Origin of the sequence: Prosthecobacter sp. (genome assembly GCF_044227185.1) — a bacterium.
Taxonomy (GTDB): Bacteria; Verrucomicrobiota; Verrucomicrobiia; order Verrucomicrobiales; family Verrucomicrobiaceae; genus Prosthecobacter.
In genome coordinates this window covers 57,672-115,342 of record NZ_JBGAFO010000010.1, presented here as the reverse complement: position 1 = coordinate 115,342, position 57,671 = coordinate 57,672, and the positions used below count along the sequence as shown (strand labels likewise).

Here is a 57,671-nt window from a genome sequence, read left to right as displayed (position 1 = left end):
ATGCCGCTGCGGCTCGGCGGTGATTCACCGCTACCGTCAGCGCATCAGCGGTCCCTTGCTCGATCGCATCGATCTCCACGTGGATGTGCCGCTCGTCGATTACAAGGCGCTGGCCTCCAGCGAGGGGGGCGAGGCCTCTGCAAACATCCGCAGGCGTGTCGAAACCGCGCGCGGCATGCAGCAAGAGCGTTTTGCCAAAAACGCCGGCGTGCACACCAACAGCAGCATGACGCCGCGCCTCATCAAAAAGCACTGCGAGCTCGATGCCGAGGCCTCCGGCTGCCTCGAGCACGCCATGAGCGAGATGAATTTCAGCGCCCGCGCCCACGACCGCATTCTCAAGGTGGCCCGTACTCTGGCAGACCTGGCAGGGGCCGACAAGATCAGTGCGGACAATGTCCTTGAAGCCATCAGCTACCGCACGCTGGACCGCAAGATGTGGGCCTGATCATCGGAGCCAGCCACCAACCGCCCAAGCAATGACTCATCACGTTCTGCACTGTTTCGCCTGCCTCAGCGTCCTGATGCTCGCCGCGCCTTCGTTTTCTCAGGAGGGCCCGCTGAAGCGTCCGCCTCCACCGGCCCTCAAGAAGGGGGAGAAGCAGCTCTTCGTGGACAGCGTCATGATTCGCAGCAAGCACGCCGTGGCCCGCGTCGTGCATCCGGCGAAAAAGCGGGAGCATCCGGTGCTCACCGCGGAGATGCCCTGGGAGGTGAGGACGAAGGACGGCGTGGTGGACAAGCGGCTGAACATTTATGGCACGGTGCTCCGCGACGCGAAAACGGGGGCTTTCAGGATGTGGTATGCCGATCCAGGCAGCGTGCTTTACGCCACCTCCGGCGACGGCATCCACTGGGAACGCCCGGTTTTGAACATCGCCGGAGAGACCAATGAAACCGATCTTCATCTGCACAGTCCCAGCATCATTGAGGACAAGTTCGAGACAGACCCGAAAAAGCGGTTCAAGGCGGTTGGCAACGCCAGCCGGGGTGTGGACGATGCCAAACTGCAACGGCTCAAGGACAAGTTTGAGCTGGTTGATTGGTATCGGGACAAGGACCACCGCCTGTATTACGCGGCCTATTCTCCCGATGGCTTGCACTGGACGATTGAGCCGGAGCCCATCCTGCTTGGCTGCGACACCATCACCCTTTCACAAGATCCGGTGACGGGAGAATACCTGGCCTTTCACAAGCGCCAGGGAGACCCCCGGGTGGTGGGCATCCGCCATGTGTTTCTCTCGGTGAGCAAGGACATGCAGCACTGGTCCGAGCCGCATCCAGTGGTGGTGGCGGATGAGGTGGACAACAAAGCCGCCCGAAAGCTGAAGGGCGGCACCTACTCGGAGTATTACAATCTGTCCGCCTTTCCTTATGCCGGGCAGTGGCTGGGGTTTGTCACCCACTTTCGCCGGGTCGAGCCGCCTTCCGCCTTGTTTGGCAATGACGAGGTGGATGGCCACAAGAGGTCCGCCACCGGCATCATCGATGTAAAACTCGTCACCAGCCGGGACGGCCGCCACTGGCATCGCTGTTCGGATCGCAGTCCGGTCATCCCTCTGGGACCTCACGCCTATGATGAGGGAAGCATCTTTGGCCTTTGCAATGCTCCGGTCTTCGTCGGCGACGAGATGTGGATGTACTACACCGCCGTGACCACTCCGCACGGAGGCCTGCCGCCGGAGAAGCAGCAGTCCATCGCGCTGGCCACCTGGCGCATCGACGGCCTGGCTTCCTTGCAGGCCAAAGAAGAGCCGGGAACCATCGAAACCCATGAATTCGTTCCAGAAGGAACCCGGCTTTCCGTCAATGTGGCTGCCGGAAACGGCCGCCTCATGGTGGAGGTTCTGGATGCGGCGGGCCAAACGATCGCAGGTTATGAAAAGGAGGCCTGCATCATCCATAATCAGGATGCCGTGAAGCTGCCCGTTCACTGGAAAAACACGGCGGCTCTCCCGGCAGGCCTTCCGATCCGCCTCCGCTTCCATCTTCAAAACGCAGACCTCTTCAGCTACTGGATTGAGTGATGGACCCGCGTACCGCAAATATTGAAAGTCGCCCGCACCCTCGCGGATCTGCAAGGCGTCCCATCCATCAGCAGCGACAACCTGCTGGAGGCTGTTAACTACCGCACCTTGGATCGCAATTTCTGGACTTGATGCGGATGCCACCGCCGCCGGTTCCTGAGTCCCTCGGAGGCCGGGGCGGGGTTCGAAAAGCGGATGGGCATCCGGCATCAGCCTCTGGTGAAGGCAATGGAGAGCCACATTCTCGCAAGAGCGAGGTGGCTTGGGCGCTCTTCACAAAAGTAATCTGGCGCAGGTTTCACGCGCGCCATGAACTTCACACCGATCGTCAAAGATGCCTCCGCATGGCGCGTGCAGCCAAACATGCCGGACTACGCCAAGGCGCGGGCTGAATTCTCCTGGGACACCATCCGCGCGGAGCTGGGCCAGTCGGCGGATGGCCGCCTGAATATCGCGAGCCTGGCCGTGGACAGGCATGTCGCGTCCGGGCGCGGGGCGCAGGTGGCGCTGCGCTGGATCAGCAAGGAAGAGGAGGTGCGCGACTTCACGTATGCGGATCTGGCCCGTGGCTCAGCGAAGTTTGCAAATGTGCTGCGCGCGCTGGGAGTGACCAAGGGCGAGCGCGTGTTCGCACTCATGGGCCGCGTGCCGGAGCTGTATCTCGCCGCGCTGGGCACACTGAAGAACGCGGCCGTGTTCTGCCCGCTGTTCTCCCAGTTCGGGCCGGAGCCCGTATGGCAGCGCCTGAGCCGTGGTGATGCAAAAGTTCTGGTCACAACGACGGCTTTGTTTGAAAAAAAGGTGGTCGGTTTGCTGGAGCGACTCCCGGCGCTGCAGCACGTGCTGCTGGCAGACGCGCAGGAAGACCTGAGCACGAAAGTGCGCTCGCTGCCCAAACTCATGGCAGCCGCGGCGGAGACGTTTGAGGTTCCCCACACCTCGCCGGAAGACATGGCGCTGCTGCATTTCACCAGCGGCACCACGGGCATGCCGAAAGGGGCGGTGCACGTGCACGCGGCCGTGCTCACGCATTTCGCCACGGGCCGCCAGGTGCTGGACCTGCATGCCGATGACATCTTCTGGTGCACTGCAGATCCCGGCTGGGTTACGGGCACATCGTATGGCATCTTCGCGCCGCTGCTGCACGGCGTGACGAACATCGTGGATGAAGCGGACTTTGACGCGGAGCGCTGGTACCGCCTGCTGCAGGATCAGAAAGTCACGGTATGGTACAGCGCACCCACCGCCATCCGCCGCCTCATGCGCATGCCCGGCGAGCCGTGCGCGCAGTATGACCTGGGCGCCCTGCGGCTGGTCCACAGCGTGGGGGAGCCTTTGAATCCGGAGGCCGTGGTCTGGGGGCAGGAGGCGCTGGGCCTGCCCATTCACGACAACTGGTGGCAGACGGAAACCGGCGGCATCATGATCGCAAACTACGCGTCGATGGACATCCGCCCCGGCTCGATGGGCAGGCCGCTGCCCGGCATTGAGGCGGCCATCGTGCACCGCACAGACAGCGGCGTGGAGGAAGTGACGCAGCCTGATGTGGAAGGAGAGCTGGCGCTGCGCCCCGGCTGGCCTTCCATGTTTCGCGCCTATCTGCATGATGAGGCGCGCTACGCCAAATGCTTCGCCGGCGGCTGGTATCTCAGCGGGGATCTGGCCCGGCGCGATGCGGACGGTTACTTCTGGTTCGTCGGTCGCGCGGATGACATCATCAAAACCTCCGGCCACATGGTCGGCCCGTTTGAAGTCGAGAGCGCCTTCATGGAGCATCCCGCCGTGGCTGAGGCCGGTGTGATCGGGAAGCCGGACCCGCTGATCGGTGAGCTGGTGAAAGCCTTCGTCGTGCTCAAGGCCGGCCACGCCGCGTGCCCGGAGCTGCAGCAGGAGCTGCTCGGCTTCGGCAGAAAACGGCTCGGCCCCGCCGTCGCGCCGAAGGAGATCGCCTTCATCGAGACGCTGCCAAAAACGCGCAGCGGCAAAGTCATGCGCCGGCTGCTCAAGGCACGCGAGCTGGGCCTGCCGGAAGGAGATTTGTCCACCCTGGAGAACACCTGATGAGCACCATACTGCCAGATCACGACCACGCGCGGAGGCTTCTGCACATGATGGTGCTGATCCGGCGCTTTGAGGAGAAATGCGTGGAGCTTTACAGCGCCTCGAAGATCCGCGGCTTCATGCATTTGTACATCGGCGAGGAGGCGGTGGCCACGGGCGTGATCGAGCACCTGCGGTCGGAGGATGCGATTGTGGCTACTTACCGCGAGCATGGGCAGGCGCTGGCGCGCGGCGTGCCTGCGGGCGCGATCATGGCGGAGATGTATGGCAAGGCCGAAGGCTGCGCGCGCGGGCGCGGCGGGTCCATGCATCTGTTTGATGCGAAGACGCGCTTCTGCGGCGGCAATGGGATCGTCGGCGGCGGGCTGCCGCTCGCAGTGGGGCTGGCGCTGGCGGACAAGATGCAGAACCGCAAAGGCGTGACGGTGTGCTTCTTCGGCGAAGGCGCGGTGGCGGAGGGCGAATTTCACGAGGCTATGAATCTGGCCGCGCTGTGGAGGCTGCCGGTGCTCTTTCTGTGCGAGAACAACCTCTACGCCATGGGCACGGCGCTGCGGCTGAGCGAATCGGTCACGGACATCTCCAGGAAGGGCGCGGCCTACGGCGTAGAAAGCGCCGCGGTGGATGGCATGGACCTGCTGGCCGTGAGCGCCGCGGCGGCAAAGGCGGTGGCGCAGGTGCGGGAGGGGCAGCCCTACCTGCTGGAGTGCCGCACCTACCGCTTCCGCGCGCACTCGATGTTTGATGCAGAACTGTACCGCAGCAAGGACGAGGTGAACGAATGGAAAAAGCGCGATCCCATCCCGCTTTTCTTCGACGCCATGAAGAGCGCCGGCGTGCTGTCTGACGAAGACCTCAGCAGTGCCGAGGCGGAAGCCCTGAAGCAGGTGGAAGACGCCGTGGCCTTTGCCGAGGCGGGGACATGGGAGCCCGTGGGCGATCTCACGCGCTTCGTCTATTCGGAGGAAAAAGCATCATGAGCGCCACGACCCCAGCCAGAAAGATGACCTTCCGCGATGCGGTGCGCGAGGGCATCCGCGCGGCGCTGCGCGGCGACCCGCGCGTCTTCATGATGGGCGAGGACGTGGGAAACTACGGCGGCTGCTTTGCGGTGAGCAAAGGCCTGCTGGCCGAGTTTGGCCCGGAGCGCATCCGCGACACGCCGCTGATGGAATCCGCATTCGTGGGCGCGGGCATCGGCGCGGCGCTCGGCGGCATGCGGCCCATCGTCGAGATCATGACCTGCAACTTCAGCCTGCTGGCGCTGGACCAGATCATGAACACGGCGGCCACGCTGCTGCACATGTCCGGCGGGCAGTTCCATGTGCCGCTGGTCATCCGCATGGCCACCGGCGGGGGCAAGCAGCTCGCCGCGCAGCATTCGCACAGTCTCGAAGGCTGGTATGCCCACATCCCCGGCATCAAGGTGCTCACGCCCGCGACTTTGGAAGACGGCTATGGCATGTTGGCGGCGGCGCTGGAGGACCCTGATCCCGTGCTCATCTTTGAAAATCAGACGCTGTACAACATGGAGGGCGAGCTGCCCGCCGATGCCGGTGCGGTGGACATCGCAAAGGCGCGTGTGCGGCGGGAGGGCAGGGACGTCTCCGTGCTGACCTACGGCGCCAGCCTGCACAAGGCGCTGGAAGCCGCGGCGGCGCTGGAGAAAGAGGGCATCAGCACGGAGGTCATCGACCTGCGGGTGCTGCGTCCGCTGGATGACGCCACCATCATGGCCAGCCTTGCGAAGACGCACCGCGCCCTGATCGTAGATGAAGGCTGGCGCAGCGGCGGCATCTCCGCGGAGATCAGCTCGCGCATGATGGAGCAGGCGTTTTACGAGCTGGACGCGCCAGTCGCGCGGCTGTGCAGCGCCGAAGTGCCGATGCCCTACGCGAAGCATCTGGAGACTGCAGCGCTGCCGCAGGTGGAAACGATCACCGCCGCCATCCAACAACTCACCCACTGCCATGGCTGAATTTGTGATGCCAAACCTCGGCGCTGACATGGCCGCCGGGACGCTCGTGAAGTGGCACGTCAAACCCGGCGACGCGGTGAAGCGCGGCGAGGTCATTGCCGAGGTGGACACGGAGAAGGGCATCATCGACATCGAGTGCTTCGAGACCGGCGTGATCGAGCAGATCAACATCGAACCCGGGGCGAAGATCCCCGTGGGAACTGTGATGGCGGTGATCCGAGGAACTGGCGAACCTGCGGCTCCTCCGAAAGCTGCGGCTGCTCCTCCGCCCGTGGCTGCGCCGCGCGTCCATGCATCACCCCTGGCGCGGAAGATCGCGGCTGAAACCGGCGTGGATCTCAGCAGGCTCACGGGCACCGGGCCGGGCGGATTGATCTCGCGTGAAGACGTGGAGCATGCCGTGGCAGCCCTGAAGGCGCCAGCACGGGCCGAGGGTGCGCGGGTGAAGGCTTCGCCACGCGCACGCAAACTCGCGGCGGAGCGCGGCATGGATCTGGCAGGCATCACCCCGGGCGCGGGCGGAATCATTGAGCAGGCGGATGTGGAGCGCGCCACTCAGCAAGCTCCGGCATCCACCGCCGACCGCATGCGCCGCGCCATCGCTGCAGCGATGGCGAAATCAAACCGTGAGATCCCGCATTACTACCTGCAGACCCGCATCGACATGAGCGCGGCGCTGAAATGGCTCGAAGCCGAAAACGCAAAACGCAGCATCAAAGACCGCCTGCTGCCAGCCGTGCTGCTGCTCAAGGCCGTGGCCAAAGCCCTGCGGGACGTGCCCGCGCTCAATGGCTTCTGGATCGAGGACGAGCACCGCATCTCCAAGGACATTCATCTCGGATTTGCCATCTCCATGAAAGGCGGCGGCCTCGTCGCGCCGGCCATTCACGACGTGGCGGAGATGAATTGCGACGAGATCATGGCCGCGCTACGAGATCTCATCCCGCGGGCGCGGGCCGGGCGCTTGCGCAGCTCCGAGATGACCGATGCCACCCTCACCGTCACCAGCCTTGGCGATCTCGGTGTGGAGAGTGTGTTCGGCGTCATCTATCCGCCGCAGGTGGCGCTGGTGGGTTTTGGCAGGATCATGGAGCAGCCCTGGGCCAGGGACGGCATGCTGGGCGTGCATCCCGTGATGACTGCGAGCCTGGCTGCTGATCACCGCGCCACGGACGGCCACACCGGCGCGCAGTTTCTCGACGCGCTGAACCAGCATTTCCAAACGCCCGAATCCTTATGACCGAAGCCGAGCTGAAAACCATCATCTGCGAAGGCCTCCGCAAGGTCGCACCCGAGTCCGACCCCACGGCCCTGCTCCCTGGGCAAAAGATCCGTGAGACACTCGACATCGACTCCTTCGATTTTCTGAACTTCCTCATCAGCCTGCACGAGAAGCTCGGCACGGAAATCCCCGAGGCCGACTACGGCAAGCTGAACACGATTGAGAGCATGACCCAGTACCTGCTGGCTAAAATGACGAAGTGAGGTCGTCGATAAAAGAAGGAGAGAGATGCGGTGCGGGCGCAAGCCAGCGGCAGTTCCTGACAAAAGGACGCAAGAACTTCGTCTTCATCGCATGTATGTCCTCAGTGAATCCTCCCCAGCCCCGCCATGATCCGCTCCCTCATCCACCTCGCCGCTTTCGCCCTCCTGCCTCTCGCAGCCTCCGCACACTCCCTCTGGATCGAAGAACTTCCGGACCATACAGGCCTCGGCGTTCGCTTCGCCCAGTGGGGGGATGAATTCGAGACATCCCCTGGCCATCTCGATTCCTTCACGCAGGTCTCCGGCTGGACGCTTGACGACAAAGGCCAGCCGCAGCTTTTCGATGTGGTCAAAAAGAAGGATCATTTCTTCCTCGGCAAAACCGATGGCACCAGGCCCGCCTTTGCCCAGGCCCACTTCACCGTGCGCAAGCTGCACGAGGACAAGCCCGCCCGCGCGCCCATCTTCTACTGCCGCTGGCAGCCGGAAGGCGCCGGTGCCGGCACCCCTGCGATGACCATGGACGTCGTCCCCACCGGCAAGCCCGGCGAGGCACGCGTGTACTTCCGTGGCAAGCCTCTCCCCAATGTCGAGCTGCTCTTCTTCTCCCCCAAGGTCACCGATCAAAAGCTCCAGGCCGATGCCGAGGGCTACGTGCGCGCACCGGATATCTCCAAGCCCGGCCAGTACCTCCTCGCCGTCGCCCGTTATTCCGAGGAACTGCCCGGCTTCTTCAATGGCGTTCCCTTCGGCATCACCAGTCACAGTGCCTCGCTCTACTGGACGGTGAAGTAGGGCCCGCTACTTTCCGCCGCCCAAACGCCGCACCCATTGGGAAGGCGGCACGCCTTTCTCCTCCGCAAAGGCGCGGCTGAAGTGCGAGAAGCTCTGGTAGCCCACTTCCAGCGCGGCTTCGGACACATTGCATTTGCCGCTGGCAATGAGGGATGCCGCATGCTCAATGCGCACCCGCCGCAGCCACTGTGAAAGCGTCCTCCCTTCGATCTGCGTGAAGGTGCGGCTGAGATGGCTCGGGTTGCACCCGGCGGCCACCGCCAGTTCATCCAGGGATGGCGGCGCATCGAGCTGCGCGAGCATGAGATTCTTCACCCGCTGCACCCGCTCCTGCGCGATGCGCTGCGTGCGGCTGATCGCCACACCGGCTTCGGGCCCCGCATCATGGCGAAAGATCGAATGGACGAAAAACTCCGTCAGTCGCGCCGAGTCCAGCAGTTGCCTGGCCTGCGAGCACAGATGAGGCGGCATGGCTCCCCGCGCCCACCCGGCATCCTCCTCCGTCAGCGGCTGCCGCAGCAGACTGCGGTTCGTGCCGTGGATCAGCGGTTGAAACGCCTCTCCCGGAGGCGAGGTGACTCCTTGCAGAGTCATGCGCAGCCACGTATCAGGAAATACCAGAGTCAGGCATTCATGCCGGTCACGGCTGGCCAGACGGCGCGCCATTTGCAGCTCCGCCGGACCGGCCCGCAGCCACAGAATCGTCCGCGGCGCGATCGGGGTGGTGCTGCCGTCCTTCCAGCGCAGTTCGGCCTCGCCGCGAAAATTCAGATGCGCCACCAGCGCATGGGCCGCCGTGGCAGCGGGCCAGTCGGCCTCCACACGCTCAGGCATGGCCGTCCATGAGCGAAACGGAGGTTCGGGAGCAGCGGCAGACATGGGCGGTTGGTATTGATACTCAGTCTCAATTTTGCATCCTATTTCACCTTCGCCAGTTTGGTTCCGCTCATTTCGTCTGCGTTGTGCTTCTGCTCCTGCTTCTCCTTGGGGTCAGGAGCGCTTGCTCGCGGCCTTCGCAGCCGCAGGCGCCTCCGGCAGCGGTGCCGAATTCGCCGCTGGCAGGTCAATCACTTCGGGCGGCGCTTTGGCGCCTTCACCACTTTCACCCCCGAGGGCGATGATCTTTCCCGTCCCGCCGATCAGCAATCGATGAAAATACCGGGGATGCGCCAGCTTCGCCACCGCCACCCATTGGCCGCCGCGCAGCTCCAGCAGCGTCCCCTTCACACCGCTGGCAAACAGCCGCCCGTCATGCGCCACTGCGGCAAAGCCAAAACCGCCGATCTTTTCCGCGGGCAGCTCCGGACCCTCTCTCCATGTCCCCGTGGTCGCGTCCAGCACCGAGACAGCACTCGTCGTCTTGTCCTCATCCGTCATGCCGCCGATGGCATACACCTGGGTGCCCAGCGCCTGCACAGCCAGCGCGCGGCGTTTGAATGGCTGCGGGTGGCTTTCCCACTTCGCATCCGCCTTGCTCAGGTCCAGCGTGAGGTATGTGTCATGCCACACGGAGTCCGCATCTCCCTCCATCCGCCAGCCGCCCACCACGTACAGCGTGCTTCCGCACACAATGCTGTCGTGGCTGGACCGCCGCTGCGGCATTTTGGGCAAAGGGATCCAGTTCCCGGTGGCGATGTCATAGCGCGCCGCTGTCTCGCTCGACCACAGGTCCTGCTTCTCCCCTTTGGCATTCCGCGCGGCCATCCCGCCGATGCGGATCACCCCGTCCTTCACTGTCACCAGCGAGGCTCCCTGCGCCGGTTCATCCTTCGTCAGCGCCTCCCACTGCTCCGTCCCCTGCTTCCAACGGAAAAGATCACCATGCACCTCGTCGCGGTTGTACTTGTGACGTTTGCCGCTGTGACCACCGTAAAAGTACAAGGTGCCGTCCGGCATGCCCGTTGCGCCAAAACTCGCCACAGCCAGCGGCATCTCCGGCGGTGCATCGCCCGCCGTCAGCAGGGAAGGGAAGGCCAGCAGAAACAGGGAGATCAGGGGAAGAGCTTTCATGCGGACTTCTCCGATACATCGGCGCTGCACCTACGCTTGCGCTGGTTTGTGAAATACTGGCGGTGAAATGACATGCAGCTTAAACGACACATGTGGGGCAAAGAATGGACAAAAACAGTCCCTTCGCCTCTTTTTCTCCACATCCGTCTTGTGCGCGGCAGACGAGTTGATCCAAACTCGTTGCCAATCGCACCGCACCATGAAAACGATTTCACTCGCCTTCTTTTTCCTGCTCGCCGGCGTTCTCTCCGCCCAGACCAGGCGGGACGTCCAGCAGGCCATCACCCGCGGCCTCGACTATCTCAAGTCCCAGCAAAAGGAGACCGGCCACTGGGTCATGACCGAGGATCCTGCCCTCAGCGCCCTGGTTCTCTCCGCCTTGATCCAAAATCCTGCCGGCACCGATACCTCGGACTCTCTAAAGCGCGGCTACGACTTCCTGCTCAAAAACGTCAAGCCGGACGGCGGCATCTACACCAAGGCCCGCTCAAACTACAACACCGCCATCTGCCTCATGGCCCTGGTGCTGCGCGCCCGGCCTGAGGATGAAGAAATCATCCGCCGCGCTCGCGCCTTTGTCGCCCATCAGCAGAATGACGCCGACACCCCCGGCAAGACCGACAATCCCTTCGACGGCGGCATCGGCTACGGCGGCGGACAGCAGGGCGGCGCTCATGCCGATCTTTCCAACACCTCCTTTGCACTCGAGGCTCTGTACTACTCCAAGAAGCTTTTCCAGGACACCGGCAAGCCCTTGGACAAAAAGGACGACCTCAACTGGGACGCCGCCATTCAGTTCGTGTCACGCTGCCAGAATTTCAAAGCCACCAACGACCAGCCCTGGGCCGGCGTGGACAAGGAAAACACCGGCGCCTTCGGCTACACTCCCGTCCCGCAGGCTCCGCGTGGCGGCAAAAAAGACGGCGGTCCGGTTCCCATGCGCTACTACGGCAGCATCAGCTACGCAGGCATGCTCAGTTTCATCTACGCCGGACTCACACCGGAGGATCCGCGCATGAAGGCCGCGCTCCAGTGGCTGGGCGAAAACTACACCGTCGATGAAAATCCCGGCATGGGCGCCGAGGGCCTGTTCTACTACTACCACACCATGGCCAAGGCTCTCGCCACAGCCGGCATCACGCAGCTCAAAACCAAATCCGGCTCGGCAAACTGGACCGCCGATCTCTCTGCCAAGCTCATCAGCCTTCAAAACTCCGACGGTTCCTGGGCCAACACCCAATCCGGCCGCTGGATGGAAAGCGACCCCGTGCTCGTCACCGCTTACACGGTGCTCGCGTTGGAGCAGGTCTTTCGAGCCATGAAATGAGCGAAGGCGGCGCATTCTGTGCGCGCAGTTTTTCGCAGGCCGGCCAAAGGACGCCTGTGAGGCACATGAATGGAGTGCGGCCGTCGCAGCCGCAAAGCCCGCACCCACGCCGAAAAAATCGCCCTGTCCGCACGGATCAAATATACGGCCGCCTGCATACCATAATCCCGGCTTGAGCCTGCCGCCGCTGGCGCTCCTTTGCGCCACTGTGGCGATGAAATGACCGGCCGCACCTCGCGGTGCAAGGGAGCGCCACTCTTGGTCATTCCAGCGAAAGCACGCCATGCCCCGGCCGGGCTAGAACGGCGGGCCATGAAAGCACATCCCGCGTTATCGTTATCACACACACTCTCGCTGCTCATGCTCGCCTGCGGCCTTCCCCTGGCCGCCCAGGAGCAGCCCCGCCCCAAAAAGGAAGACATCAAAGACCTCGCCAAAAAGGAGACCCATCTCACCAATGCCGGCGGTGCCGTGCTGCCGGAAGTGGTCATCGTCGCCTCCCGCAGCGCGCAGTCAGGCGCGGACGTCCCTGCTTCCGTCACCGTGCTGGATAAAGACGCCAACGTCTTCACTCTCGCCACCAGCATGCGCGACTACGCGCGCTATGAGCCCGGCGTGAGCGTTCCTTACGGCGTCGGTGGCACCGGCCCCGCCGCCAATTCCCGCGCCGGCACCTCCAGCATCAACATCCGCGGCCTGGATGGCAACCGCGTTCTCATGACGGTGGACGGCATCCGTCAGGCGGACCAGTTCACCTTTGGCGGCGCCTACAATGTCGGCCGTGACTTCGTGGACGTGGACTCCCTCAAGCAGGTCGAAGTCCTCAAAAACGCCGCCTCCTCCCTCTATGGCAGCGATGCCCTCGCCGGCGTGGTTTCCTTCACCACCATTGACCCTGAAGACCTCCTGGCCCAGTCGCCCTCGGGCGGCAACAGCGTGGCTCGCGTCACCACGCGTTACGACAGCACCGACGACAGTTGGGGCCACACCCTCAGCACCGCGCAGCGCGCTGGCAATGTGGAGTTCCTCCTCCACTACACCCGCCGCGATGGCAGCGCGATCGACAACCGCGGCTCCATCACCCCGGACAAAAGCAGCTACAACGTCAACAACTGGCTGGCCAAAATGGTCTGGCGGCCTTCCGACCGTCATCGTTTCGAACTCACCGGTGAGTACCTCGAACGCTCCAGCGACAATGATCTCCTCAGCTCCCGCCGCGTCGTCGTCGCCGCGCCCGGCGTCAATTACAACGTCAATTCCCTCCTGCTCAGCGACGACCTCCGCCGCATGCGCTTCAGTCTGGAGCACAAGTTTGACGCCACCGGCCTCGGCCTCATCTTCGACAAGCTCACCTGGAATGCCTACTACCAGTTCTCTGAGACGCCCGAGCACCAGGTGGAGGACCGCGACCGCATCACCCCCACCTTCCAGGATCGTCTGCGCATTCGTGACTACATGTACCGCCAGGACCACATCGGCGCGAACTTCAACTTCACCAAGGCCTTCAAGACAGGCTCCCTGAACCACACGCTGGCCTACGGCTCCGAAATGGTCACCTCCTTTTCCCGCCGTGTGCGCGACGCCACGGAGTACAACTTCACCACCGGCACGCAGACCAACGTCATCTCCCCGGACACCTACCCGCTCAAGGACATGCCGGACACCCGCACCTCCCGTGTCGGTGTTTACATTCAGGATGAAATCGCCTGGGGCAGGGATCTGCGCCACCGCCTCACACCTGGCGTGCGTGCCGAATACTACAACGTGGACACGAATTCGGACCCTCTCTACCTGAACGCCAGCGCCGGAAGGCCCGCGCAAAATTTCAACCAGTTCGCCATCGCGCCAAAGCTTGCCTACCTCTTCAAGATCGACGAGGAGCACAGCGCTTACTTCCAGTATTCCAACGGCTTCCGCAATCCGAGCGGCGAAGAGCTGAACGCCACCATCACCAACACCGCGTTTGGCTATCAGACCGTGCCAAATCCAAACCTGAAGAAGGAGGTCAGCAACAGCTTCGAACTCGGTCTGCGCCGCAAAGGAAAGTCCTCTTCATGGAATTTCGCCGCCTACTACAATCACTACGAGAACTTCATCAACAGCTTCATGCAGGTCGGCGGCACCGGCGCCCCTGGTGACCCCATCATCTATCAGAGCACCAATCTCTCCTCGGCGGAGATTTACGGTCTCGAGTTCAAAGGGGACACCACGTTCGGCTTCATTCATGAGTCCCTGGACAACTTCGGCATCTTCACCAATGCCGCTTACAGCCAGGGCTGGGACAACCAGAACAAGCAGACTCTTGCCAGCGTCGATCCCTTCAAACTCGTCACCGGTCTGCGATATCGCCGTGAGACCTGGCAGGTGGAGCTCATCTCCACTTACTACGCCCACAAAGGCTCCGCCTTCTCCACCCCAGGTGGCATCAATCAGTTCAAAACACCCAGCGCCCTGACGCTCGACCTCGTGGCCCGCTGGCAGCTCACCAAAAACGTCACCCTCACCGCCGGCCTCTACAACCTGACCAACCAGAAGTACTGGCTGTATCAGAACGTGCGCGGTGTGGATGTCTCCAATCCAGGCCTCGATCGCTACACGCAGCCGGGCATCAACGGACGTATCGCATTGACGGTGATCTTCTAGCAGTTTTGACCCGGGCACGGTTGGTGTCGGGTCATCCAGGCGGGCGTGGTGAGTGGTGTCGCCGCGTCCGCCTTTTTGTACAGTCCGCGGTTCGGCCTGCCAACCGAGAACCGAGTTGCGCTCCTCCCAAATCCCGCCACACTCTCCTCCGTCTGATGAACCTCAAACCCGCCAGCCGAATTGCGATTCGCGCCGTACTTAAAACGGTGCGCGCCCTTTGGCACGCCTGAACACCACGGTTTGAGGAACCTGCGCGATAAAGCGATCATCATCACAAGACACACCAATCAGATATGATGCCAGAAGGTAGCCCTCAGACCGGCGCCTCCATGAGCACTCCTGATACCCAGCTCCTTCTCGATCCCCGCCGCGGCACCCGGGCCATGCTGCTTTCGCTCGCCTGCTTTTCCGGCAATGCCCTCCTGCTCAAGGACCTCTCCTCCCATCGCAATGTCGATCCCTGGATGTCCATGACCTTTCGCGCCGCCGTGGGTCTTTTCGTCACCATCGTCCTCTTCGCGCCCGCCGGCTCCTTGAAGCTGCGCCGCTCCTTCCAGAGCTGGCTGCTCGCCTCCCGGGGAGTCCTCGGTGCTCTCGGCACTGCCGCCTACTATACCACCATCGGCCCCCTCGGTGCTGGCAAGGCCACGCTCATTGGGAACACCTGGGCCATCTTTGCCGCCATCATGGCCGCGTTTGTCCTGCACGAGCGCCTCGGCCTGGTGAAGTTCTTCGGCATTGTCCTCGCCCTCAGCGGTCTCAGCCTCCTCACCGGCCTGGCCCCGGGCACCATCGCGCAGTTTGGCTACCACGAAATGATCGCCCTCGTCGGCGCGGTTCTCGCCGCCGCCGTCGTCGTGGTCATTCGTCAGCTCACCCGCACGGAGACCAGCGCCACCATCTTTTCGTCCCAGTGCGTTTACGCCCTGCTGCTTTCACTCCCACTCGCCTGGTCCCATTTCGCTTCTCTGAACGCCATGGACGTCATCCTCCTCACCGCCGCCGCCGTGTGCGCCAGCGTCGGCCAGCTTGCCATGACGGAAGGCTTCCGCTTCCTCTCCGTCGCCGCCGGCGGCGCCTTTCAGATGATGGTCCCCGTCGTCATCACCCTCTCCAGCATCGGCCTCTTCGCGGAGCCCTTCACCCCCGCCCAGGCCATCGGCGGCGCCCTCGTCCTCTGGGGCAGCTACCACACCGTGGTAGGCGGATTCAGCAAGGTGGCCCGCTCCTAGTTCGAGGCTCGCTTCGCGGCTTCGGCAGTCCGTCCGGAATTCCCCCCCTAAAACGCAAACCCCACTGTCACATGCAGAAAGCCCGTCTGCTCCCCCGTCCGCCGGTTCGGGTTGTATCCATAATCCACACGGATCGGCCCGAACGGCAGCTTGTAGCGCAGCCCCGCCCCGATCGCCTCGCGGAAATCCGATGAGTAGGACAACGGCGAAGAGTTGTTCCCCTGGCCCAGACTGCCGATGTCGCCAAACACCGCGAATTCCAGGTTCGGCATCACCTCATAGGAAAACTCAGCGCTCGCAAACAGCGACGACGTCCCTCCCAGCGGCGTTCCTCCCGGCGTCACCGGCCCCAGCTTGCGCATGCCAAACGAGCGCACGCTGAAGGGCCCGCCGTTGAACACACGGCTGTCGATCGGGATCTTGTCCGCCGTCGCCCCCTGGATCGTCGCCAGTTGCGCGCCCATGGCGTAGCGGAACTTCTTCGTGATCGGGATGTACCATGCGCTCTGCAAGTCCGAGCGTATGAAGCTCACGCCAGAGCCCAGCGTGTCGGTGGAGCTTTCCACGCGGGCGGACACATACCAGCCCTTCCGCGGCAGCAGCGGGCTGTCCCGCCGGTCATACATCACGTTCCCCCCCACATTCATCAGCGAGTAGTTGGACGGTCCCAATTGCGCGGGCGTCAGCACCTTGGAGCTCACCGTGTTTGCCGTCGTGCTGACGAACACCGAATAACTCAGCGCCTGATTCACCCGCCGCGCCACGTCCAGGCTCAGCGTCGTGCCGATCCGGTCATACTCAAAGCGGTTGAACTGCTCCAGCGCCAGCCGCGTCGCCGCCGAATACTGCGTGTTGAAAATCGCCGGGTTCGTCAGGCTCACAAAGCCCGTCGGTCCCGCCATGCTGTAGCTCAGTTCCGCCGCCAGCGTGTTCCCCGTGTCGCGCCAGTTCGTGTTTTTATACGTCACACCCGCCTGCGGCCCCAGGAAGGTGTCAAAGCCTGGTTCAAAACCCAGCGTCACCGGTTTGGCCTCCTCCCCGGTGATGCGCAGATTCCCCGCGGCCATGTCGCCGCCATCCGGAAGGACCTTGGTGTCCAGCAGCGCAAACATTCCCGTGTCCAGCGCCCGCTTAAATAAAAAGTCCGCCTCCTCCGCCTCGTAAATGTGGCCGGTCAGCGGCTTGAACTTCGCCAGCAGCACTCGTTTCGCCCCCCGGCTGAAGGCCTCATGCGGCGTGATGTGGGTGATCCTCACCCGCTCTCCCGCATCCACTCGGAACACTACATCCACCGTGCCTCCCGCCTTTCCCAGCGTGTAGTCCGCCGCCGTCGTCGCGTGCAGCCAGCCGTGGGCCGTGCAGATGGAGGTCAGTTGCTTCTGGATTTGCTGTACCTTCGCTTCGTTGAAGGGCGTGCCCCGAGCCTGGGTCATCTCCGCATCCATCCGTTTTTCCAGCATCTCCGGCGCGCCCGTGATCCAGGCCTGGCCAAAGATGAATTTCGGCCCCGGTTTCACCTCCACCGTCACATCACGCCTCATGGCCGCCGTGAGCGGCCCCGGCAGCATCTTGGCCTCTGCGTTCAGGTAGCCCTCGGCGCGCAGGCGGCGCTGCACCATGCTTGCCCCCTGCTGCATGTCCGCCGTCACCCACTGCGGGTCTTTCTTGTCCACGTCCTCGCGCTCCAGCGTGGGCTTCATAAAGTACTTCTTCAGCTCCTCCGCGGGCAGCGGCAGGTCTCCTGTCAGCGTCACGGTCCCCACGCGCACAGCCTTTCCGGGTTTCACCGTCAGGTAAATCCAGCCGTTCTTCATCTTCCAGAAAGTCTCGGCGTCAGGCCATCCTTCCCGGATGTAGTGCTGCCGCACAAAAAACGCCAGGTCGTCCGCCAGCGGTTCGCCCGGAGCTTCGCTGCCGTTCAGCGTGAGCTGGTCCATCAGCATGCTGCGCAGCTCCTCCCACTGCGCCGCCTCCACTCCGTCCACCTCCACCTTCGTCTGCCCAAAATGCACTTCATAGCCCTGCGTTGTCCCCAGCAGACAAAACAGCACCAGCAGAAGCAGCCGGTTGCATCGCACCCGGCTGGCATTCGTCATTCTGTCTTTGGCATTCGTCATTTCACTGTGGGTCGTCGTCCATGGCCCTCGCCGCCTTGCCAAACCTCAGCACATAGCCCAGCAGCGCCTTCATGCGCCCGGACTGCGTGAAGCGCCCCGTAAACCTGATCTTCGGCGTGATCTCATACATCGCCTGCACGCTGTCGTTCGCCCGGTCCGCCCCCGAGGGATTGAAGGTCGTGTGCAGCTTGGGCGGATCCGCGCTCACCGTCTTTTTCTTGTGGAAAATCTTCCGGTATGTCTCCGCGATGACCACAAACGCGGCGCGTGTGATGGCCTCGCTCGCCATCTGCGCGTTGTCACCTCCCAGCGTCATTCCCGTCCCCAGAAGTGTCACAATGTCCGCCTCCGACAACGGCGGCGTGCTGGTGAACCGCGTCTTCGGATTCGCCGTGTTTCCATACACATACAGCGTGATGTCCGTGCTCCCCACGTTCGACTCCCCTCTCACGTCCAGCTTCGGCGTGAACGGATTGTCCGGGTCCATGATCACCACCCCTTTGGTGATCTTCAGGAGGCTGAACGGCAGCCGCAGCACCATCCGGTCCACATTCGCAAAGCCCGTCACCCGCGGCACCGCGCCAGTCCCCCCCAGCGCTACATCCGCGGAGATCGCGCCGTTCATCAAATTCCCTGCAATCACCACCGGGTCGTGCGTCTTCACCTTCACATCAAACGTCCAGTCCTTCAGCATCGGCGGCAGCACCAGCTTTTGCTCCGACTTTGTGGTGGACGGCGGTGGTGGCGGCAGTTTTTCACCCTGCTCGATCATCCCCGTCACCTTCGGCAGCAGGTCCACCTCCTGAAAAATTCGTCCCCGCACCACCTCCACATTCCCGCTCACACGGGCAGCTTTCAAAGTGCCCGCGCAGCGGATGTTCGCATTCGCCCGCACCGTGGAGGTCGGATTCCGCATCACCAGGGCCTCCCGCGCATCCGCTTTGAATTCAAACTGCGGATTCTGCAGGTTGGCCGCGTCCAGCGTGCCTCCCAGCCTCACGTGCCCCCCTGCCAGCACCACCGAGATGTCCTCCACCGTGACTTTCCGGTCATGCGAATGCACCTTCACCCGCAGATTGTGCACGCTCGGCATGTCCGCGCTCACAAACTCAATCTCGGGTGCATTCAGGTCGGTCACCGAGTCAATCAGCGGCGCCTTCACCGTTCCGCCCACGTTCACATGCACCTTCAGCTTCGCCGGGGATGCCCTCACCAGTTGAGGTGCAAACTCCCGCGCAAAGCTCAGGTCGGTCTCCGGCAGGTCCAGCGTCGCCTTCAGCGGCAGGTCCATCGCCGTCGCGGGCTGCTTGGTCAGCTTCACCACCTCCACCGGCACGTCGGCCTTCAGCGTCAGCGGATTCAGGGGCGCCTGCACTACCTTCGCATCGACTGTGAGACGGTTCGCTTTCAGCATGCTCATCACATCGATTGTCGCCGGCGGAAATGACTTTGGCACTCCCGGCGCTTTCAGCTCCTTCACATTCAGCTTCACCACCGCGTCCATCGTCTCCAGCCGCCCGCCGATCTTCACATCCAGATTCAGAATGCCCGGCGGCACATTCTTCACCCCCGCTGCCGCGGCGATTTCATGAATCGGCAGTTCATGTGCATTGAGCGCCACATCCACCGGCTGCCCGTTAACCACCCCCGTCTGCATCACGTCAAACGGTGCATGCGCATGTCCGCTCATCAGTTTCCTATCCTTCTGCCAGAAGTTCAGTTCGGTCAGGTCAGCCTCCTTGTCCGTAACCTTGCCTCTGGCTTGCAGTTTCCAGGGTCCCAGCACCGCCTGGAGGTTTTCAAGCTGAGCCGTTGTTCCCGAAAACGCTGTCTTCAGGTCCACGTCCACCGCCTCCGGCATCCCTGCCACCTTCGCCTTCACCACCTGGAGATCCGCACGGCCCTCGGCACGCCACGGACTGGCTTCACCGCTGATCTTCACCTTCATCATCACGCTTCCCGATTCGATGACAGGCACGTTGGAGGCGGCACGCGCCGCATTCAGGCTCGTGAGGCTGGGAAACGACACATCCCCATTCACCGCAAAATCCCACGGCGCCTGCAGCCTCGCCTTTCCGTTCATCTCAATGTGGTTTTGCTCATCCACCACGATCCTGCAGGACTGCAAAGCAGCCTCTCCCTTTGCCACCGCCACCTTCAGGCTTACGTCCGGCAGCGGGGCATCACCCAAGCGGCTTTCCTTCATGCTCAGGTCCAGGCTCGCATCCATGTTCATCACGTCGTTCACCTTGAAGGCCGCCTTGCCCGATGTCGCGATTTTTCCGGTCGCCGGCTTTTCTGACGGCGGAAGACCCACGGTCTGCATCAACGTCGTCGGGTCATCGATTTGAATCTGCCACGCCGCCTCCACCGGCATGGCGTCCTCCATCATCATTGTCGCGTTCAAATCCACACGGTTGCCAGCGCCCAGGATCAGGCCCGGCACAGTCAGTTTCGCCGCCTTGCCATCCAGGCTGATGCTGGCTCCCAGCTTTGGCAGTTTGTAGGTTTCAAAGCCCAGATCGGTTCCATCCAGCCGGGCTGTGACCTTCGTCGGTGTGGTTCCCACTCCCGCAGCATCAGCGGTCAGTTCCGCGATGCCGCGCGCTGGCGGCGGTGTCACCAGCAGTTGCGTGACATCGGCAATCTTCGCTTTCGCCTTGGCCGTCCAGGGTGATTTCATCACATCTACTGCCAGCTTTGCCTCTAATTCCGCAGTGACTTCGTTCACCCCTCGCAGCACTTTCAAATCCGGCACCCGCGCCACGCCGTCTTTCACCTCCAACGTGGTGGTGATCGAATCCACCATCGCTCCCGCGGCACGCACGTCGGGAATGCTCACCTTGCCGTTCCCCGCCAGCGTCATCGGTTTGGTGGGATCGCCTTCTGCATGCAGATCCATCGTCACCGGTCCAAAGGCGATGCCCTCCGGCAGTTTCAGCGCCTGCAGTTCGCTGGATGCCAGGTCTCTCACTTTCACATCTGCTTTCGCCTGCATCGGCCGGCCGAAGATGCCATGTGCCAGCGCCTCCACTATCACCGCCGCCTTGCCCATGCCTGCATCCAGTTTCACGCTGGCCGCGTCCTTCTCCCATTCGCTTAAATCAACCGCCAGCGAGTTCAATTTTGCACCATAAGGCAAATCAAGCCCCGAGATCGTCAGCGTGCGCGTCCCCCATTGCACCTGCGCCTTCACATTCGCCACACGCAGGTCTCCGGGTTCCATCTGGAACTCCGCCAGTTCAAAAACCCCTGGCATGCCCTCTCCCACCCGAAGAGTCAGGCCTTTCACGGTGATCTTGCTTCCATCCGCCAGCACCACTACCGCATTCACATTCTCTATGTCGATGGTCTGAGGCCACACCAGCGACGGCGGTTTTCCGGAAGGTGGCTTTTTCACCTCCACCTTCACCTTCTCATCCTTTGGGAGCTTTCGCAGGTCCAGCGCCACGTCTGCATCCTTCAAGGCCACGCTCTTCACCACGTCAATGTTCCGGGTTTTGACGTATTTCCAGACATCGTAGTTCACTGCGATCTGCCCAATCGTCGCATGCTCCACCAGCGAGCCGCTGGCCTCGATGTGGCTGAGCTCCAGATCATGCAGCACCGAGCCCTCAACCTTCCACTTCAGCTTGATGCCGGCCATCTCCGCCCCTTTATAGCCGCCATAGCCCACCACCCAGCGCAGCAACGGCCCATGGAAGACGACCGCCAGCACCAGCAGCACAAGGCCTGCCAGCAGCAGTCGTTTGATCCATTTCCACCAGCGGCGGGGCTTTTGGGGGACGTCGGAGGAAGGCACGCTCATTCGATGCCTTAAATCGCAGCAAGTTCAATACTAGCCGTGATTCCTTTTTCCCGCCCCGGCCGACGTCATTTGGCCAGGTCTTCCTCCGTCCATAGAGTCGTGCGCTCCGCCGTGGCGGCACGCACGGTTTTCACCTGTTCGGTCGTCACCGGCGCGGCCTTGTTGCTAAAATTCGCCCGCACATAGCTCAGCACATCTGCCACCTGCTCATCATTCAGTCCCATTGGCGGCATGGGCAGGGGAGCGAGCTGCTTGAAGTCCGCTCCGTTCACGCGGATCGGGCCAGTGAGGCCGTGCGTCAGCATCTTGATCAGCCTTGCCGGATCTCCCGACACCCAGTCGCTGCCCGCGATGGAGGGATAGATGCCCGGCAGCCCCTTGCCCTCAGGCTGGTGGCAGTTCAGGCACAGCGCATCGTACACCGCCTTGCCCGGATGATCCACCACAGCCACGGCACTGGCGATCTTCTTCACATACTCCGCCTGCTTCGCATTGCCGCCAAAGCTGAGCTTCGCCATCACCGGCACATACTGCGGCTTCAGGCTCTTTACCACCTGCTTCAGGGCGTAGTCGAGGAACTTGTCCGTAGGCAGTTCCAGGGCCTGCACCGCCACCTCCACCGCTTCAGGCCTGGCCACACGCGCGCAGGCCACCACCGCCTCCAGACGCACACGTGGGTTTTCATCCCGCACCGCCTGCGTCAGAAGCTCCAGCGAATTCGTCGCCCTTGCCCCATAGGCGCGCACGCGCGCATCCTTGGCTTTGAGCAGGCGCTTCACCAGTTCTTTGTTCGGCGCTTCGTGCGACTCATACACGCCGCAAACTTCCATCAGCACATGCTCATCATCATTCTTCGCGATGAATGCATCCGCCGCCTTCAGCACCTCGGCCGTCGGCGCATCAAACAGCAGGCGCCTGGCCTGGTAGCGCGTCCAGCGTTCCGGTGACTTCAGCTGCTCCAGCAGTTCCGCGGGCTTCATCTCCGCCAGCTTCGGCTGCTTCACCGGCGCACGTCCCTTGGCCGTGATGCGCCAGATGCGCCCGTGCGAGCGGTCACGGCGCGGATCCGCGTAGCTCGCCTGATAGTGGCCGATCACCGGGTTAAACCAGTCGCACAGATACATCGCGCCATCCGGACCCATGCTCACATCCACCGGGCGGAAGGAAGTGTCGCTCGACTTCACCAGCTTCGGCAACTGCATGCTCTTGAAGCCCGATCCGTCATCCGTCAGGCGGTGCAGCTCCACCACATTACCAAAATAACCGCCGATCAGCGCGCAGCCCTGGATGTCATCAGGCATCGCTTTCGTGCCGATGAACTCCAGGCTGTTCGTCTTCGGATTCGTGTCAAACAAAGCCCCCGTCGGATGATACTCGTCCGGGTCCGCCAGCGCCACCAGTCCAGGCACGCTGTAATAGCCCACCGGCCGGTCACCGCTCTTGTGGAAGACCTGGTTGTAGTCATCAAACGCCACGCCCCAGCAGTTGTGCCCCGCCTTGCCGCCGTTGAAGTAGGCATGCATCTTCTGCGTGCGCGGGTTCAGTTTCCACACGCCCGCCTTCTCCAGTCGCGCCAGCCCCCAGGCCGTTTCTACGCGTGAAAACGCATGCAGCCCCTGCGTGAACCACAGTGCCCCATCCGGCCCATGGCAGATCGAGTTTGCCAGTTGATGTGTATCGCCAATGCCAAAGCCGGAAAACAGCACCGTCTTCTGATCCGCCTTGCCGTCGCCGTTCGTGTCCTTGAGATGCACGATCTGGTCGAAGTCACACACATACACACCACCCGCGCCCACTTCCACGCCCTGCACCATCGTCAGCCCTTCCGCAAACCGCGTACTCTTGTCCGCCTTGCCATCGCCATCAGTATCTTCGAGAATGAGGATGAAATCCGACGGCTTGATCCCCGGCATCGTCTGCGGGTAGGTCGGCGAGCAGGCCACATACAGCCGCCCACGCTCATCCCACGAGAACTGGGTCGGCTTCGCCACGCCCTCTGCCTCGGAGGCAAAAAGGTTCATCTCATAGCCATCGGCCACCGTGAAGGACGCCATCTGCTGCTCCGGCGTCAGCACCGTTTCCGTGATCACGCGTGATTCCACCTTGGGCTCGTCCTTCACTTTCTCGCCCTTCGCCAGCGCATGAATCCGCGTGTCCAGCTTTGCCACCAACGGCTTGCGCACTTCAAAGCTCTCCCGCAGGGAAGGGGCGTCCACGGCGGGCTTGCCAAACATCTGCGTCACGCGGTCCCCATACACAAAGGACCAGTTCGCCGGACGCCAGCAGTCAAACCACAGGCGGTTCTTTTCCACAATCGCCGCCTTCAGCGCCGTGAGGTCATCCGCCTCGCTCGCTGAAGCCCCAAGCTGCCGGGCGATCTCCTGCGCCACCACGCGCAGGCCCAGCGCATTCAGATGCAGCCCGTCATCCGTGATGCGTGCCTTCGCGGCAGGCACCGACAAAGGCGTGAACAGATCCACAAACACCGCGCCACGCTGCTTTGCGATCTCACGCACCGCCTCCGCATACGCCTTCACATCCGCATTCCGCTGCGTCAGATCCGGTGCATGCGAGGCCACAGGCTTCTCAAACGGCATGGGTGATACCAACACCAGTCGCGGCGTCTGCGTCGTAAACTGATCCAGCAGCCGGTGATACGCCGACTTGAACTCCGCCAGCCGCTTCACGCCATCAAACGACTCCGTCTGGCCAAATTGCGCGATCACGATGCCCGCGCCCGCTGCATCCAGCTGCGCCTTCCAGTCGCCAAAGTTCAGATCCCGCCACTGCTCATACACCGTATCACCCTCCCAGGCCATTGAGCGAAAACGCGGCTGCTTGGCGGCGAAGGCCGTGCCAAACACCGCCTCAAACTCCCCCACTTTCTGCTCACGCACCAGATTCTCCTGGCCCGCCATCACGATCACCTCGTCCTGCTTCAGCTCGAATTTGCCATCCTTGAATGCCTCATGCTTCTCCGGCCCCGCACCCGGATTGCCAAAACGGTTCAGCACATCCTTCTGCTCCGGCACCATCGCATCCGGCAGCGCCTCAATCGTGATGTTGCGGAAGGAGATCTGCGCCTTGCACTTCCCATGAATCTGCAGCGCAATCAGCCCCTTCAGATCAATCCCCGGCTCACGCTCCGTGTAGTCCACCGTGCGCACCTTGTTCACAAACAATTGAATGCGCTGCTCCTCGGCGCGGATCTCATAGCTGTTCCACTCGCCCGGCTTCTCCGCCTTTTCGATTAGCTCCTTCGCCGGCTGCAGCAGCATCTTTTTGCGACGGGACTCATCATACAGGCATCCTGAATAACCCGCGCCGATGTCCGCCTGATACCCGCTCATCTCATTCGGTGGCTGCGGGATGCGCACGCTGCGAAACTGCACGCCGCCATTCACAAAACCCTCCGTGCCTTCCAGCTTGTACTCCAGCCGCAGAATGAAGTTTCGGTACACCTTCTTCGAGGTCAGAAACTCATTCTGCGGGTTCCCCTCCAGCGACCCGCCCACGATCACCCCATCCTGCACCCGCCAGACCTTCGTCGTTTCACCATCCCAGCCTTTGAGCGTCTTGCCATCAAACAAAGACACCGGTTCGGCGGCGGAGGCGGCCAGCAGGGGAAAAACAGCGAGCAGGAGGAGGAGGCGCATGGTCGAGGGAAAAGTTCGGGGTCCGATCAAACGCGGCTTTGGACCGGATGCATGCGCAAAGTTTCTGCAAACATCCCGGCCGGACGTATGTTCTTTCTTTCCAACCATGCGCCTGCCCGTCTTTTTTTTCCTGACCACCGCCGTTTTTGCCCAAACGGAGGCGGATTTCCTGACAAACACCCGCCAGCTCACCTTTGAGGGCAAACGCTCCGGTGAGGGCTACTTCTCCGCCGATGGCACCAAGATGATCTTCCAGTCTGAGCGCGAAGAAGGAAATCCCTTCTATCAGATCTACCTCATGGACCTCGAAACGGGCGATCAGGAGCGCATCTCCCCCGGCATGGGCAAGACCACCTGCGCCTGGATTCACCCCGATGGCAAGCGCGTCCTCTTCGCCTCCACCCACACGGACCCCGACTCCAAAAAGCTCCAAGCCGCTGAGTATGAGGAGCGCAAGAACGCCAAAGTCCGCCGCTATTCCTGGGACTACGACGAGCATTACGACATCTGGGAGTACACGCTCGCGGACAAGTCTCTCAAAAACCTCACCCACACCCGCGGCTACGATGCCGAAGGCGATTACTCGCCCGACGGTAAAAAAATCGTCTTCGCCAGCAACCGCCAGGCCTACGAAACGAAGCTCAGTAAGGAGGACGAGGAGCGCCTCAAGATCGACAAACAGTACTTCATGGAGATCTACACCATGGATGCCGATGGCTCGAATGTGAAGCGCCTCACCGAAGCCCCCGGTTACGATGGCGGCCCCTTCTTCAGCGCCGATGGCAAGCGCATCTGCTGGCGCCGCTTCACCCCGAAGGGCGATGTCGCCGAAGTCTGGACCATGAACGCTGACGGCAGCGACCAACGGCCGATCACCAAGCTCGGCGCCATGAGCTGGGCCCCCTACTTTCACCCCAGCGGCGAATACCTCATCTTCACCACCAACCTCAACGGCTTCGCCAATTTCGAGCTCTACATCGTCGATGCCGCTGGCAAGCACGCCCCCGTGCGCGTCACCACCACGGACGGCTTCGATGGCCTGCCGGTTTTCCTGCCAGATGGCAAACGACTCTCCTGGACCAGCGGCCGCGGGGCGGGGGGCGCCTCCCAGATTTACATCGCCGACTGGGACCACGACCACGCGCTCACGGCACTCGGTCTCAAGACAAATCTGCAGGCGATTGTCGCCAAAACTCCGGAGCCCGATTTTTCCGCCACTGCTGCCGAAATCCGCCCGGAAGACATGAAGCAGCAGATCACCTACCTCGCCAGCGATGCCCTCGGAGGTCGCCTCACCGGTACCGAAGGCGAAAAACTCGCCACCCAGTATGTGTCCGATGTCTTCCAAAAAATCGGTCTCGCTCCCATGGGCGATGACGACACCTACTTCGACAACTTCGACTTCACCGCCGGCGTCGCTCTCGGCGAAGGCAATGTCTTGAAACTCGGTGACCAAACCTTGACCGTGGATCAGGACTGGAAGCCTCTCTCCTTCTCCCAAAACGGCGAGGTCAAATCAGCCCCCATCGTCTTTGCCGGTTACGGCATCGAAACTCCCGACGACGCCACCGGCAGCGATGGCAAGAAACTCGAAACCTACAGCAGCTACGCGCACCTGGATGTGAAGGACAAATGGGTGCTCGTCTTCCGCTACCTTCCCGAAGGCATCAGCCAGGAACGCCGCAACGAGCTCAGCCGCTACGGCAGCCTGCGCTACAAGGCCCTCACCGCCCGCCAGAAAGGCGCGCGTGGCCTCATCGTCGTCAGCGGCCCGAACTCCAAAGTCGTGCAGCAGCTCGCACCCCTCACCTTTGATGCCTCCCTCGCCACCAGCGGCATCGCCGCCATCAGCATCACCGATGCCGTGGGTGACAAGCTGCTCGCCAGCGCCGGCAAAAAGCTCAAGGAACTCCAGGACAAACTCGACACTGGCGACCTCATGGGTGGCATCGACTGCAAAGGTCTCACCCTCTCCGCCAACATCGTCATCCAGCAGGAGAAGAAAAAAGGCCGCAACGTCCTCGGCGTCCTGCCTTATGGCGACAAGCCCGATCCCCACGTCGCTCCTCTCATCGTCTGCGCCCACGTCGATCACCTCGGCAGCGGCGGCGGTTCCAACTCCCGCGCCAAGGGCGATGAAGTAAACAAGATCCACCATGGCGCCGACGACAACGCCTCCGGCACCTCTGCCGTCATGGAAATCGCCCAGTGGCTCGCTGATTTGAAGAAGCAGGGCAAGCTCCAGCTCAAGCGCGACATCATCTTCGCCGCCTGGAGCGGTGAAGAGCTCGGCCTGCTCGGCAGCAGTCACTTCGTCGAAGTCTATGCCAAGATGATCAAGGGCGATGCCAATGCCAAGCTCACCGGCATGTTCGCCGCCTGCCTGAACATGGACATGATCGGCCGCTTCCAGAAGTCCGTGGTCATGCAGGGCCTCGGCAGCAGCTCCATGTGGGCCAAGGAAATCGAAAAACGCAATGCCCCCATCGGCCTGCCCATCACCACGCAAAACGACGCCCACCTCCCCACCGACAGCACCTCCTTCTACCTGCGCGGCATCCCAACGCTGAACGCCTTCACCGGCTCCCACGAAGACTACCACATGCCCAGCGACACCGCGGACAAGATCGACTACGACCACGCCGTCAAGATCGCCAAACTCATGGGCCTCATCGCCCGCGGCATCGCCACCACCGATCCCGCCCCGGATTACGTCGCCATGGAGGCTCCGAAAAACCAGGGCGTCCGCACCGGCCTCCGCGCCTACCTCGGCACCATCCCCGACTACGCCCAGGGCGACATCAAAGGTGTCAAGCTCAGCGGCGTCTCCCCCATCGGTCCCGCCGCCAAAGCCGGCGTCAAAGCCGGGGACATCATCATCAAGCTCGGCGGCAAGGACATCACCAACATCTACGACTACACCTACGTCATGGGCGATCTCAAGATCGGCAAGGAAACCACCATCAGCGTCCAGCGCGACGGCAAGGAAGTCGAAATGAAAATCACCCCCGGCTCCCGCGACTAACCCTCCCCACGCCAAAAATGTAGCGCGGTATTCCAATACCGCGACCCACGCCACTCGCACTGCGCCTACTCGCCACACCTCGCCCTCCGCGCGGTCCCCATCTTGCATACGCGAGATTCCCCATGGCTCCCGCCCCTTCCAGCATCACGGCCTGAACATAAACTCCTTCGTGTTCAGCAGCGCCCACGCGATGTCCTGCACCGCCGTCTGCGGCGATTCATTCCGGTGCTGCTGCGCGATCGCCTTTTCCATCCCGTTCGGGTACCTGCCCAGCAGCGCCATAAATAGTTCCTCCGTCGTTCGCCCCGCAGGCTCCGCCCCAACAGCGTCCTCCATCTCCGCGCTGTTCATCATAAACCTCACCAGTTCATGCGAAAGCGGCGTCGTGCTTTCATCCGACCACTCACGCGTGCCACGCCCCAGCATCCGCAGCGGATGCTCCAGCGGCGGCACCTGTGCAAGCTGCTCACTTTTTTCCATGCACAGCGTGTCCCAGATCACTTCGGCGGGCAGCCGGCGGATTTGCGGCGCAGGCACGAGATAACTGCCGCTCCAGGCGAGGCCGATGCTTACGCCGGCACGGCCATAGGCCTCGGTGCGCGCCAGAATGCGCTGAAATTCACCGATGCGAAAGCCGCTGCGGCGGAATTCAGCCGCGAGCACGGTCACCGCATTCTGCTGCGATCCCTGGGTGAAGTTCTCGTCAATCCAGGTGATGCAGTTGCGATCGGCGGCGCGGAGGTTGGGCGCTCCAAAGCAGTTGCTGCTGATCGTGTTCAGGATGGGCTTGTCATGAACGTCATGCCAGCTAAGCGCCGGATCGACACCTCCGACCGTGTGGTCCACATAAGTTTCCGGCATGCCAAACATGCCGCTCCAGATGCGCAGGCCCGCCACGGTGGCCAGACGCTCGGTATTGTCCGCCGTGATCCACCGCGCCACCTGCTTGCGCAAATTTTTGCCGCGCTTCATGGGCGGAGGTGCTTCTCTCACCAGCTTCAGCACCCTGGGCTTCACCAGGTCTCCGGGCTTCCCGTCGGGGTAGCGGTAATCCGTGGGCAGCCGCAGGGTGTCAAACACGTCGTCTGTGGTGAAACAGGCTGCAAATTGATAAGCCTCCATCTGCGTGTGATCGTTGTAGGGATGATCGTGGCAGAAAGCGCAGTGCAAGTCCTCGCCCAAAACCGCAAGAGCCACCTCGGTGCTCGTTCTCAAAGCATTGCCTTCATCCCGGCGGCTGAGATGCCCTTCGCCCACCAGGTAGGTCACGATCTGGTCATACGGCCGGTCATCCGCCGCCGCCTGCCGCAGCCATGCGATCACTGCATCATCATCCTTCACCCGAAACGCCTCCGCCAGCATCCGAAAGCGCACCTCCGCCGCCCCGCCCTCCTTCACCAGCGCATCCGTCAGGGCTGCCCGCTTGCTGGCAGCGGTGCTCGCCAGGAACGCCCGCACCTCGTCTGCTCTCGGCAGCCTTCCTGCCAGGTCGATGCACGCACGTCTCAAAAAACTCGCATCATCCGCTGCAGGCGGCAGCACCGGCAGCCGTGGGTCGCTGGGATGTCTCACCTGCCGCTGAAAGACCATGTATTCACGCATCAGAGCCGCATCAATTTTTGCCGCGGCCTCCTGCGGCGCATCCGCAAACGTTGCAGTGCTGACGCAGCATGATACCCAGACGAGCAGTTGGCGTTTCATGCTGGCTGCAACGGCTCACGCCACCACTTCTTAGACTCCGCTTGTCCTTTTCAAATCACGGCCTGAACAAAAACTCACGCGTGTTCAGCAGCGCCCACGCCACATCCTGATCCGAGCAATCGCTGCGTACGATCGCCGCCTTCTCTCCATCAGTGGGTTCCCTTCCCAGCAGGCTCAGAAACGCCTCCTCCGCACTTCCTGCTTTCGCACTCGCCTGCGCCACCAGCGGGTCATTCATCATAAAACGCGCGATTTCATGCGAGAGCGGCGTCACGCTTTCATCTGTCCACTCACGCGTGCCGCGTCCCAGCAGGCGCAGCGGATGTCCGGCCCGCGGCACCTGCGGCAGCTGCACATCCGTTTCAGCCGTCAGCGTCTTCCAGATCACCTCGGAAGGCAGCCTCCGGACCTGCGGCGCCGGCGGCAGCAGGCACCCGCTCCACGCAAACTCATGACCAACGCCTGCACGGCTGTATGCCTCCGTTCGTGCCAGGAGTCTCTGGTATTCGCCGATCCGTCCTCCGCAGCGGAGAAACTCCTCCATCATCACCTTCGTGGCTTGCGAAAAATCTCCCGGTGAGTTGATGTCCATGTCGATCCACGTGGGGCTTCCGCGGTGTGCGGTGAAGAAGCAGTTTCCATGCGTTTCCTTCCAGCTCGGTTCGTCATCCACGCCTCCCACCGTCGGGTCAATGATCTGGCCCGGCATCCCAAAAAGCTCCCGCCATGTTCGCATCACCGCCACCAGGGCAAATCGCTTCGTCGCCTCTTGCTCCGTGATCCATCGCGCCACCTGCGCCAGCTTCTCCTCATCCGCCGGCACGGGCGTCCAGCTTCGGCTTAGCCGCATCAGCGCCGGCTGCACCACATCGCCAGGCTTGGCATTCGGATATTTGTAATCACGCGGCAGCCGCACCTCGTCCTTGCCCGCAAAGCACGCCGCAAATTCATAGGTTTCCATCTCCGTCCGGTCGCTAAAGGGATGGTCATGACACATCGCGCAGCGCGTGTCCACTCCCAGCACACTGTAGGCGGTCTCCACGCCCGTCCGCATCGCATCGCCTCCGTCGCGGCGGCTCAGGTGCCCGCCGCTGATCATCACCGCAATGATTTCAGCATACGGAAAATCCTTCACCGCCGCCTCCCGTAGCCACGAGATCGTCTCCACGTCCTCATCCCTGACCCGAAAGGCTTCCGCCAGCATGCGAAACCTCACCTCGGCCCCGCCCGTCTCCCTCGTCAGAGCATCCGTCAATCTGGCGCGCTTTCCGGGCGCAGGGTCCGCCACAAAAGCCCGTACCTCTTCCGGACGCGGCAGCCTTCCTGCGAGGTCGATGCACGCGCGCCGCAGAAAGGCTGTGTCATCAGCCATCGGTGGCAGCGCCGGCACCGCGGGCAGGTATTTCTGGTTCACCCGCGCCTCCACAGTACTCTGGTAATCATGCATCAGCGCCGCATCCACGCGCGCCGCAGCTTCACGGGCCGGCTCAGAGACCGCAGGTCTCGCCGCTTCCTTCTCAGGAGTGCAGGCCAGCAGAAAAACACAGGGCAGCAGACGTTTCATGTTTCCAGCAACGGCCCACCGCGCCGCTTCTTAGAGTCCCGACAGGCCGCTTGCGCTGCCGGATCGACTCGCTAAGCATCCCGGCCCATGAAAATCCTCGTCACAGGCAAAGGCGGACGTGAACACGCCCTCATCACCGCGCTCAGCGAATCCCCGCAGCAGCACGAACTCTTCGCGCACCCGGGCAGCGACGCCATCGCCACCCTGGCCACCCGCGTGGAGGCCGCCAGCCTGCCCGAGCTGATCACCTGGATGAAGAGCAACAGCATCGACCTCTGCATGGCCGGTGAGGAGGCCCTCCTCGTCAAAGACACCGGCCTTTCCAATCTCTGCGCCGAGGCCGGCATCCCCTGCTGGGGCCCGCGCAAAGAAATCGCCCAGCTTGAGGCCTCCAAAACCTTCGCGAAAAAATTCCTCAAACGCCACGGCATCCCCACCGCCGACTTCACCATCTGCACCAATGCCTCCGAGGCCAAGGCCGCCCTCACCGAGCTGCCCATCGTGCTGAAGTTCGACGGCCTCGCCGCCGGCAAAGGCGTCGCCGTCTGCACCGCCAAAGATGAAGCAGAAGCCTTCGTCGATGACGTCATGGAAAAGCGCTGCTTTGGCCCCGGCGATCTGCTCGTGGAAAAATGCCTCACCGGTCCCGAGATCTCCGTCTTCGCCTCCGTGTGCGATGACAAATACCAGATCCTCATGCCCGCACGCGACTACAAGCGCATCCGCGACAACGACCAGGGACCCAACACCGGCGGCATGGGCGCCGTGGCCTCGCTGGAGCTCGCCGAGCGCGCCCTCATGCAGCGCATCGAGCGCGAGATCGTCCAGCCCACCGTACAGGGCATCCTGACAGACGGCCTCACCTACCGCGGCTTCCTCTACTTCGGCCTCATGCTCACCCCCACCGGCCCTCAGGTTATTGAGTACAACTGCCGCTTCGGCGATCCGGAAGCCGAGGCCGTCCTCCCCATGGTGCGCGGAGACTTCGCCACCTACGCCTTCGAAGCGGCCAAAGGCAACCTACAGCCCGACCTCATCCGCTTCGAGCCCGGCTGGAGCATCTGCCTCATCAGCGCCAGCGCCGGTTATCCCGCTTCATCGCGCAGTGGCGACGTCATTTCCGGCCTCGAAGAAGTCAGCGGCGCCCGCGTTTATCACTGCGGCACCAAAAAGAATTCCGCCGGCCAGTTCGAAACCAACGGTGGCCGAGTCCTCGCTGTCGTCGCTCAAGGCACCACCCGTGTCGAAGCCCGCGAAAAAGCCTACGCTGAAAGCACCAAGATCACCTTCGACGGTCTCCAGCGCCGCTCCGACATCGGCAAGATGCACTTCGAGTAAGCCTCACCTCTTCCCCATCCTCGCCAGCCGCTGATCACTCTCCAGATGTCCGCTCCATCCAAAGTGGCACTGAAACTCAAAGCACTCCTTCATCTCCTCGAACGGCCCGCTCCACTCCGCCTTGTTCGAGGCCACCGTGATCTCTGACGGTGTGAATCCCACAATCGGCAGCCGCTTCACCTCAAACGCATCCTTCAGCAGCCGCGTCTTCTTCCAGTTGAAACCCATCAACTGCGCGCTCACGCAATCCACCGCCACCGGATGCGTCCCCGCCATGATGACGCCGCTCGCCACCGGATCGCAGGACATCGGCCCGTCTCCATCGCCGCCGATGATCCCGTCCACAATCGTCAGGTAGCGCAGCGGCTTCTCCCGCCGTACCCCGCGACCGTCGAAATAGAAGAAGCACTTGTGCAGATCCAGGATCATCCGCCACGCCGTGTTGTTCCCATGCCAGTTGCCGGACCGCACCACCTCCTTTGTGTCACCAAACACCATTCGTCCCATCTTCTTCAGCGGCACGAAAAGCTTGGAGAGAAAAAAGCGCCCAAACAAAATCTTTTTCGCATTCCGCATCAGCGTGCCCTCCAGTGCACGCTTTGCGGAGGATTCTGCAAACTGATCACCACCTTCCGCAGGCGTGCCCTCCGTGTGGCGCGGCAGCCAGTTCGTTCGCGGCGTCGTGCCCACCAGATTTTTTAGCGCCACCGTCAGGCCCACCTTCTTGTGCGTCTTCAGCTTCGGCACATTGATCAGCACATCCGCATTCATCGGCGTGCGGCAGATGCGATATTCATGGTGCGGGTCCGTGTGCTGCCGGTTCGTCGTCGCAAAATCAAACGACGCCCCGTACAGCTTGCCCAGGCCCGGATGCCCCAGGAATTCGCTGTCTTCATCCAGATGAATGTCCACCGCACCCGAGGGGTCGCTCGGCAGCTCCCGTTTCGCGATCGTCACCCCGTCATCGATCGTCCATTCCTCACAGCGCATGTCAAAAAGCAGGAAAGCCACTCCTGGAAACTCACGCGTCAGGTCTGTCACCATGTCATCCAGCCGGTGCAGTCTTCGAATGGTCGCAAAAGAGGAGTCGCTCTGCGGCGCATCACACAGTGTCACAGAGCCACGCCCCTGCAACTTCTTCGCTGCCCACCGCGCCACCTCGCGCACCACCAGCGGGTGCGTGATGATTGTCAGCCACCCGCCCTCATCCGCCGGCTTGCTCGCATTGTGCTCCTTCACCCAGTTCGGTTTGATCACCACCCGGTCGCCCGGCCTGATGAAGTCTGCGGAAAGCTCGAGAGCCTCAATCGCGTCCTCGATCTGCTGCCGCAGGGCACCTGCATCCTCATAGCTGGCTTTGCCGCTGAAGACGGAAACTTTGGGAGCGCCGAACGAGGAAGGGGAGAGCGTGTTCACAGGATTCCTGATATTTAAGGGCGGCATGTTCCCTTTGCAACGCCGCCTCAGCCCTCGAATCTCCGGCATGAAAACCCTGGTGCGGATCATGCGCATGCTTTTACCCCTCGCCTTCCTGGCGGCGGCGGTGGCTGGCATGCTCTGGCTGCGCTTCGGCCGTTCTGCTTCTTCCATAAAGCCGCTCGATCCAGCGTTCGTACGCCTGAGCCCTCTGGAAGTGGCCACTCTGCCGCTGGCGGTCCGCTTTGACATGCCCATGGGCTCCGAGCACGGAGCCCTTACCTACAATGCCCGTCCCTTCCGCATTGCACGTCATCTCGGCGATGACTTGAACGGCATCGGCGGCGAAAACTCAGATCTCGGCGATGCGGTGTATGCAGCTGGAACCGGTCGCGTGGTCTATGCGGGGATTCCGGGACCCGGCTGGGGCAAAATGATTCTCATTGCCCACCGTTTGCCTGAAGGGGATGAACTCGGACCCGTCGTGCAAACGATGTATGCCCATCTCGAATCGATTCGGGTGCAGGCCGGGCAGGACGTCCGGCGTGGAGAACAGATAGGCACGGTGGGCACGGCGGAAGGTGTCTATTTGGCACACCTACATTTCGAATTGCGGCTCGGTCCTTACATCAATCCTGGCCAGGGATATGCTGACACTCCGCTCAACCGCGTTGCCCCGGAACAGTTCATCCGAGCACATCGCGGCGCTACGGATGAGCTGCTCAATCCGGCGCCCAAAAAATGAATGAGATTTGCAAAAAGATGATTTGAAGGCAGACCATTTGAATCCGTCAATCTCCCCATCCCCACACTCATGCGTTCGCTCTCTCTCTTGTGCTGCCTGCTGGTCCTGGTGACATCACCAGGATTCGCCCAGCCAGTGAAGTCGACTGTGCCCCAGATCGACTGCGAGACCCTGTGCGGGGAATTGTTCAACTCCATCCGCATGGAGCCGGACAAGCTGGTGATGCGTCTGGAGGAGGCCTTGGTCATTCACCAAAGCTGCGCCGGTGAGATCGTGACGGCGGCCATCGACGCCGTGAATGCAGAACCCGCCCAGGTGCGCAAGATTGTGGACACCGCCATGGAGCTCGCGCCATCCTATGCGTCCACGATCAAAGCGGCGGTAAAAAACTACACCGCGCCGCAGGTCGCGTCCGCCGCTGAAGAGCAGGTGGAGGTGCGGCGTGCGGTCATTCCAGAGACCGCGTCCCCCAAACCCCTGGCGGGCGAGGAGGTGCGCCGTGCGGAGCTCCCCTTGCAAACCCGTAGCATCCCCATCATCGAAGTGCGGCGCGCGGAGCCCGTGGCCGTCATGGAAACCAAGATCCAGCAGCCCGAGGCTCCCGTGAAACTGATGGATGTCCCGAAGGCAAAAGCTGCGAAATAAGGGAGGCAGGGCTTCGAGATTCCCGCGCACATGCCGGCTTGGTTCACGTGTCGCTGATCCAGTCCACTTTGCACGCACGCACCCGCCAGTGAAACAGGGCATAGATACCACGCGCACAGCAGGCGGCGAGTGGCACGCACAAGGTGACTGCCTCCACCGGATGTTCCTGCACGACTCCGATCCCGACAACCACGGAGGCCACGGTGGCGAGACCGAGCGGCAAAAAAAGAATGTACGAGCACACATGCCCCAGCCTGTGGCTGCGGCCGGGCCGGGACATCTGCTGCAGCCGGTAATAAAGAAACGCCGGACGCATGGCGCACCATGACAGGCAGAAGATCAGGGCCATGCCAAGCGCGCCTGGAATGAACTTTTCGCGGTGCAGGATCACGCATTGGATCACGATCACCGGCAGGACGAGCCCCAGGCAGGCGATCATGAGCGCCAGGGTGATGCGAAAGTAGACACGCAGCAGATCGCGCAAGCAGATCGGCAGACCCGCGAAGAACGGCATGCCATGCGCACCGAGCCGCTGCCGAAGCGTGGCATGAGGAATCGAATTCGAGAAGGGGAAGGTGCAGCTAACAATGACGAGGAACGGCAGCATCGCGGTCCAAAACCCCGCCGTCTCCGCCTTGCTCCAGCGCGTGCCCACCGTCAGCAGCACAAAAGAGAGCACCAGGAGCACGATGCAGATGCGCACAGCCTTCCACCACTGCCCTGTCCAGCCTGCACGTGTGCCGATCAGCGTCGGGAGGAGCATGCGGTCTCGTTTGTTCAGCAGCACGAGCGCCAGCTTCTCGATCCATCCCTCCGCCACCAGGGGAGTGTCATTGGCCTGGGCCAGTCGAATGCATGCCATGACCTCGCCCGGTTGCGCCTCTGCGGACTCCTGCAAGAACGGGTTCGCCATTTCGGAGGCTTCAGCGCGTTCTTTCTCAGGCGGGGCTGCGTTTCCCACGTAGTCATAGACGATGGCAAAGGCATCTGGAAAGCGCCGCCAAAACAGACCGCCTGCCACAAGGCAGATCAGTGTGAGGCAGAGTGCGATCTGATTGTCATGCGCGCGCATCGCCCACTTCGCCGGCAGTATCCACGCGGCGGTCCCGCTCAGATCCAGCACCCATGCCGGCAGCGGCCGGCCGTGGCCAAAGTTCTTCTCTCCCCACCAGACATACAGCACCATGCCAAGCCAGACGAGCAGCGTCAGGTTCCAGATTTTGGCTGGCAGCCGGCCCGGCCCCCATGAAAGGCTGTAATGCTGCACACAGGCCACCATGACGAGCCAGAGCAGCGCGCCGTTCCAGAGAACCTGCATCCATGCGGACTGCAGATCTGGAAAACTCAGCCAGGCCCATGCCGCCACCATCATGCGTGGCAGCATTTTGAGAGTCTGCTGCAGACTGGTGCGCCGCACCCAGCGGCAAATGTCGCGACCGGTCACGGGCAGATGCCACATCACATTCACGGTCGGGCTGGACTGCAGCAGCCAGAAAAAGCGCTGGCATGAAATCCAGGTGCTCAGCATCACGGTTCCCGCCAGCATGAAGTCCCGCCACGCGGCCGCTCTGAGCTGCGGAGCACTCACGCCTGTGATCAGGCATAGGAGGCACATCATCACCGACTCCCAAAAGACGAACTTGAAGATGCCTTTGAGGCGGGTCCACACACGGATGTCGCTTCGTTCCATGGCGGCACCGCGCAGGGCGGTGGATGCCATCCGGCGGAGGCTGTCTTCGGACTCTGGAGGGTGAAACAGCATGGCGGATGATCAGCGCAGGCCGCGCAGCACGTGTTCCTGGCCTTCGGGCGCGGCGCGGATCATTTCCTGCACCTTGGAGCTCGTCTCCCACAGCACGATCCGTCCCTGCCGCAGCACGCAGACGTGATCCGAGAAATCCGCCGCCAGATCCACCATCTGGGTGGTGTAAACAATCGTTCCACCCTCGTCCGCCAGCTTGCGCGCCAGCCGGCGGAAGACACCCATGCCGATCACATCCATGCCGGAGGCAAAGGGTTCATCCACCAGCCAAAGCTCCGGCTGCACCGCCGTGACGCAGGCCATGAAGGCCTTCCAAAGCTGACCTCGAGACAAAGACCCCGCGCTGCGGTTCAGCAGCGCCGCCATGCCCGTCTCCTCCAGCAGGTGGGTGAGCTCCTCCGCATGGTCTTCCACGCGCGTCCCATACAAGGCGGCAAAGGAAGCGATGTTGGAGGCGATGCTCCGTTCCATAAACATCAGCGGTGCGTCCGGCGTGAACAGCAGGCGTCTGCGCAGCTCGATCTTTTCCCGGCTGAATGCCTCCCCGTCGAAGCGGATCAAGCCTTCGTCAGGCGCCAGCACCCCCGCAAGCAGCGACAGCAGCGTGGATTTGCCCGCGCCATTTTCCCCCAGCACCGCGATGATGGAGCTCGGCGGCACACTGAGGTCCACATGATCAAGCGCCGTCGTATGGCCAAAACGCTTCGACAGATCGTTCAGTTCAATGTGCATGTGCCGGTACTAGACCGGGCCCGCCTTTACAGGTCAAGCACTCCCGTTTGCCGGCACGTTCATCAGCGCACTACTTCGCCGGGATCTCATTCAGCGTGTAATAGCCCACCTTGTGCAGCAGCGGCAGCTTTTCCGCGCTCCGCACACCATCCAGGTGCAGCTCGTGAATGTGTCCCTTGGTTAGTGGCGAGATCGTCAGACGCACCGACTTTCCATCAACCGCGACCGTGGCAGCAGTGATCTTCGGCAGCACTTCCGAAACTTCGTCGCCGCCGTACTGCTCGCGATACGCATAGGTAAACTCGCGCATGCTGTAGCTCTTCACATCTCCAGCGGTTGTGGCATCCACCGGCTGCGTGAAGGTCACCTCAAATCCGTCCGGCTTCGCATGCATCTCATGCACTTCAAAGGGCGTCTTCCCGGTCCATTCGCACTTCTCAAAGCAGAAGGGCTTGCCGCCGCGCGCTCCCCATCCGCGGTCGCTCCCTCCCACAAACACGCGTCCTTCCTCGTCCATGCGTCCGCCGATGATTCCGCTGGCAAAACCGCTGCGGAAAGGGATCACCACGCCTTGCTTGATGCCGTTCACCGTTTCCAGGTACACACGGCTGAGATTGCTGTGGCTTTGATCCGCCACAAAGAGCTGCTTGCTGAAGGGGCCAAACTTTCCGCCGCTCAGGTCACAGATGATCGCGCTCGCGGAGTTGCCGATCTTGCCGTGCACCAGATACACCGCCGGCGGTACCAGTTGCTTGATCCGCTCCCGCTCCGTCACCATCCGGTCAGGGTCACCGCCTTCGCGTTTGTCTTTGCGGCTGCGTTCTCCCTGAAAAGCCTCGGGCAGGGGATCAATTGGGCGCGGCCCCATGTTCGGAGCCAGATCATACCAGAGGTTGCCGCCCGGGTGACCCTGGAAAGATCCCGGCACCAGATGCTGCAGCGTGCACGAGCCATGCCACGGCCCCTGGTTGTCGCAGTAGTAAGCTTCGCCATCCGCATCGAAGCCGATGCCTCCCGGGCTGCGAATGCCCGAGCATGTCGGCACCATCGTGCCGTCCGGCTTGATCCGCAGCGCCCAGCCACGAAACGGCACCGCGCTGCTGAAGGAGCCCGTCAGGCACAGCGTCACCCACAGGTCTCCCGCTTTGTCAAAGCGGCTGCCAATCGCATACTCGTGGTAGTCGCCGGAGACGCCCCAGTCGTCGTTCACATTTTCAAACACATCGGCACGTCCGTCGTTGTCGGTGTCCTTCAGCCGCGTGATCTCATAGCGCGTCGTGGCATACAGGTTCTTGTCTTTCGGATTGTAGGCGATGCCCAGCACTTCATGCAGGCCTGACGCAAACAGCTTGTAGCTCACGTTCGCGGCATCATTGCTGCCGGCGCCGCTGACGATCCAGATCTCCCCGCGGCGCGTGCCCAGCGCCAGCTTGCCGTCAGGCATCAGGTCGATCGCGCCCACCTCCATCGCCGTTTCCTTCGGCGTGGAAAACGTGGTGATCTTGTAAAAATCCGCCTCCACCGGATCAGCGGCGGCGGCCAGCAGCGGTGAGCAGAGCAGGGAGAGAATCAAAAGGCGTTTCATGTCGGTGAAGAGGCGGGAAAAGAAAGGTTACTGGGCCCACTGATAGGTGATGGTCATCGTTCCAGGCTGCGCCGGAATCACCAGGTTCTGTCCTGAGATCTGGGCTCCGGCGGCGGTGATTCGATACGGCAGCGGCCCTTTGCCGAGGAAAGCTCCGTCCTTGCTCTCAAACTTCCCGCTGCCGATGCGGTACCACGCGTTCGCCGGCAGCTTGCCCGTCACCTTCACCGTGCGGATCAGCTTCGCCTTGCCATCAGGTTTGTTGCCATCGCCCTCGACGGCAAAACTTTCTTCGATCTCCGTGCCCTGCCACGTGTAGCGGAAGGTCGGGCTGCGCTTCGCATCCAGCGAATACCCCTCCCAGTGGAAGCCCTCGTAGCGCTTGGTTTTGTCCCACTTCGGCCATTCGGCATCGGGTTTGTCGGTCACAAAAAAGGCCGGCGTCACCTCTCCTGTCGGCTGCAGCACATCATATCCCAGCGGTTTTTCGTGGCCGCCCCCGCGGGAGTTCCAGTGCCTTGAGGCATCCATGAAGGCACCGCGCCAGATCAGCGCCAGATTCATGCTCTCCGCGCTCCAGGCAATGTTCACACCGCCGGGATAACCCACGCCAATGCCACGGTTGCCCGCACCCTGAATGAAGTTGCGGTACATCACCGCCTCATCCTTCACCACCAGAGGGATCGGATCGAACTCCTTCTGCTTTTTGGTGCCGCCCTGCCACTTCGGGTGCAGCCATTTCGACAGCGGCGTGATCTGCGTGTCCGCACCTTTCCACGCCGCATACAGCTCGATCTGCCCGCCTCCCTGGAAATACTCCAGACGAAACTCATGCTCGCCCTTCTCCAGAGTCAGCCCCGCCTCCTTGATGTCGCCTGACGGATGAATCCCGTCATACGCCACGATCTCCTTGCCATCGATCAGGATGCGCGATCCGTCGTCGCTGGACAGGTAAAACCGGTACGAGCCCTTCTTCGGCGCGATGAGCTTGCCGGTGAAAACCACTCCAAACTCGTTCTTGTAATCATCCAGTTTCACCTGCAGCAGGTTGTCGTCGATCTTCCCCTCCCGGTGCGGCTTCAGCTTGGAGAAATCCGGCAGCTCCTTCCAGTTTCCCAGGTAGAGGGCAAAGTGCAGATCATGCAGCGTGTCCCCCAGCGGCGCGACTTTCAGCACGCCCTTCATCGTCAGCGCATGCCCCGGAAAGGTACACACATACGGGTAGCTCCCGGGCTTTTCCGGAGCCGAAAAGTTCAGCACCTCCTTCTCATGCGGGTTCAGCATTTTGGAGTGCGCCCAGATCCGCTTGTCCTCCGGCAGCCAGTTACGCTTCAGCGCCTCCTCCGGCTTTTCCATCTGCTTCAGCGCCATGGCCGCCGTGTCTGTCCCTGGCTGGCAGAAGACCAGGTTGTGCGGCAGGTCATCGCCGTTTTCAAAGCTGATCTTCACCGCCTGGCCGGGCTGCACCAGCAGCTCGGCGGTGTCATACTTCATCTGCGCCGTCATCGTTTTGATCGTGAAGGCGGCGGGCTCGGCGGCCCGGGCAGCGGCGGCGGCGAGGAGGAGGGCAAAAAGCAGGCGGGTCATAGAGGAGCGCGTTGGTACGAAGGCCGCGGAGGTTGCCTTGCGAAAAGGCAGCGTCAATCTCCTGAGATTGATTTCATTCGCACTTTGAGCTTGGCGCAGACGGGGGAATTTGATTATCTCTCCCCATGAACAACTGGTATCTGCTCAAGGCCTCGGACAAGGAAGTGTATGCGGCCAAAGACCTCGAAACCCTGCGCGGATGGGCGGCCGACGCCAAAATCTCCCCCCTCGACAAGATCTCCAGCGACAACCGCATGAGCTGGCAGCGCGCCCCCATGATCGCCGAGCTCCAGATGGACCTCCTCGTGCAGATGCCGGACAACTACCTCTACGGCCCCACCAACGTGGCCACGATCCAGGAGTTTCTCGCCACCGGCGAGATTGATGAAAACGTCACCATCATCAACTGCCTCGACAACACCGAGTCCCGGCTTGCCGATCTGTCCTGGTTCCAGGCCAGCCCCCACCATGTGCGCAGCGCTGCCACCACCTTCATGGGCACCGGACGCGCGGACGAGAAAAATGGCGGAGGAGATGTCATGCAGCAGTCACGCATTGCCACGCTGGAAAAGCAGGTCATGGAGCTTCAGCGCGTGGTGGATGAATGGCAGCAGGCCTACCACGGCATGCGTCAGCAGTATGTGGAGGCCACCGGTCGGGAGCCCCTTTGAGCTTTCTCACGCCTCTTCGGCTGGCTCGCCAGCGCTCAGCCCCGGCAGCGCCTTGGCTTTGTCAGCATAGCGGTCAAAGCGGTTGGAGAGGATCAGCAGCGTGGGGGCCCACAGCCCGATGAAGATGCCCAGCCGCTCCGCATGCGCCGCCTCTTCCGGACTGTCGCCGTTGAAAAACCACCAGCTCCAGATGGAGAGGATCACGGAAAGGATGCCCGCCTGGAAACAGATCGTGCTGAGCGTACGGCAGATGGAAGGATTCATGGCTCAAAGTCTGCCACGCCCCCGGCCACTCCCGCAAGCAGGCACCGCCTTCAGCGCAAACCCGGCGGACTAAAACGCAGCCGCAGGCGCGCCGCACGTGCGGGCGCTTGAGAGATGCCCGGCTTGAGGCATAGTGCTGGCATGATTCCCCCTGCTGATTTCCGCTGCGCCACGGCTCCGGTGAGACCCCGGCAGCCCCGCGTCGCCCCGCACCAGCCCCGGGTTCAGCCCCTCACGGCCCCGCCGGCTCTTGAGCCCCCCTGGCACGTCATCCTCCTGGATGATGACTTTCACACCTTCGACTACGTCATTGAAATGCTGCACACCATCTTCGGCCACTCGCATGCCCTCGGCAAACGCATGGCCAATGAAGTGAATGACACCGGCCGCGTGATCGTGGCCACCGTTCACAAGGAGCTGGCCGAGCTCCGCCAGCAGCAGATTGAAGAATACGGTCCCGATCCCCTCGAGAAGAACCCGCAGCGGCAGGTTTCCATGCGCGCCTTGATCGAGTGCTCGGAATGACCGCCACGCCTCAGCCTCAGCGCTGTCCCCTCGGCTCGGGAATGCCGCGCAGGATCAGGATCGAAACCACGGCCATCACGGCCGCCAGGCCTGCCACCAGGTAAAACGAAGAGCTCATCGCGTAGATGAGCCCTCCCAGGCTCGTCCCCAGCATGAGAGACGCCGCATTGCAAAAGCCCAGAATGGCCAGCAGGGTGGATCTCCGCTCCGGCGGGCACAGTTCCGCCGCCAGTGTGAGGTCGCCCACCCGGTCCAGATAGGAGCCGAAGCCATAGACGAAAAAGGCGGCGTTAAATCCGGAAAACGAATGCGTCAGGCTGGCCCACAGGCACATGCCCGCACAGGTGATGCGCGAGAGGATCAGCAGCATCTTTCCGCCCTGGTGATATCCCAGCCACGCCGCCAGCACGCTGCCCAAAATCGTGCCGATGTACTGGAAGGACACAAAGTGCCCCACATCCGCCTCCGGCCGTCCCATCGCATGCAGCGCATGCAGCGTCAGGAAGGACACCACCATGAAGTACCCTGTGCCGGTGAACCGCGCGGCGATCAGCTTCAACAGTTGCGGCTGTCCCTTCAACATCCCCGGCAGGCTGCGCAGGTAGCTCCAGTAGCTTCCCTCATGCGGGTGGTAGTGGTGGGCCGCCGGCAGTTCCTTCATGAAGGCCTGCGCCAGCCAGGACAGCAGCAGAAATCCGAAGGCGATCAGGTGCAGGAGGGCATAGCCTCGCTGGCCCGGCAGATGCGTCAGCACCTGCAGGATCACCGCTCCCGCCGCCATGCCAATGCAGGCCTGCGTGATGTACCGCGCCGCCCAGCCTGCCGCTCGCACACGCTCCGGCACCATCCGCGTCACCATCTCCATCCACGCCACCACGCCCACGCCTCCGATCAGCCCGGACACCACCGGCGTCAGCACCACCGCCGGCAGCAGCCACGGCCCCGCATCCTGCCAGAACCACAGCAGCAGTCCGGTGATGAGGTAGGGCAGCCGCTGCAAAACTCCAAAGCTCATCACCCACAGCTTGAACCTTCTCAGCCTCTCCACCAGCGGGGACACAAACAACCCGGCCAGCGCAAACGCCGCCGGCAGCACCGCCGGCATGATCGCGATGATCGCGGGCCCCCCGCCCAGTTGTTGCACCATCTTTGGCATCACGGTCTCCGGGTGAAGAAACGCCGCCCCGCCCATGTACAGCCCCCCCTCCAGGCAGTGGCAGATGAAATTCCGCCGCACGACCTGCGGATGATGCTGATGGGTTGGAGGTGCGCTGTCAGGAGGCATCGCGGTACCGCTTATCGTGGCGTGGACTGGCCCGAAAGAAAGTGAATCGTCCGTGCTGCTGGCTTTGCGTCTCAGTATCACAGTTCTCTCTCGTAAAAAATCATCCGCCTGCTCTTGCGTTGCGTTTCCATTGCTGGTTCAATCATCCCATAACTTCAACCCAGACGCGCGCCATGATCCTCAATCCCAAACTGACGAAGCTGCTCAACGAGCAGATCAACAATGAGATGTCCTCCAGCTACGTGTACCTCGCCATGGCATCATGGTTTGAGCGCACGCCGTACACCGGCTTTGCCCAGTGGATGTTTGCTCAGAGCCGTGAGGAGACCGTGCACGCGCTCAAATTCTACCAGTACCTCGTCGATCGCGATGCGAAGGTGGAGCTGCAGCCCATCGCCCAGCCGAAAATGGACTATAAGTCCCCGCAGGACGTGTTTCAGCACAGCCTGCAGCAGGAGGAAAAGGTCACCCAGCAGATCAATGACCTCTATGAAGTGGCCGAGCAGGTGAAAGACCACGCGTCAAAGAACCTCCTTCTCTGGTTCCTCAATGAACAGATGGAGGAGGAAAAGACCGTGCGCGACATGCTGGACCGTCTCAAGCTCGCCGGCGAAGATCCGGCCAGCCTCCTGGTTTTGGATCGTGAAGCAGGCAACCGCCCCGGTGCGGGTGGTCCTCCTTCCCGCAAGCCGGGCCCAGGGGCCTGATGCGGGTCATGGCACCAGCGCCATGTCCCACGGCCATAGCGGTGTGTAAGCGGCGGATTCGATCCACCCGCGGACGTGCTCGCCACTGGTGGGGATCTCCACGTAGCTCCACGCTCCGCGTTTTTCCAGCAGCCGGATCTGGCTGCCTGGCGGAATGTCTTTGTCGATGATACTGCCGGAGGTGACCGTGGCCGCCGTGTAGGCCCTCACGTCGCGAGACGTGACCACCATCACGTCCTTCACCCGCTCTCCTGGCCCGGGCCGGACGGCGGCGAAGGTGGCCGAGGGAATCAATACCATCAGCCCGAGCAGGCTGAACACGAGCGCAAAGGCGCCGCTGCCGCCTTTCCGCCGCGGGGCGGCAAGAATCCAGCCCAGAGGGGCCAGCAAAATGACCCACACCCCCGCCGCAGCGGTGATGATCCAGGTGTTCTTGGTCAGCAGCAGGCTCCACTCGGCCAGCGGCGAGCTTTCTGAGAAACGGAAAAAGGCCAGCTTCTCATCCAGGTGCCGCAGATTCTGCCGCACCTCGGGGTTCAAAGGATCCAGCAGTTGCGCGCGCTGGTACCACAGCGTGGCACGGCCCAGGTCCTCCTGCCGGTAGCGCGCGTTCGCGATGAGGGTGAAGACTGCGGCGCTCAGCGCGGGCGGGTGCTGTTTGGTGAGAGATTCCGCAAGGTACTGCGCCTGGGTAAACTTGCCTTTCTCCAGCGCTTCGCGTGCCTGGCGGTAAAGCTCATCCGGGGAGGCCTCTGGCTCGGCGGCATGAAGCTGCAGCGCGCCCAACACGGCCAGAACAGCGACGGCCCTTTTCAGCAGCGGTGTCAGTTTGGCCAGAATTCGGTCGCGCTCCCCGGAACCGAGCGCTTGATCAGAGCCGGGCACCGCCGTGAAGCTTTGGGTTTCATAGCGGCGGATGATCTGTCGCAGTTCCTCGTCCTGAATTTCGCCTGGCTGGCTGCGGTGGATGAAATGCGCGGCGCGGTGGAGAAAATCACGATCAGTGAGAGGGCTTTCCTCCAGCCCGCGCCAGAGCTGCCTCAGTTCCCCCCGCAGTCCGCGCGCGGCTTCCTCGCGGCGGCGGCGCAGCCATGTGAAGAGGATCGCCAGGATCACCAGCATCGCTGGAATCGACTGAATGGCCCAGAAGCGCGCGCTGGCGGTGAGGGGCATGCTCGCGGATGTGGTGTCCAGCCATTTCGCCCTGGCGGGGACGTTCATGAGGATGTCGCTGATCTGCGGCTGGGGCTGCTGCACGGGCGGCGGTTTTGGTGCCTCCGTGGTGCCACCGCCTTCCGCCGTCCCAGTGGCGGCCGCCGCCAAGGTGCCCGGCTTGATGCGCAGCGCGATAGGCGGCGTACGGGCCGCCACGTATTTTTTCTGGGTCGGGCTGAAGTAGCTCAGCTCAAAGGGCGGCAGTTCGGAGTGAACCTTCTCCGGCACAAAGACCATCGAATAGCCGATGCGGCGCTGCGCCGTGGGCGTCAGGTTGGGGTCGATGGGGCCGTCCACGTTGTAGCGCCTGGGCGGGTAGGCCTTCCAGCCGTCGGGCGGCATGAGACTGGGGGGATTGAGCGCGTCGAAATTGCCCGAGCCATCGATCGTGATGTCCACGGCCAGCGGATCGCCCACGTTGAGCTCATTGGGCGTGGCGGTGGCGCTGATGCTGAAGTCACCCACCGCACCGCTGAAGTGCGCGGGTTTGCCCTCGGCAGGAAGCGGCAGCACCTTGATCTTCACCTCCTGGCTTTTGACCACCTGCTTGCGTGTCTCGCTCGCCCCACCGCCCATGACCATCCCAAACGGCAGGGGCATGCGGCTGCGGAGCTGGCGTTGGATGTTCTCGTCATACACTTCGAACAACAGCTCGCATGTGGCGGGCCCCACTTTCAGATCGCCGGCATGCAGGGCGGAGAGCGTGCTGCGGTAGGTGATCACGGTGTAACCCACGCCGTTGATGACAGTTTCCGACTGGTCGGCCTGCTGCGGGAAGCGGGCGACGGCAAAATCGTTCTTGTTGACGTCGATCAGGCCCACGCGGCGCAGCATCACGCTGTTCCTCGGCACAAACAGGCTGGCGTTGATGGGGACCACCTCCCCCTGATAGACTTCCGTCTTGCCGACCTCGATTTGAAACAAGGGAACGTTGGGATCTTCCGCGGCCCCGGCCGGCGCGGCGGGAGCTGAGGGCTCGGTGACGATGAGCCGCACCTCGTTTGTTTTGAGAACTTCTCCATTGACCAGCACCTCCTGGGGTGGAATGACGAACTCGCCAGGCTCCGTGCCCGCGATTCCCCAGGCGAGCTGGACGGAAAGCTTGTTGCCTTCGGAATTGCGGGAGACGCTGATGCCGGAGTTCATCCCCACCTGCACCGGCAGGCGCAGTTGCGGCACGTTTTGCACCGTGCCGTTCTGCACAGTGATGACATAGCTCACCATCTGGCCGGTGTGCGCATGGTCAGGCTGTACGTAAGCCCTTACGGTGGCGGCGGAGGCGGCGGCCAGAAACAGCAGCGGCAGCAGCGCATGCAGGCACGCCGTGCGCCAAAACAGCAGTGCCGGGCGCCGGATTTCCCGCGCGTCAGTAGGGAGATGGGGGCTTTGAATCATGCGGGCTCGGGATTTCGTTCGTCATTCTGGGTGGATGCGGCACGACTGGTGCATCCGGTTCACCAGTCTTTTTTGTTGGGTGGCGGGGTGTGGTAGCGGTTGCTCACGGGCGCCGTGATCTCGTCCATATACTGACGGATGATGCCTTCGGCCTCCCCGGGCGTATAGCCCGTGCGTGGATTGCGCTGATCGCTCGGAGTGCCCTTGGCGGTCTTTTTCTTTTCGTCCCCGCCGTTTTCGCCACCGGGTTTCTGGCCCTCCTTGCCCTGCTGGCCTTCCTTTTCGCTCGGATTTTGACCAGCGGCCTGCAGACGTCCTTCGGGCAGTTCCTTGGCGTCCTTGCCGCCGATGCCGTCGTCCGCCTCCTTCTTTTCACCGCGGACCTCTTTTTGTTTTTGGGGTTCCCGCTGATTGTCGAGTTCGCCGCCCTGGTCGCCGTTCTCGCCTTCGCCTTCTCCTTCGCCTTGCTGACCCTGGCCTTTTTCGCCTTTTTGCCCCTTCTGGCCCTTGTTTCCCTTTTTGCCCTGCCGTTGCTCCATCTGCTTCATCACCTGCCGCAGTTGATCCAGCATTTTGGCCACGTAATCCCGGTTCTCCTTCACCTCCTTGTTGCCTGGATCCAGTTCCAGCGCCGCATCAAAGTGGCGCAGCGCATCCGTCCAGCGCTGGATCGTGATCTTCGGCTGCTGCTGCAGGCCGCGCGCTCCCTGGTCATACAGCGTGTGGCCCAGGCCGCGATGGGCGCGGATCCGCATCGATTTGTCCTCCGTGCGCAGCAGGTCGCTGAAGCGCTTCACGGAGGCGTCGTAGTTGGTCAGGTCGTGCTCAGCCGTGGCCAGCCCGTAGGTCAGCTCGTCCTTGAGCTTTGGGTTCTCGCTCATCGAGCGGCCGATGTTTTTGAAGACCGACACCAGCCGATCCATCCTGCCCCGCGGGCGGGAGGTCGAGTCCTTGGACTCCTTTTCCCGGCTGTATTCGTCCAGCAGCTCCGCGTACATGTCGCGCGCCTGCTGGTACTCGCGTTTTTCCAACGCCTGCCGGGCATCTTCAGGCGTGGGGGAGCTCGACGTGGAAAAGACGGCGAGCATTTTCTCCGGCGTCGCGGCCTGCGCATGCGGCGCAGGCACAAAGAACGTGACCGCCAGCGCCAGCATGACCGGACGTGCGGCGGGACGGGGCAGGGTGCTGATGATCCAGGCAAGCATGAGGAATATTATACCCAGACCCAGCGGCCAGGCAAAGCGCTCAATCGGCCGCGAGGTCTGCCGGTTGGCGGACTGCTGCTCCGTCAGCCGGTCCAGCAGCGGCTGGATGGTGCGGCGGTTGAGCGGCTGCTCGCCCAGCCTGAGGTATCTCCCCCCCGTGCCGGTGGCAAGCTGCCGCAGCACCGCGCTTTGCAGTTGGGAGCGCACCACATTGCCCGCTTCGTCGCGGATGTAGTCCCCCTCCACCTCGGGATTCGGAATCAGCGTCCCCACCTCGGTGCCCACACCCACCGTGGCCACGATGACGCCCGCCGCCGTGAGCCGCTGGATGTAGGGGGCCAGGTTCGCGTCGGCATCCCCGCCGTCGCTGAAAATCACCAGCGCATAGTTGCTCTTCGGCAGGTTCTTGATCGCCCTCAAAGTCACCTCCAGCAGGTCCGCCAGATTGCTCCCCCCCCATTCGATGATCGTGTGGTCAAAGGCCAGCAGTGACTCGATGATGGCGTCATGATCCGTCGTGAGCGGAGCCTGCAGGTAGGCACGGCCCGCGAAGGCCAGCAGCCCGATGCGCTCGCCGGGGAGTTCCATCACCAGATCGTGCGCCGCCAGCCGGGCGCGGGTCAGGCGGTCCGGCGGTACATCCCGCGCCAGCATGGAGCGGGAGGTGTCGATGGCGATGAAGATGTTCCGGCCTTTGTCGGGCACCTCGAGTTTTTCCTCTCCCCAGCGCGGCTGCGCCACGGCCAAGATGAGGCAGGTCATGGCCACGGCATAAAGGGCGTAAACCACCCAGGAGCGCCACAGCGAGCGCCCCATGACGAGCGCCGGGCGCAGACGCGCCGCGGTAAACAGTTTCTCGGCCTTCGAGCCGCTGGCGTCCACGACCATCTTCAGCACGACCAGCGCGGGAATGATCAGCAGAAACCACAGCAGACGTTCGTGGGCAAAGGTCATGGTCATCAGGTGGCGACTGGTTCAGGGGCGGAACGCAGAAAGGTCAGAGACAGTACCAGCGCGAGAAGCAGCGCGAGCGCCGAAACGGCCAGCGGCCAGGGAAACAGCTCCTCGGTTTCAATGATCTTATGGTGCTCGATCTTGGTTTTTTCGAGCTGGTTGATCGTGTCAAACACGTCGCTGAGCGAACTGAGGTTCTGCGCCATGTAAAACTGGCCGTTGCCGATGGAGGCCACCTCCTTGAGCGTCCCTTCATCAAACAACTGCTGCCCCACCGGCGTGAAGGTGCCGCGTTTGGGATCCGGGATGCTGTGAATGCCCGGCGTCCCGATGGCAATGGTGTAGATCTTGATCCCCAGCGTGGCCGCCAGCTTTGCTGCATCTTGCGGGCTCAGGCGCCCGGAGTTGTTGGCTCCGTCTGTCAGCAGCACGATCACCTTGCTCGGAGACTTCTCACGGCGCATGCGGTTGGCCGCGGAGGCGATGCCGGAGCCGATGGCGGTGCCGTCTCCCACACGCTGGGTCTGCACCCGGTCCAGATTGTTGATCAGCCAGTCCCGGTCCAGCGTGAGCGGGCAGGGGAGGTAGGTTTCCCCCGCAAAGGCCACGATGCCGATCTTGTCGCTGCGGCGGCCTTTGATGAAGTCCGCCATCACCCGCTTCGCCGCCGTCAGCCGGTTCACCGGCTGCCCGCCGATGTAGAAGTCTTCGATCAGCATCGACAGCGAGACGTCCACCGTCAGCATGATGGCGATGCCCTCCGTCTTCTCTTCCTCATAGGACAGAATTTTTTGCGGGCGTGAAAGCGCCACGATCCCAAAGCAGAGGCTGATCAAGATGAGGCCAAAGATGAAGCCGCCCAGGCTGCTGCGCGCCGGACGGCCAAGATCTCGCAGCAGGGAGGTGGTGGGAAATTTGATGGCCGCACGCTGGCCGCGTGCGCCGCGCAGCAGCGCCAGCAGTGGCGCCAGGGGCAGCAGCAGCAGCCATAGCGGGTGCAGGATCTGCACGGATGGAAAGCCCGGGATGATCATGGCTTCTCCTCCTGCATGCGCGCGAGCGCCTGATCGATGAGCATGACTGATTCCTCTTCGGTGCGGGGTGCCGGCATGAAGGAGATGTCGTCGCACAGATGCGCCACCGGCTCAAACCGCTCGCGCCATGGTCCCTGCGCGCGCGGAACGGGCGTGCCGGGCTGCCGTTCGACACGGCCGTCAAAGATTTCACGCGTCGTGCGCGCCGGCGCCGGCACCGCGTAGCGCTCCTGCAGGTAGCGCCGTAAAATCTGCGAAATCCGGTGGCTCATGTCCTGCGGGGGAATCGTTTGGACCCGTCCGCGCAGATCCGTCAGGGCGCGGAAGGCCGAGCTCCACGGCTGCCGTGGCGGTGTTGGCGGCGCTTGTTTCGGGCGCATCAGCAGCCAGATGATGAGCGCGGTCAAAAAGCCCAGCAGCAGCAGCGCCACCCACGGAATCCACCACGGCGGCGGCAGGTCCACCTTGTCTGGCGGCGGTAGGTCAGGGTGTGGCAGCGGGCCCGGACCCTGAAACTGCGCCAGCAGCGCATGCATGAGGCAGAGCGTGCTTTTCATCCACGCTTCCTCCTTTTGCGTGAGCGGAAATACGCCTTCAGCGCCGGTACATAGTCTTCATCCGTCCGCACGGTGATGCGTTCCACGCCGCAGCGCCGCAGCAGATGCACCAGCGCGTCCTGCCGTTCCGCCACCCGCTGTTCGTACAGGTCGCGCACGGCAGGGTGGGAGGTGTTGACCACAACCTGCTCGCCTGTCTCCGGATCCTCCAGGCACACACGTCCCGCGTGTGGCAGCGTGATTTCACGCGGGTCCAGGATCTGCGCCGCCACCACGTCATGTTTCGCCGCCACCGCCCGCAGGCTTTTCTCCCAGGCATGGTCCGGCGTGATGAAATCTGACACCAGGATGATCAGCGCATGGTGGGCGATCCGCTCCACCGCCAGATCCAGCGCGGGCTTGATGTCGGTGCCCTGCCGCTTCGGCTCGTTGTTCAGAATGTCGCGCAGGATGCGCAGCGCATGCGGCGCTCCTTTGCGCGCGGGCAGGTAGTGCTCGATGCCGTCTGAAAACAGGGTCAGCCCCACCTTGTCCTGGTTCTGCACCGCGCTGAAGGCAAACACCGCCGCGATCTCCGCCGCGCGTTCGCGTTTCGAGTCCTCCTGGCTGCCGTAGTCGCCGGAGCCGCTCACATCCACGCACAGCATCACCGTCAGCTCGCGCTCCTCCACATACTTGCGCACAAACGGGTCGTTCATCCGCGCCGTCACGTTCCAGTCGATGAAGCGTACATCGTCACCCGGCTGATACTCGCGGAAGTCATCAAACTCGATCCCCTGGCCCTTGAAGCGGGAGTGGTACTGGCCGCCGAGCATCTCCTTCACCATGCTGCGCGTGAGCAGCTCGATCCGGCGCACGCGCTTGAGGATGCGCGTGAGCCTGGCGTCGTTGTCGTTCTGCACAGTTTCCCGGTTCACGGTGTGGGCAGTGTTAAGGAACAGGCAGCTTGTCCAGGAGCGTCCTGATCACATCATCCGTGCTCACCCCTTCCGCCTCGGCCTCATAGGAAAGCAGAATACGGTGCCTCAGGATGTCCGGCGCCAGATCCTTGATGTCCTGGGGGATGACGTAGTTGCGGCCGTTCAGGAAGGCCAGCGCCTTCGCCGCCAGCGCCAGGTTGATCGTGCCGCGCGGGGAGGCACCGCAGCGGATCAGCAGCTTCAGGTGTGGCGCCAGCGTCTCCGGGTGGCGTGTGGCATGAATCAGGGCCACGATGTAGTCCCGGATTTTCTCGTCCATGAAGAGGTCGTTCACCACCACGCGGCTGGCGCTGATGGCCGTGACGTCGGTGACCGGGTTCACATCCAGTTTCGGCGCCGAGGTGGCCATGGCATCCAGCACCATGCGCTCCTCCACCGGCGTCGGGTACGTCACCCGCACCTTGAGCAGGAAGCGGTCAAGCTGCGCTTCCGGCAGCGTGTAGGTCCCCTCCTGGTCGATCGGATTCTGCGTCGCCAGCACCATGAAGGGATCAGGCAGCTTGTGGGTGTTCTCGCCGATCGTCACCTGCCGCTCCTGCATGGCCTCCAGCAGCGCGCTCTGCACCTTGGCCGGTGCACGGTTGATTTCGTCCGCCAGCACCAGGTTGGCAAAGATGGGCCCCAGCCTCGGGGTGAAGGTGCCGTCTTTCGGGTGGTACACCATCGTGCCGATCACATCCGCGGGCAGCAGGTCGGGGGTGAACTGGATGCGCTGAAACTTGGCCTTCAGCGTTCCGGACAGCGTGCGCACCGCCAGCGTCTTGGCGATCCCGGGCACCCCTTCCAGCAGCACGTGGCCGTTGGTCAGCAGCGCCACCAGCAGGCGGTCCACCAGGGCGGTCTGGCCCACCAGCACGCGGGCGATTTCGGTTCGGAGCGGATCCACCCAGGCGGAGGCTTTGGTGATGGCTTCCTGATCAGGAACGTTGAGGGGGGCGGCGGAGGCGGGCATTGTGGTAAGCGTACAGGTCAACGGGGGCGTAACCCACGTCAACCCTCAAGGATCAGGGTATTAACGCCTCGCGGGCCGCTTTATGTTGCTGGAATTGTCGGTCCTTTGCGCCATTCATGCCCTCTGATGACCCTCCAAGACCTCCGCGAACAAGTTTGTGAAGCCAACCGCGCCCTCGAGCCCAGCGGCCTCGTCCGCCTTACTTGGGGCAATGTCAGCGGCATCGACCGTGCTTCCGGCCTCTGGGCCATCAAACCCAGCGGGGTGGATTATCTGGCCCTCCAGCCCGCCGACATCGTCATTCTCGATCTCGAAGGCCGCGTGGTGGAGGGCCGGCTGCGCCCCTCTTCCGATACCAAGACCCATCTCGTGCTCTACCGTGAGTTTCCCGAGATCGGCGGCATCACCCACACCCACAGCCTGCATGCCACCATGTTCTCCCAGGCCGGCCGCGAGATTCCCTGCTTCGGCACCACCCATGCGGACCATTTTCACGGCACCGTTCCCGTGGTGCGGGCCCTCACCCCTGAGGAAGTGGCCCAGGATTACGAGCATTTCACCGGCGTCGCCATTGTCGAGCGCCTGCGCGAGCTGAACCTGAGCCCGCTGGAAATGCCCGCCGTCCTCCAGCTTCACCATGCGCCCTTCACCTTTGGCAAAAACGCCATGGACTCCCTGAAAAACAGCATCGCTCTCGAAATGTGCGCTCACATGGCCCTGGGCTCTGCGACCCTGAATCCTGGCATAGGTTCCATTCCTAGCCACATTTTATCCAAGCATCATTTGCGCAAACACGGCCCGGACGCGTATTACGGACAGAAATAGTAATCCCCTCTTCGCCGATGAAACTCTCCCAACCTCTCCGCCTCCTTCTGCTGGCCGCATGTCTCGTGACAGGATGCTCCAGCGAACGAAGGGACGCACTCTGGCAGGTCCTGGATCCCGCCGGTTACAAGCATGCCCACAGCGAAAGCTTCAATGGAGCCAGGGCTTTGAAAACTCCGCAGTCCAAAAAGGCGGATAATGAAATGGCGCTGGAACTCAGCGAATAAAAAACCCATAGAGGAGAAGCTCTGAGCCCTAAGCAGTTCGGCTTCAGTAATTAAGGCATGGCTTAGTTGGGGAGTTTGAGCGCTGACCCTTATCTTTTGGGGTGAGCAGTCTCTTTACTCCAGCAGCACCCAATGCAACGCCCTCCCCCGACCCGGTCTCCGGGGGCGGGAAGGCTGGCTCTGCTGCATTGAAAATCAGCACCATCGCCGCAGTAGTCTGGCTGCTGGTGGTCTGCGCGGGCAGCCTGCTCATGGCCCAGTACTCCCAGACTGCGGGTGCCGCTGGCACCGCGCCGACGCATTGGCCTCAGGCCTGCCAGAGCCCGCGTGATCCAGGCCGCTTCAGCCTGGTGATGTTTCTGCATCCGCGCTGCCCCTGCTCGCGCGCGACCCTCGGCGAGCTCGAGCAGATCGTGGCCCATTGCCAGGGCCTTTTCAGCGCCCAGGTATGGTTCATCCAGCCCGAGGGAATGACTGAAGACTGGGTGAAAACCGACCTCTGGAGCACCGCTGCCGCCATTCCGGGCGTCCAGGTGCATGTCGATCATGAAGGCGCGGAAGCCCGCCGTTTTCAGGCCCTGACCTCCGGCCAGACGCTGCTCTATGACGCCGGCGGAGAGCTGATTTTCCAGGGGGGCATCACCCTGGCCCGCGGTCATGCAGGGGACAATCCCGGCCGTGACGCCATCGAAGCCTTGCTCAAGCAAACCCTTTCCCATGCCGCCAGCCCGCCCGTCTTCGGCTGTGCTCTCGGATGGACACCAACCCAAAAGAAGGAATGCACCTTATGTCAGCCGTAGCCGCGAACACCCTGCCCCAGGAGGCCCCCCTGAAACAAGCCACTGCTCTGCTGCGTGGCAAATCCGGCGCTCAGCGCCCGCAGACCGGCTTCCTGGTGGAAACACCCGCCGCCCGCACGGTTCCAGCACCAGATTTTGCGCTTCAGCAGCGTGCGGCGGAACTTTTTCGCGCCGCTGAAAACGAGCTGCACCGCCACACCGACCAGCTCTTTGCCCGGCTCATGATCGCCCAGTGGCTGGCAGGCTTTGCCGCCGCCCTGTGGATTTCCCCCCTCACTTGGATAGGCGCATCCAGCCAGATCAACGTCCACGTCTGGGCCTCTCTGCTGCTCGGGGGCCTTATCAGCGGCTTCCCGGTCTGGATGGCCTGGAAGTTTCCCGGCCACGCCGTCACCCGTCACGTCATTGCAGCCGCCCAGATGCTCACTTCCGCGCTCCTCATTCATCTGACCGGCGGCCGCATCGAGACTCACTTCCATGTTTTCGGCTCCCTTGCCTTCATCGCCTTTTATCGCGACTGGCGCGTGCTCGTCACGGCCACGCTCGTCGTCGCCGCCGACCACCTGCTCCGCGGTCTCTTCTGGCCTCAGTCCGTGTTTGGTGTTCTCACCGCCAGCTCCTGGCGCTGGGTGGAGCATGCCGGATGGGTGCTGTTTGAAGACGCCATTCTCGTGGTCGCCATTCGCCGGATGCTGCGGGAGATGTCCGAGATCGCCCTGCGCCGCGCCACCCTTGAGGGCAGCAATTCAGAAATCGAACGCCAGGTGGTGGAGCGCACGGCGGAGCTGACCAAGACGCAGGCCGAGCTCCTCGAAACCTCCCGTCTCGCCGGCATGGCCGAGGTGGCCACCAGCGTGCTGCACAATGTCGGCAACGTGCTCAACAGCGTCGGCGTCTCCGCCGAGCTGGCCACCAGCAAAGTGCGCGAGTTCAGGATCGGCAGCCTCAAAAACGTGGCCGAGCTGCTGCAGGAGCACTCGGCGGACCTCACCGGCTTCCTCACCACCGACCCGCGTGGCAAGATGCTGCCGGACTTTCTGCTGAAGCTCTCCGCCGGTCTCGCCGAGCCGCAGCAGGCCATCTTGCAGGAGATGGAGATGCTGCGCAAAAACATCGACCACATCAAGGAGATCGTGGCCATGCAGCAGCGCTACGCCCGCGGCACCGGCGTGGTGGAAACCCTCTCCGTGGCAGACCTGGTGGAGGACAGCATCCGCATCAATGCCGCCAGCTTCAGCCGCCACGAGGTCAATGTGGTGCGTGACATCGCCCCGGTCCCCCCCCTCAAGACGGACCGCCACAAGGTCATGCAGATCCTTGTGAACCTGCTCAGCAATGCCAAGCACGCGCTCGATCACTGCGAAGGCGAGCGGCTCATGACCGTGCGCGTGACGCGAAACCAGGAAGGATACCTGGAGATCGCGGTCATCGACAATGGCACCGGCATCGCGCCGGAAAATCTGGGGAGAATTTTCTCCCATGGCTTCACCACCAAAAAGCAGGGGCACGGGTTTGGTCTGCACAGCGGGGCGCTGGCGGCCAAGGAACTGGGCGGGACCTTGAAGGTGCACAGCGATGGCGTCGGACGTGGGGCCACCTTCACCCTCACGCTGCCTTTGGAGAACTGATCCAACCATGACCCACACCTCCAACACCGCCGCCCACCGGCGTATTCTCGTCATCGACGACAACCGGTCGATTCACGATGACTTTCGCAAGATCCTGGCTCCCTCCGCCGCCGCGGATGATGCGTTGAACGCGGCCGAGGCCGCGCTGTTTGGCAAGGCGCAGCAGGCACCCTCCTCCGCCCAGACCTTCACCATTGACACCGCCTCCCAGGGGGAGGAGGGCTTTGAAATGGTGCAGCGCGCCGTGGCGGAGGGCCGCCCCTACGCCATGGCTTTTGTGGATGTCCGCATGCCGCCGGGCTGGGACGGGATCGAGACCACCCGGCAGATCTGGAAGGTCTGCCCGGACATGCAGATCGTCATCTGCACCGCCTACGCGGACTGCTGCTGGAGCGACGTGCAGGAGCAGATCAAGCCCCGCGACCGCATGCTCATCCTGAAGAAGCCCTTCGATGTCATCGAAGTCCTGCAGCTCGCCATATCACTGACGGAAAAGTCCCGCCTCCTGCTGGAGTCCAGGTCCCACCTGCAGGACCTGGAGCAGCGCGTGAAACTGCGCACTCAGGAGCTGGAGGCCTCCCAGATGGCCGCGCACGAAAAAGCCTCCCTCCTGGAACTCTCCCGGGACGCCATTCTCGTGTGCGGGCTCGACCTTCGTGTCACTTACTGGAATAAAAGTGCGGAGCGGCTCTACGGCTGGACGGCGGCGGAGGCCATCGGACGTCTGATGTCAGATCTGAAGGACCAGAACAGTGACCTTTTTCTGCAAGCCTGTGACAAGGTCATGCAAACGGGTGAATGGGACGGCGAACTGCAGCAGGTGAGCAGGGACGGGCGCAAGCTCGTGGTGGAGGGCCGCTGGACGCTCCTGCGGGACGCCGCGGGGCAGCCGCGCAGCATCCTGGTGATCAATACTGACATCACCGAGCGCAAAAAAGTCGAGGAGCAGCTCCTCCGCGCCCAGCGCATGGAGAGCCTGGGCACGCTGGCCGGCGGCATCGCCCATGATCTCAACAACGCGCTGACGCCCATCATGATGTCCATCGAGCTGCTGAAGCTGCATGAGAAGGACGCGCTGCGCATGGGGGTGCTCGCCACCATCGAAAACAGCGCCAGGCGCGGGGCGGACATGGTCCGGCAGGTGCTCTCCTTCTCGCGCGGTGTGGAAGGCCAGCGCCTTGAGGTTCAGACCGGCCATCTTCTCAAAG

At 62.5% G+C, this 57,671-nt stretch carries 44 protein-coding genes (2 of these 44 cut by a window edge); 24 read left to right on the top strand and 20 right to left on the bottom strand.

Annotated features, from left to right (window positions below):
- The 9 genes from ACILSQ_RS22190 to ACILSQ_RS22150 form a co-directional block, all read left to right on the top strand.
- Positions 1-448, top strand: the 3' end of a protein-coding gene (locus ACILSQ_RS22190; RefSeq protein WP_395745857.1) for a YifB family Mg chelatase-like AAA ATPase. 1,088 nt of this gene lie to the left of the window's left edge; only the last 448 of its 1,536 coding nucleotides appear in the window; its start codon lies beyond the left edge, outside the window; the stop codon is at positions 446-448.
- Between the two features lie 31 nt (positions 449-479).
- Complete coding sequence (locus ACILSQ_RS22185; protein WP_395745856.1) at positions 480-2,027, top strand: hypothetical protein; 1,548 nt, start codon at positions 480-482, stop codon at positions 2,025-2,027.
- 21 nt (positions 2,028-2,048) lie between these two features.
- The gene (locus ACILSQ_RS22180) at positions 2,049-2,159 is read left to right on the top strand and encodes a hypothetical protein (RefSeq protein WP_395745855.1); all 111 of its coding nucleotides are present in this window, start codon (positions 2,049-2,051) and stop codon (positions 2,157-2,159) included.
- A gap of 177 nt (positions 2,160-2,336) precedes the next feature.
- On the top strand, positions 2,337-4,088 hold the full coding sequence (gene acsA, locus ACILSQ_RS22175) for an acetate--CoA ligase (RefSeq protein ID WP_395745854.1): 1,752 nt from the start codon (positions 2,337-2,339) through the stop codon (positions 4,086-4,088).
- Positions 4,088-5,068, top strand: a complete 981-nt coding sequence (gene pdhA / locus ACILSQ_RS22170) for a pyruvate dehydrogenase (acetyl-transferring) E1 component subunit alpha (RefSeq protein WP_395745853.1) — start codon at positions 4,088-4,090, stop codon at positions 5,066-5,068. Before acsA ends, pdhA begins: the two co-directional genes overlap by 1 nt.
- Positions 5,065-6,066, top strand: coding sequence for an alpha-ketoacid dehydrogenase subunit beta (locus ACILSQ_RS22165; RefSeq protein WP_395745852.1), 1,002 nt, complete (start codon positions 5,065-5,067; stop codon positions 6,064-6,066). Before pdhA ends, ACILSQ_RS22165 begins: the two co-directional genes overlap by 4 nt.
- The gene (locus ACILSQ_RS22160; RefSeq protein ID WP_395745851.1) at positions 6,059-7,306 is read left to right on the top strand and encodes a dihydrolipoamide acetyltransferase family protein; all 1,248 of its coding nucleotides are present in this window, start codon (positions 6,059-6,061) and stop codon (positions 7,304-7,306) included. The genes ACILSQ_RS22165 and ACILSQ_RS22160 overlap by 8 nt, the downstream gene beginning before the upstream one ends.
- A complete protein-coding gene (locus tag ACILSQ_RS22155) occupies positions 7,303-7,551 on the top strand; it encodes an acyl carrier protein (RefSeq protein WP_395745850.1) in 249 nt (82 codons plus the stop codon). The genes ACILSQ_RS22160 and ACILSQ_RS22155 overlap by 4 nt, the downstream gene beginning before the upstream one ends.
- 126 nt (positions 7,552-7,677) lie before the next feature.
- Positions 7,678-8,346: a hypothetical protein gene (locus tag ACILSQ_RS22150; RefSeq protein ID WP_395745849.1), complete on the top strand. Its 669-nt coding sequence runs from the start codon at positions 7,678-7,680 to the stop codon at positions 8,344-8,346.
- Between the two features lie 6 nt (positions 8,347-8,352).
- Here the strand turns inward: ACILSQ_RS22150 and ACILSQ_RS22145 are convergent, their stop codons facing one another.
- Both ACILSQ_RS22145 and ACILSQ_RS22140 read right to left on the bottom strand, forming a co-directional pair.
- Complete coding sequence (locus tag ACILSQ_RS22145; RefSeq protein ID WP_395745848.1) at positions 8,353-9,225, bottom strand: helix-turn-helix transcriptional regulator; 873 nt, start codon at positions 9,223-9,225, stop codon at positions 8,353-8,355.
- Between the two features lie 111 nt (positions 9,226-9,336).
- Complete coding sequence (locus tag ACILSQ_RS22140; protein WP_395745847.1) at positions 9,337-10,356, bottom strand: Kelch repeat-containing protein; 1,020 nt, start codon at positions 10,354-10,356, stop codon at positions 9,337-9,339.
- Positions 10,357-10,555: 199 nt separating this feature from the next.
- On the opposite strand from ACILSQ_RS22140, the gene ACILSQ_RS22135 reads away from it, so the two are divergent.
- The 3 genes from ACILSQ_RS22135 to ACILSQ_RS22125 all read left to right on the top strand — a co-directional run bounded on the left by ACILSQ_RS22135 (position 10,556) and on the right by ACILSQ_RS22125 (position 15,558).
- Entirely contained in the window at positions 10,556-11,683 is a 1,128-nt protein-coding gene (locus tag ACILSQ_RS22135) for a prenyltransferase/squalene oxidase repeat-containing protein (RefSeq protein WP_395745846.1), read from the top strand.
- 360 nt (positions 11,684-12,043) lie between these two features.
- A complete protein-coding gene (locus ACILSQ_RS22130; protein WP_395745845.1) occupies positions 12,044-14,326 on the top strand; it encodes a TonB-dependent hemoglobin/transferrin/lactoferrin family receptor in 2,283 nt (760 codons plus the stop codon).
- 329 nt (positions 14,327-14,655) lie between these two features.
- A complete protein-coding gene (locus tag ACILSQ_RS22125; RefSeq protein ID WP_395745844.1) occupies positions 14,656-15,558 on the top strand; it encodes a DMT family transporter in 903 nt (300 codons plus the stop codon).
- A 47-nt stretch (positions 15,559-15,605) separates the two neighbouring features.
- On the opposite strand, the gene ACILSQ_RS22120 is transcribed toward ACILSQ_RS22125, so the two are convergent.
- The 3 genes from ACILSQ_RS22120 to ACILSQ_RS22110 form a co-directional block, all read right to left on the bottom strand.
- Positions 15,606-17,675, bottom strand: a complete 2,070-nt coding sequence (locus ACILSQ_RS22120) for an outer membrane protein assembly factor (RefSeq protein WP_395745843.1) — start codon at positions 17,673-17,675, stop codon at positions 15,606-15,608.
- 1 nt (position 17,676) lies between these two features.
- Entirely contained in the window at positions 17,677-21,483 is a 3,807-nt protein-coding gene (locus ACILSQ_RS22115; RefSeq protein WP_395745842.1) for a translocation/assembly module TamB domain-containing protein, read from the bottom strand.
- Positions 21,484-21,548: 65 nt separating this feature from the next.
- Positions 21,549-25,139, bottom strand: coding sequence for a PVC-type heme-binding CxxCH protein (locus ACILSQ_RS22110; RefSeq protein ID WP_395745841.1), 3,591 nt, complete (start codon positions 25,137-25,139; stop codon positions 21,549-21,551).
- A gap of 106 nt (positions 25,140-25,245) precedes the next feature.
- On the opposite strand from ACILSQ_RS22110, the gene ACILSQ_RS22105 reads away from it, so the two are divergent.
- Complete coding sequence (locus ACILSQ_RS22105) at positions 25,246-28,164, top strand: M28 family peptidase (RefSeq protein WP_395745840.1); 2,919 nt, start codon at positions 25,246-25,248, stop codon at positions 28,162-28,164.
- Between the two features lie 144 nt (positions 28,165-28,308).
- On the opposite strand, the gene ACILSQ_RS22100 is transcribed toward ACILSQ_RS22105, so the two are convergent.
- Both ACILSQ_RS22100 and ACILSQ_RS22095 read right to left on the bottom strand, forming a co-directional pair.
- Positions 28,309-29,865 carry a DUF1549 domain-containing protein gene (locus ACILSQ_RS22100; protein WP_395745839.1) on the bottom strand — a complete coding sequence of 519 codons (1,557 nt, stop codon included), beginning with the start codon at positions 29,863-29,865 and terminating at the stop codon, positions 28,309-28,311.
- A gap of 55 nt (positions 29,866-29,920) precedes the next feature.
- On the bottom strand, positions 29,921-31,429 hold the full coding sequence (locus ACILSQ_RS22095; RefSeq protein ID WP_395745838.1) for a DUF1549 domain-containing protein: 1,509 nt from the start codon (positions 31,427-31,429) through the stop codon (positions 29,921-29,923).
- An 87-nt stretch (positions 31,430-31,516) separates the two neighbouring features.
- Here ACILSQ_RS22095 and purD point away from each other — a divergent pair, with 87 nt between their 5' ends.
- A complete protein-coding gene (gene purD, locus ACILSQ_RS22090; protein WP_395745837.1) occupies positions 31,517-32,767 on the top strand; it encodes a phosphoribosylamine--glycine ligase in 1,251 nt (416 codons plus the stop codon).
- A gap of 3 nt (positions 32,768-32,770) precedes the next feature.
- Here purD and ACILSQ_RS22085 read toward each other — a convergent pair whose 3' ends face one another.
- Positions 32,771-34,183 carry a DUF362 domain-containing protein gene (locus tag ACILSQ_RS22085; protein WP_395745836.1) on the bottom strand — a complete coding sequence of 471 codons (1,413 nt, stop codon included), beginning with the start codon at positions 34,181-34,183 and terminating at the stop codon, positions 32,771-32,773.
- A 67-nt stretch (positions 34,184-34,250) separates the two neighbouring features.
- On the opposite strand from ACILSQ_RS22085, the gene ACILSQ_RS22080 reads away from it, so the two are divergent.
- The gene (locus tag ACILSQ_RS22080; RefSeq protein ID WP_395745835.1) at positions 34,251-34,928 is read left to right on the top strand and encodes a M23 family metallopeptidase; all 678 of its coding nucleotides are present in this window, start codon (positions 34,251-34,253) and stop codon (positions 34,926-34,928) included.
- 69 nt (positions 34,929-34,997) lie between these two features.
- A complete protein-coding gene (locus tag ACILSQ_RS22075; protein WP_395745834.1) occupies positions 34,998-35,573 on the top strand; it encodes a hypothetical protein in 576 nt (191 codons plus the stop codon).
- A 43-nt stretch (positions 35,574-35,616) separates the two neighbouring features.
- Here the strand turns inward: ACILSQ_RS22075 and ACILSQ_RS22070 are convergent, their stop codons facing one another.
- The 4 genes from ACILSQ_RS22070 to ACILSQ_RS22055 all read right to left on the bottom strand — a co-directional run bounded on the left by ACILSQ_RS22070 (position 35,617) and on the right by ACILSQ_RS22055 (position 41,239).
- Positions 35,617-37,335, bottom strand: coding sequence for a hypothetical protein (locus ACILSQ_RS22070; protein ID WP_395745833.1), 1,719 nt, complete (start codon positions 37,333-37,335; stop codon positions 35,617-35,619).
- Between the two features lie 9 nt (positions 37,336-37,344).
- Positions 37,345-38,067, bottom strand: a complete 723-nt coding sequence (locus ACILSQ_RS22065; RefSeq protein WP_395745832.1) for an ABC transporter ATP-binding protein — start codon at positions 38,065-38,067, stop codon at positions 37,345-37,347.
- Positions 38,068-38,137: 70 nt separating this feature from the next.
- The gene (locus ACILSQ_RS22060; protein ID WP_395745831.1) at positions 38,138-39,652 is read right to left on the bottom strand and encodes a hypothetical protein; all 1,515 of its coding nucleotides are present in this window, start codon (positions 39,650-39,652) and stop codon (positions 38,138-38,140) included.
- 27 nt (positions 39,653-39,679) lie between these two features.
- The gene (locus ACILSQ_RS22055; RefSeq protein ID WP_395745830.1) at positions 39,680-41,239 is read right to left on the bottom strand and encodes a PA14 domain-containing protein; all 1,560 of its coding nucleotides are present in this window, start codon (positions 41,237-41,239) and stop codon (positions 39,680-39,682) included.
- A 125-nt stretch (positions 41,240-41,364) separates the two neighbouring features.
- On the opposite strand from ACILSQ_RS22055, the gene ACILSQ_RS22050 reads away from it, so the two are divergent.
- On the top strand, positions 41,365-41,910 hold the full coding sequence (locus tag ACILSQ_RS22050; protein WP_395745829.1) for a hypothetical protein: 546 nt from the start codon (positions 41,365-41,367) through the stop codon (positions 41,908-41,910).
- Positions 41,911-41,916: 6 nt separating this feature from the next.
- Here the strand turns inward: ACILSQ_RS22050 and ACILSQ_RS22045 are convergent, their stop codons facing one another.
- Positions 41,917-42,174, bottom strand: a complete 258-nt coding sequence (locus tag ACILSQ_RS22045; protein WP_395745828.1) for a hypothetical protein — start codon at positions 42,172-42,174, stop codon at positions 41,917-41,919.
- 141 nt (positions 42,175-42,315) lie between these two features.
- On the opposite strand from ACILSQ_RS22045, the gene ACILSQ_RS22040 reads away from it, so the two are divergent.
- Entirely contained in the window at positions 42,316-42,699 is a 384-nt protein-coding gene (locus ACILSQ_RS22040; protein ID WP_395745827.1) for an ATP-dependent Clp protease adaptor ClpS, read from the top strand.
- 16 nt (positions 42,700-42,715) lie between these two features.
- Here ACILSQ_RS22040 and ACILSQ_RS22035 read toward each other — a convergent pair whose 3' ends face one another.
- The gene (locus tag ACILSQ_RS22035; protein WP_395745826.1) at positions 42,716-43,984 is read right to left on the bottom strand and encodes an MFS transporter; all 1,269 of its coding nucleotides are present in this window, start codon (positions 43,982-43,984) and stop codon (positions 42,716-42,718) included.
- Positions 43,985-44,157: 173 nt separating this feature from the next.
- Between ACILSQ_RS22035 and ACILSQ_RS22030 the strand changes: the two genes are divergently transcribed.
- Positions 44,158-44,691: a ferritin gene (locus ACILSQ_RS22030; protein WP_395745825.1), complete on the top strand. Its 534-nt coding sequence runs from the start codon at positions 44,158-44,160 to the stop codon at positions 44,689-44,691.
- Between the two features lie 6 nt (positions 44,692-44,697).
- On the opposite strand, the gene ACILSQ_RS22025 is transcribed toward ACILSQ_RS22030, so the two are convergent.
- The 6 genes from ACILSQ_RS22025 to ACILSQ_RS22000 are packed head-to-tail and all read right to left on the bottom strand — an operon-like array spanning position 44,698 to position 52,983.
- Positions 44,698-47,301 (bottom strand): hypothetical protein, encoded by a 2,604-nt coding sequence (locus ACILSQ_RS22025; protein ID WP_395745824.1) that lies wholly within the window; start codon positions 47,299-47,301, stop codon positions 44,698-44,700.
- Positions 47,302-47,360: 59 nt separating this feature from the next.
- Positions 47,361-49,460: a VWA domain-containing protein gene (locus ACILSQ_RS22020; RefSeq protein WP_395745823.1), complete on the bottom strand. Its 2,100-nt coding sequence runs from the start codon at positions 49,458-49,460 to the stop codon at positions 47,361-47,363.
- A 5-nt stretch (positions 49,461-49,465) separates the two neighbouring features.
- Positions 49,466-50,494 carry a VWA domain-containing protein gene (locus tag ACILSQ_RS22015; protein ID WP_395745822.1) on the bottom strand — a complete coding sequence of 343 codons (1,029 nt, stop codon included), beginning with the start codon at positions 50,492-50,494 and terminating at the stop codon, positions 49,466-49,468.
- Positions 50,491-51,030, bottom strand: a complete 540-nt coding sequence (locus ACILSQ_RS22010) for a hypothetical protein (RefSeq protein WP_395745821.1) — start codon at positions 51,028-51,030, stop codon at positions 50,491-50,493. The genes ACILSQ_RS22015 and ACILSQ_RS22010 overlap by 4 nt, the downstream gene beginning before the upstream one ends.
- 17 nt (positions 51,031-51,047) lie before the next feature.
- Positions 51,048-51,968, bottom strand: a complete 921-nt coding sequence (locus ACILSQ_RS22005; RefSeq protein ID WP_395745820.1) for a DUF58 domain-containing protein — start codon at positions 51,966-51,968, stop codon at positions 51,048-51,050.
- Positions 51,969-51,981: 13 nt separating this feature from the next.
- Positions 51,982-52,983, bottom strand: a complete 1,002-nt coding sequence (locus ACILSQ_RS22000) for an AAA family ATPase (protein WP_395745819.1) — start codon at positions 52,981-52,983, stop codon at positions 51,982-51,984.
- A 126-nt stretch (positions 52,984-53,109) separates the two neighbouring features.
- Here ACILSQ_RS22000 and araD point away from each other — a divergent pair, with 126 nt between their 5' ends.
- The 5 genes from araD to ACILSQ_RS21975 form a co-directional block, all read left to right on the top strand.
- Positions 53,110-53,808 (top strand): L-ribulose-5-phosphate 4-epimerase AraD, encoded by a 699-nt coding sequence (gene araD, locus ACILSQ_RS21995; RefSeq protein WP_395745818.1) that lies wholly within the window; start codon positions 53,110-53,112, stop codon positions 53,806-53,808.
- Between the two features lie 17 nt (positions 53,809-53,825).
- Positions 53,826-54,035 carry a hypothetical protein gene (locus ACILSQ_RS21990; RefSeq protein ID WP_395745817.1) on the top strand — a complete coding sequence of 70 codons (210 nt, stop codon included), beginning with the start codon at positions 53,826-53,828 and terminating at the stop codon, positions 54,033-54,035.
- A gap of 188 nt (positions 54,036-54,223) precedes the next feature.
- Positions 54,224-54,835 (top strand): RedB protein, encoded by a 612-nt coding sequence (locus ACILSQ_RS21985; RefSeq protein WP_395745816.1) that lies wholly within the window; start codon positions 54,224-54,226, stop codon positions 54,833-54,835.
- On the top strand, positions 54,823-56,463 hold the full coding sequence (locus ACILSQ_RS21980; RefSeq protein WP_395745815.1) for a sensor histidine kinase: 1,641 nt from the start codon (positions 54,823-54,825) through the stop codon (positions 56,461-56,463). Before ACILSQ_RS21985 ends, ACILSQ_RS21980 begins: the two co-directional genes overlap by 13 nt.
- A 7-nt stretch (positions 56,464-56,470) precedes the next feature.
- Positions 56,471-57,671 carry the 5' portion of a response regulator gene (locus tag ACILSQ_RS21975; protein ID WP_395745814.1) on the top strand. Its footprint extends 959 nt past the window's final position, so 1,201 of the gene's 2,160 nt are visible here — the first part of the coding sequence; it begins with the start codon at positions 56,471-56,473; its stop codon lies off the right edge, out of view.

Coding starts and splice junctions, on each gene's coding strand:
- ACILSQ_RS22000 (WP_395745819.1), bottom strand. CDS start 52,983: ATGCCCGCCTCCGCCGCCCCCCTCAACGTTCCTGATCAGGAAGCCATC.
- ACILSQ_RS22065 (WP_395745832.1), bottom strand. CDS start 38,067: ATGCACATTGAACTGAACGATCTGTCGAAGCGTTTTGGCCATACGACG.
- ACILSQ_RS22060 (WP_395745831.1), bottom strand. CDS start 39,652: ATGAAACGCCTTTTGATTCTCTCCCTGCTCTGCTCACCGCTGCTGGCC.
- ACILSQ_RS22185 (WP_395745856.1), top strand. CDS start 480: ATGACTCATCACGTTCTGCACTGTTTCGCCTGCCTCAGCGTCCTGATG.
- ACILSQ_RS22130 (WP_395745845.1), top strand. CDS start 12,044: ATGCTCGCCTGCGGCCTTCCCCTGGCCGCCCAGGAGCAGCCCCGCCCC.
- ACILSQ_RS22050 (WP_395745829.1), top strand. CDS start 41,365: ATGAACAACTGGTATCTGCTCAAGGCCTCGGACAAGGAAGTGTATGCG.
- ACILSQ_RS22165 (WP_395745852.1), top strand. CDS start 5,065: ATGAGCGCCACGACCCCAGCCAGAAAGATGACCTTCCGCGATGCGGTG.
- purD (WP_395745837.1), top strand. CDS start 31,517: ATGAAAATCCTCGTCACAGGCAAAGGCGGACGTGAACACGCCCTCATC.
- ACILSQ_RS22155 (WP_395745850.1), top strand. CDS start 7,303: ATGACCGAAGCCGAGCTGAAAACCATCATCTGCGAAGGCCTCCGCAAG.
- ACILSQ_RS22095 (WP_395745838.1), bottom strand. CDS start 31,429: ATGAAACGTCTGCTGCCCTGTGTTTTTCTGCTGGCCTGCACTCCTGAG.
- ACILSQ_RS22020 (WP_395745823.1), bottom strand. CDS start 49,460: ATGACCTTTGCCCACGAACGTCTGCTGTGGTTTCTGCTGATCATTCCC.
- acsA (WP_395745854.1), top strand. CDS start 2,337: ATGAACTTCACACCGATCGTCAAAGATGCCTCCGCATGGCGCGTGCAG.
- ACILSQ_RS21980 (WP_395745815.1), top strand. CDS start 54,823: ATGTCAGCCGTAGCCGCGAACACCCTGCCCCAGGAGGCCCCCCTGAAA.
- ACILSQ_RS22055 (WP_395745830.1), bottom strand. CDS start 41,239: ATGACCCGCCTGCTTTTTGCCCTCCTCCTCGCCGCCGCCGCTGCCCGG.
- pdhA (WP_395745853.1), top strand. CDS start 4,088: ATGAGCACCATACTGCCAGATCACGACCACGCGCGGAGGCTTCTGCAC.
- ACILSQ_RS22140 (WP_395745847.1), bottom strand. CDS start 10,356: ATGAAAGCTCTTCCCCTGATCTCCCTGTTTCTGCTGGCCTTCCCTTCC.
- ACILSQ_RS22040 (WP_395745827.1), top strand. CDS start 42,316: ATGATTCCCCCTGCTGATTTCCGCTGCGCCACGGCTCCGGTGAGACCC.
- ACILSQ_RS22010 (WP_395745821.1), bottom strand. CDS start 51,030: ATGCATGCGCTGCTGGCGCAGTTTCAGGGTCCGGGCCCGCTGCCACAC.
- ACILSQ_RS22150 (WP_395745849.1), top strand. CDS start 7,678: ATGATCCGCTCCCTCATCCACCTCGCCGCTTTCGCCCTCCTGCCTCTC.
- ACILSQ_RS22145 (WP_395745848.1), bottom strand. CDS start 9,225: ATGTCTGCCGCTGCTCCCGAACCTCCGTTTCGCTCATGGACGGCCATG.
- ACILSQ_RS22045 (WP_395745828.1), bottom strand. CDS start 42,174: ATGAATCCTTCCATCTGCCGTACGCTCAGCACGATCTGTTTCCAGGCG.
- ACILSQ_RS22160 (WP_395745851.1), top strand. CDS start 6,059: ATGGCTGAATTTGTGATGCCAAACCTCGGCGCTGACATGGCCGCCGGG.
- ACILSQ_RS22015 (WP_395745822.1), bottom strand. CDS start 50,494: ATGATCATCCCGGGCTTTCCATCCGTGCAGATCCTGCACCCGCTATGG.
- ACILSQ_RS22030 (WP_395745825.1), top strand. CDS start 44,158: ATGATCCTCAATCCCAAACTGACGAAGCTGCTCAACGAGCAGATCAAC.
- araD (WP_395745818.1), top strand. CDS start 53,110: ATGACCCTCCAAGACCTCCGCGAACAAGTTTGTGAAGCCAACCGCGCC.
- ACILSQ_RS22135 (WP_395745846.1), top strand. CDS start 10,556: ATGAAAACGATTTCACTCGCCTTCTTTTTCCTGCTCGCCGGCGTTCTC.
- ACILSQ_RS22080 (WP_395745835.1), top strand. CDS start 34,251: ATGAAAACCCTGGTGCGGATCATGCGCATGCTTTTACCCCTCGCCTTC.
- ACILSQ_RS22070 (WP_395745833.1), bottom strand. CDS start 37,335: ATGCTGTTTCACCCTCCAGAGTCCGAAGACAGCCTCCGCCGGATGGCA.
- ACILSQ_RS22115 (WP_395745842.1), bottom strand. CDS start 21,483: ATGAGCGTGCCTTCCTCCGACGTCCCCCAAAAGCCCCGCCGCTGGTGG.
- ACILSQ_RS22025 (WP_395745824.1), bottom strand. CDS start 47,301: ATGATTCAAAGCCCCCATCTCCCTACTGACGCGCGGGAAATCCGGCGC.
- ACILSQ_RS22110 (WP_395745841.1), bottom strand. CDS start 25,139: ATGCGCCTCCTCCTCCTGCTCGCTGTTTTTCCCCTGCTGGCCGCCTCC.
- ACILSQ_RS22035 (WP_395745826.1), bottom strand. CDS start 43,984: ATGCCTCCTGACAGCGCACCTCCAACCCATCAGCATCATCCGCAGGTC.
- ACILSQ_RS22100 (WP_395745839.1), bottom strand. CDS start 29,865: ATGAAACGCCAACTGCTCGTCTGGGTATCATGCTGCGTCAGCACTGCA.
- ACILSQ_RS22105 (WP_395745840.1), top strand. CDS start 25,246: ATGCGCCTGCCCGTCTTTTTTTTCCTGACCACCGCCGTTTTTGCCCAA.
- ACILSQ_RS21990 (WP_395745817.1), top strand. CDS start 53,826: ATGAAACTCTCCCAACCTCTCCGCCTCCTTCTGCTGGCCGCATGTCTC.
- ACILSQ_RS22075 (WP_395745834.1), top strand. CDS start 34,998: ATGCGTTCGCTCTCTCTCTTGTGCTGCCTGCTGGTCCTGGTGACATCA.
- ACILSQ_RS22125 (WP_395745844.1), top strand. CDS start 14,656: ATGAGCACTCCTGATACCCAGCTCCTTCTCGATCCCCGCCGCGGCACC.
- ACILSQ_RS22120 (WP_395745843.1), bottom strand. CDS start 17,675: ATGACGAATGCCAAAGACAGAATGACGAATGCCAGCCGGGTGCGATGC.